The 57,671-nt window shown below is 48.9% G+C and carries 54 protein-coding genes and 1 pseudogene (2 of these 55 running past the window's edge); 43 read left to right on the top strand and 12 right to left on the bottom strand.

Annotation, left to right across the window (positions count from 1 at the left end; translation table 11 throughout):
* The 24 genes from dnaX to HOLDEFILI_RS19140 all read left to right on the top strand — a co-directional run.
* Window positions 1-1,017: the 3' portion of a DNA polymerase III subunit gamma/tau gene (gene dnaX, locus HOLDEFILI_RS03995; protein ID WP_006058167.1), read on the top strand. 825 nt of this gene lie to the left of the window's left edge; 1,017 of the gene's 1,842 nt are visible here — the last part of the coding sequence; its start codon lies beyond the left edge, outside the window; its stop codon occupies window positions 1,015-1,017.
* A gap of 3 nt (window positions 1,018-1,020) precedes the next feature.
* Entirely contained in the window at window positions 1,021-1,329 is a 309-nt protein-coding gene (locus tag HOLDEFILI_RS03990) for a YbaB/EbfC family nucleoid-associated protein (protein ID WP_006058166.1), read from the top strand.
* 4 nt (window positions 1,330-1,333) lie between these two features.
* The gene (gene recR / locus HOLDEFILI_RS03985) at window positions 1,334-1,927 is read left to right on the top strand and encodes a recombination mediator RecR (RefSeq protein ID WP_006058165.1); all 594 of its coding nucleotides are present in this window, start codon (window positions 1,334-1,336) and stop codon (window positions 1,925-1,927) included.
* Between the two features lie 16 nt (window positions 1,928-1,943).
* Window positions 1,944-3,611 (top strand): formate--tetrahydrofolate ligase, encoded by a 1,668-nt coding sequence (locus HOLDEFILI_RS03980; protein ID WP_039863854.1) that lies wholly within the window; start codon window positions 1,944-1,946, stop codon window positions 3,609-3,611.
* A gap of 315 nt (window positions 3,612-3,926) precedes the next feature.
* Window positions 3,927-4,712, top strand: a complete 786-nt coding sequence (locus tag HOLDEFILI_RS03975; RefSeq protein ID WP_006058162.1) for a PTS mannose/fructose/sorbose/N-acetylgalactosamine transporter subunit IIC — start codon at window positions 3,927-3,929, stop codon at window positions 4,710-4,712.
* Window positions 4,702-5,541 (top strand): PTS system mannose/fructose/sorbose family transporter subunit IID, encoded by an 840-nt coding sequence (locus HOLDEFILI_RS03970; protein WP_006058161.1) that lies wholly within the window; start codon window positions 4,702-4,704, stop codon window positions 5,539-5,541. The genes HOLDEFILI_RS03975 and HOLDEFILI_RS03970 overlap by 11 nt, the downstream gene beginning before the upstream one ends.
* Before the next feature lie 71 nt (window positions 5,542-5,612).
* Entirely contained in the window at window positions 5,613-6,707 is a 1,095-nt protein-coding gene (locus HOLDEFILI_RS03965; RefSeq protein WP_039863852.1) for an SIS domain-containing protein, read from the top strand.
* A gap of 9 nt (window positions 6,708-6,716) precedes the next feature.
* Complete coding sequence (locus tag HOLDEFILI_RS03960) at window positions 6,717-7,187, top strand: PTS sugar transporter subunit IIB (protein WP_006058159.1); 471 nt, start codon at window positions 6,717-6,719, stop codon at window positions 7,185-7,187.
* 14 nt (window positions 7,188-7,201) lie between these two features.
* Window positions 7,202-8,332: an N-acetylglucosamine-6-phosphate deacetylase gene (gene nagA, locus HOLDEFILI_RS03955; RefSeq protein ID WP_006058158.1), complete on the top strand. Its 1,131-nt coding sequence runs from the start codon at window positions 7,202-7,204 to the stop codon at window positions 8,330-8,332.
* Window positions 8,333-8,478: 146 nt separating this feature from the next.
* On the top strand, window positions 8,479-9,225 hold the full coding sequence (locus HOLDEFILI_RS03950; RefSeq protein ID WP_006058157.1) for a GntR family transcriptional regulator: 747 nt from the start codon (window positions 8,479-8,481) through the stop codon (window positions 9,223-9,225).
* Between the two features lie 77 nt (window positions 9,226-9,302).
* Window positions 9,303-9,959 (top strand): hypothetical protein, encoded by a 657-nt coding sequence (locus HOLDEFILI_RS19150; protein ID WP_006058156.1) that lies wholly within the window; start codon window positions 9,303-9,305, stop codon window positions 9,957-9,959.
* A gap of 238 nt (window positions 9,960-10,197) precedes the next feature.
* Window positions 10,198-11,148, top strand: coding sequence for a hypothetical protein (locus HOLDEFILI_RS03940; protein ID WP_006058154.1), 951 nt, complete (start codon window positions 10,198-10,200; stop codon window positions 11,146-11,148).
* Between the two features lie 6 nt (window positions 11,149-11,154).
* Window positions 11,155-13,017, top strand: a complete 1,863-nt coding sequence (gene mnmG, locus HOLDEFILI_RS03935; protein ID WP_006058153.1) for a tRNA uridine-5-carboxymethylaminomethyl(34) synthesis enzyme MnmG — start codon at window positions 11,155-11,157, stop codon at window positions 13,015-13,017.
* Between the two features lie 3 nt (window positions 13,018-13,020).
* A complete protein-coding gene (locus tag HOLDEFILI_RS03930) occupies window positions 13,021-13,650 on the top strand; it encodes a hypothetical protein (RefSeq protein WP_006058152.1) in 630 nt (209 codons plus the stop codon).
* A gap of 57 nt (window positions 13,651-13,707) precedes the next feature.
* Window positions 13,708-14,916 carry a glycoside hydrolase family 10-like protein gene (locus HOLDEFILI_RS03925; RefSeq protein ID WP_039863849.1) on the top strand — a complete coding sequence of 403 codons (1,209 nt, stop codon included), beginning with the start codon at window positions 13,708-13,710 and terminating at the stop codon, window positions 14,914-14,916.
* 346 nt (window positions 14,917-15,262) lie between these two features.
* On the top strand, window positions 15,263-15,748 hold the full coding sequence (locus HOLDEFILI_RS03920) for a PTS sugar transporter subunit IIB (protein ID WP_006058150.1): 486 nt from the start codon (window positions 15,263-15,265) through the stop codon (window positions 15,746-15,748).
* Window positions 15,749-15,833: 85 nt separating this feature from the next.
* The gene (locus HOLDEFILI_RS03915) at window positions 15,834-16,826 is read left to right on the top strand and encodes an ROK family protein (protein WP_039863846.1); all 993 of its coding nucleotides are present in this window, start codon (window positions 15,834-15,836) and stop codon (window positions 16,824-16,826) included.
* A gap of 279 nt (window positions 16,827-17,105) precedes the next feature.
* Window positions 17,106-19,631 carry a ribonucleoside-diphosphate reductase subunit alpha gene (locus HOLDEFILI_RS03910; RefSeq protein ID WP_006058147.1) on the top strand — a complete coding sequence of 842 codons (2,526 nt, stop codon included), beginning with the start codon at window positions 17,106-17,108 and terminating at the stop codon, window positions 19,629-19,631.
* Between the two features lie 111 nt (window positions 19,632-19,742).
* A complete protein-coding gene (locus tag HOLDEFILI_RS03905) occupies window positions 19,743-20,789 on the top strand; it encodes a ribonucleotide-diphosphate reductase subunit beta (protein ID WP_006058145.1) in 1,047 nt (348 codons plus the stop codon).
* Between the two features lie 132 nt (window positions 20,790-20,921).
* Window positions 20,922-21,278: an FMN-binding protein gene (locus HOLDEFILI_RS03900; protein ID WP_006058144.1), complete on the top strand. Its 357-nt coding sequence runs from the start codon at window positions 20,922-20,924 to the stop codon at window positions 21,276-21,278.
* A 383-nt stretch (window positions 21,279-21,661) separates the two neighbouring features.
* A complete protein-coding gene (locus HOLDEFILI_RS03895; protein ID WP_006058142.1) occupies window positions 21,662-22,132 on the top strand; it encodes a PTS sugar transporter subunit IIA in 471 nt (156 codons plus the stop codon).
* A complete protein-coding gene (locus HOLDEFILI_RS03890) occupies window positions 22,129-22,965 on the top strand; it encodes a PRD domain-containing protein (protein ID WP_006058141.1) in 837 nt (278 codons plus the stop codon). The genes HOLDEFILI_RS03895 and HOLDEFILI_RS03890 overlap by 4 nt, the downstream gene beginning before the upstream one ends.
* Before the next feature lie 241 nt (window positions 22,966-23,206).
* Complete coding sequence (locus tag HOLDEFILI_RS19145) at window positions 23,207-24,571, top strand: PTS transporter subunit EIIC (RefSeq protein ID WP_006058139.1); 1,365 nt, start codon at window positions 23,207-23,209, stop codon at window positions 24,569-24,571.
* A 3-nt stretch (window positions 24,572-24,574) separates the two neighbouring features.
* On the top strand, window positions 24,575-26,017 hold the full coding sequence (locus tag HOLDEFILI_RS19140; protein WP_006058138.1) for a glycoside hydrolase family 1 protein: 1,443 nt from the start codon (window positions 24,575-24,577) through the stop codon (window positions 26,015-26,017).
* 571 nt (window positions 26,018-26,588) lie between these two features.
* On the opposite strand, the gene HOLDEFILI_RS03875 is transcribed toward HOLDEFILI_RS19140, so the two are convergent.
* The 3 genes from HOLDEFILI_RS03875 to HOLDEFILI_RS03865 form a co-directional block, all read right to left on the bottom strand.
* Entirely contained in the window at window positions 26,589-26,990 is a 402-nt protein-coding gene (locus tag HOLDEFILI_RS03875) for a hypothetical protein (RefSeq protein ID WP_006058136.1), read from the bottom strand.
* 34 nt (window positions 26,991-27,024) lie between these two features.
* Window positions 27,025-28,230, bottom strand: coding sequence for a helix-turn-helix domain-containing protein (locus HOLDEFILI_RS03870; protein ID WP_006058135.1), 1,206 nt, complete (start codon window positions 28,228-28,230; stop codon window positions 27,025-27,027).
* A 405-nt stretch (window positions 28,231-28,635) separates the two neighbouring features.
* Window positions 28,636-28,872: a helix-turn-helix domain-containing protein gene (locus tag HOLDEFILI_RS03865; protein WP_006058134.1), complete on the bottom strand. Its 237-nt coding sequence runs from the start codon at window positions 28,870-28,872 to the stop codon at window positions 28,636-28,638.
* Between the two features lie 108 nt (window positions 28,873-28,980).
* On the opposite strand from HOLDEFILI_RS03865, the gene HOLDEFILI_RS03860 reads away from it, so the two are divergent.
* From HOLDEFILI_RS03860 to HOLDEFILI_RS03835, 5 genes and pseudogenes are all read left to right on the top strand, one after another.
* A complete protein-coding gene (locus tag HOLDEFILI_RS03860) occupies window positions 28,981-29,220 on the top strand; it encodes a helix-turn-helix transcriptional regulator (RefSeq protein WP_006058133.1) in 240 nt (79 codons plus the stop codon).
* Window positions 29,221-29,222: 2 nt separating this feature from the next.
* Window positions 29,223-29,489 (top strand): helix-turn-helix domain-containing protein, encoded by a 267-nt coding sequence (locus HOLDEFILI_RS03855; protein WP_006058132.1) that lies wholly within the window; start codon window positions 29,223-29,225, stop codon window positions 29,487-29,489.
* A 387-nt stretch (window positions 29,490-29,876) separates the two neighbouring features.
* Complete coding sequence (locus HOLDEFILI_RS03850) at window positions 29,877-30,224, top strand: TIGR04076 family protein (RefSeq protein ID WP_006058130.1); 348 nt, start codon at window positions 29,877-29,879, stop codon at window positions 30,222-30,224.
* An 11-nt stretch (window positions 30,225-30,235) separates the two neighbouring features.
* Window positions 30,236-31,090: a MerR family transcriptional regulator gene (locus tag HOLDEFILI_RS03845; RefSeq protein ID WP_039863841.1), complete on the top strand. Its 855-nt coding sequence runs from the start codon at window positions 30,236-30,238 to the stop codon at window positions 31,088-31,090.
* Window positions 31,091-31,176: 86 nt separating this feature from the next.
* Window positions 31,177-32,640, top strand: a pseudogene (locus HOLDEFILI_RS03835) (FAD-dependent oxidoreductase).
* Between the two features lie 249 nt (window positions 32,641-32,889).
* On the opposite strand, the gene HOLDEFILI_RS03830 reads toward HOLDEFILI_RS03835, so the two are convergent.
* Window positions 32,890-33,687 (bottom strand): AraC family transcriptional regulator, encoded by a 798-nt coding sequence (locus HOLDEFILI_RS03830; RefSeq protein WP_039863838.1) that lies wholly within the window; start codon window positions 33,685-33,687, stop codon window positions 32,890-32,892.
* A 109-nt stretch (window positions 33,688-33,796) separates the two neighbouring features.
* Here HOLDEFILI_RS03830 and HOLDEFILI_RS03825 point away from each other — a divergent pair, with 109 nt between their 5' ends.
* The gene (locus HOLDEFILI_RS03825; RefSeq protein ID WP_006058125.1) at window positions 33,797-34,969 is read left to right on the top strand and encodes a glycoside hydrolase family 88 protein; all 1,173 of its coding nucleotides are present in this window, start codon (window positions 33,797-33,799) and stop codon (window positions 34,967-34,969) included.
* 10 nt (window positions 34,970-34,979) lie between these two features.
* Window positions 34,980-37,007: an alginate lyase family protein gene (locus tag HOLDEFILI_RS03820; protein ID WP_006058124.1), complete on the top strand. Its 2,028-nt coding sequence runs from the start codon at window positions 34,980-34,982 to the stop codon at window positions 37,005-37,007.
* A gap of 159 nt (window positions 37,008-37,166) precedes the next feature.
* Here HOLDEFILI_RS03820 and HOLDEFILI_RS03815 read toward each other — a convergent pair whose 3' ends face one another.
* The 3 genes from HOLDEFILI_RS03815 to HOLDEFILI_RS03805 form a co-directional block, all read right to left on the bottom strand.
* A complete protein-coding gene (locus HOLDEFILI_RS03815; RefSeq protein WP_006058123.1) occupies window positions 37,167-37,982 on the bottom strand; it encodes an alpha/beta fold hydrolase in 816 nt (271 codons plus the stop codon).
* Between the two features lie 132 nt (window positions 37,983-38,114).
* Window positions 38,115-38,594 (bottom strand): hypothetical protein, encoded by a 480-nt coding sequence (locus tag HOLDEFILI_RS03810; protein ID WP_006058122.1) that lies wholly within the window; start codon window positions 38,592-38,594, stop codon window positions 38,115-38,117.
* Between the two features lie 145 nt (window positions 38,595-38,739).
* Window positions 38,740-39,135, bottom strand: a complete 396-nt coding sequence (locus tag HOLDEFILI_RS03805) for a hypothetical protein (RefSeq protein ID WP_208854941.1) — start codon at window positions 39,133-39,135, stop codon at window positions 38,740-38,742.
* Window positions 39,136-39,590: 455 nt separating this feature from the next.
* Between HOLDEFILI_RS03805 and HOLDEFILI_RS03800 the strand changes: the two genes are divergently transcribed.
* A complete protein-coding gene (locus HOLDEFILI_RS03800; RefSeq protein ID WP_006058119.1) occupies window positions 39,591-39,998 on the top strand; it encodes a hypothetical protein in 408 nt (135 codons plus the stop codon).
* A gap of 131 nt (window positions 39,999-40,129) precedes the next feature.
* Window positions 40,130-41,404: a hypothetical protein gene (locus HOLDEFILI_RS03795; RefSeq protein ID WP_039863834.1), complete on the top strand. Its 1,275-nt coding sequence runs from the start codon at window positions 40,130-40,132 to the stop codon at window positions 41,402-41,404.
* 424 nt (window positions 41,405-41,828) lie between these two features.
* On the opposite strand, the gene HOLDEFILI_RS03790 is transcribed toward HOLDEFILI_RS03795, so the two are convergent.
* The 4 genes from HOLDEFILI_RS03790 to HOLDEFILI_RS03775 all read right to left on the bottom strand — a co-directional run bounded on the left by HOLDEFILI_RS03790 (window position 41,829) and on the right by HOLDEFILI_RS03775 (window position 45,609).
* Window positions 41,829-42,527, bottom strand: coding sequence for an RloB family protein (locus tag HOLDEFILI_RS03790; RefSeq protein WP_006058117.1), 699 nt, complete (start codon window positions 42,525-42,527; stop codon window positions 41,829-41,831).
* On the bottom strand, window positions 42,517-43,746 hold the full coding sequence (locus tag HOLDEFILI_RS03785; protein WP_006058116.1) for an AAA family ATPase: 1,230 nt from the start codon (window positions 43,744-43,746) through the stop codon (window positions 42,517-42,519). The genes HOLDEFILI_RS03790 and HOLDEFILI_RS03785 overlap by 11 nt, the downstream gene beginning before the upstream one ends.
* A gap of 257 nt (window positions 43,747-44,003) precedes the next feature.
* A complete protein-coding gene (locus HOLDEFILI_RS03780) occupies window positions 44,004-44,615 on the bottom strand; it encodes a hypothetical protein (RefSeq protein ID WP_006058115.1) in 612 nt (203 codons plus the stop codon).
* A gap of 118 nt (window positions 44,616-44,733) precedes the next feature.
* Window positions 44,734-45,609, bottom strand: coding sequence for an HAD-IIB family hydrolase (locus tag HOLDEFILI_RS03775; RefSeq protein ID WP_006058114.1), 876 nt, complete (start codon window positions 45,607-45,609; stop codon window positions 44,734-44,736).
* 480 nt (window positions 45,610-46,089) lie between these two features.
* Between HOLDEFILI_RS03775 and rsmG the strand changes: the two genes are divergently transcribed.
* The 4 genes from rsmG (at window position 46,090) to HOLDEFILI_RS03755 (ending at window position 49,399) form a co-directional block, all read left to right on the top strand.
* Window positions 46,090-46,791, top strand: a complete 702-nt coding sequence (gene rsmG / locus HOLDEFILI_RS03770) for a 16S rRNA (guanine(527)-N(7))-methyltransferase RsmG (protein WP_006058112.1) — start codon at window positions 46,090-46,092, stop codon at window positions 46,789-46,791.
* 12 nt (window positions 46,792-46,803) lie between these two features.
* The gene (gene noc, locus HOLDEFILI_RS03765) at window positions 46,804-47,580 is read left to right on the top strand and encodes a nucleoid occlusion protein (protein WP_006058111.1); all 777 of its coding nucleotides are present in this window, start codon (window positions 46,804-46,806) and stop codon (window positions 47,578-47,580) included.
* Window positions 47,581-47,742: 162 nt separating this feature from the next.
* Window positions 47,743-48,537, top strand: coding sequence for a ParA family protein (locus HOLDEFILI_RS03760; RefSeq protein WP_006058110.1), 795 nt, complete (start codon window positions 47,743-47,745; stop codon window positions 48,535-48,537).
* Entirely contained in the window at window positions 48,524-49,399 is an 876-nt protein-coding gene (locus HOLDEFILI_RS03755) for a ParB/RepB/Spo0J family partition protein (RefSeq protein WP_006058109.1), read from the top strand. Before HOLDEFILI_RS03760 ends, HOLDEFILI_RS03755 begins: the two co-directional genes overlap by 14 nt.
* Window positions 49,400-49,501: 102 nt before the next feature.
* Here the strand turns inward: HOLDEFILI_RS03755 and HOLDEFILI_RS18205 are convergent, their stop codons facing one another.
* The gene (locus HOLDEFILI_RS18205; protein ID WP_167317118.1) at window positions 49,502-51,043 is read right to left on the bottom strand and encodes a polysaccharide deacetylase family protein; all 1,542 of its coding nucleotides are present in this window, start codon (window positions 51,041-51,043) and stop codon (window positions 49,502-49,504) included.
* A gap of 300 nt (window positions 51,044-51,343) precedes the next feature.
* Between HOLDEFILI_RS18205 and tdh the strand changes: the two genes are divergently transcribed.
* The 6 genes from tdh to HOLDEFILI_RS03720 all read left to right on the top strand — a co-directional run.
* The gene (gene tdh, locus HOLDEFILI_RS03745; RefSeq protein WP_006058106.1) at window positions 51,344-52,408 is read left to right on the top strand and encodes an L-threonine 3-dehydrogenase; all 1,065 of its coding nucleotides are present in this window, start codon (window positions 51,344-51,346) and stop codon (window positions 52,406-52,408) included.
* The gene (locus tag HOLDEFILI_RS03740) at window positions 52,408-53,601 is read left to right on the top strand and encodes a glycine C-acetyltransferase (protein WP_006058105.1); all 1,194 of its coding nucleotides are present in this window, start codon (window positions 52,408-52,410) and stop codon (window positions 53,599-53,601) included. The genes tdh and HOLDEFILI_RS03740 overlap by 1 nt, the downstream gene beginning before the upstream one ends.
* A gap of 224 nt (window positions 53,602-53,825) precedes the next feature.
* Complete coding sequence (locus HOLDEFILI_RS03735) at window positions 53,826-55,553, top strand: FAD-binding protein (RefSeq protein WP_006058104.1); 1,728 nt, start codon at window positions 53,826-53,828, stop codon at window positions 55,551-55,553.
* 766 nt (window positions 55,554-56,319) lie between these two features.
* Window positions 56,320-56,832, top strand: coding sequence for a GNAT family N-acetyltransferase (locus HOLDEFILI_RS03730; RefSeq protein ID WP_006058102.1), 513 nt, complete (start codon window positions 56,320-56,322; stop codon window positions 56,830-56,832).
* Window positions 56,833-56,885: 53 nt separating this feature from the next.
* Window positions 56,886-57,557 (top strand): LytR/AlgR family response regulator transcription factor, encoded by a 672-nt coding sequence (locus HOLDEFILI_RS03725; protein WP_006058101.1) that lies wholly within the window; start codon window positions 56,886-56,888, stop codon window positions 57,555-57,557.
* Window positions 57,554-57,671 carry the beginning of a sensor histidine kinase gene (locus HOLDEFILI_RS03720; protein WP_006058100.1) on the top strand. It continues 869 nt past the right edge of the window, so 118 of the gene's 987 nt are visible here — the first part of the coding sequence; its start codon is at window positions 57,554-57,556; its stop codon lies off the right edge, out of view. The genes HOLDEFILI_RS03725 and HOLDEFILI_RS03720 overlap by 4 nt, the downstream gene beginning before the upstream one ends.

Below are 57,671 nucleotides of genomic sequence, written 5' to 3'. Positions count from 1 at the left end.
GATATTAAACGTTTGACTTCCGATCTGATCGAAATCCTGAAAGAGTGCGTCATTTTCATTTATACTCAGGATGTTACGTTATTAAATAAGATTAATGAAACAGAAGCCAATGCGATCATCAACGGAAAAAGCTCGCGCGATTTATTAGCGCTGATCGATATCTTGATGGAAACCTTGGAAAAATACCGCACTGCCAGCAGCGCTGCTTCCTATTTTGAGGTTGCGGTATTGAAAATGATGGCAGAATTGGATCAATCCCGGCGCACCGCTGCGGTGATTCCGCCTGTTTATTCCCAGCCGGCGACAGCTCCGTCAATTCCAGCTTCGCCTCAGGCCTCAACGGGAAAGCCTCGGCCGGAAGTGCAGAGCGAATCAACGCTGATGCCGGAGGAAGCCGATTTGACAGAAGATACGCTGCCATTAGAAATGATGCCGCCGCTTCCGGCACCGCCGGAAGAAACCGGACGTGTAATCCAGGAAAAAACGGTTGAAGTCCATCCGGAGTTCGAAATTCAACCGTTGGATTATGAATTTGTGATGCAGCTCTTAGCGGGCGCAAATAAAGAAATGCGGATGAAGGATGAAAATCAGTGGAAGCTGATCGATCAGAAATGCCGCGACCGCGATCTCAACTGTGCGCGGATTGCCAATCTTCTGCGGAACGGACGCATTGTGGCGTGCGGAGAAAATTACATCCTGATCTGCGTATCCTATCAGGCGCTGGCCAACCAGATCAACGATCCGGCCATGAAGTCGCAGATCAACCGCTTTTGTTACGAAAATTTAGAAATCAGAAAACAACTCTTTGCGATTACGCAGGAACAGTTTAAAATAGAAACGAACGATTTCCTCGCCCGCTCACGCAGCGGAACTCTGCCGGAACCCGCACATGTAGCGCCGGTTGAAATTTGCGAGGAAGCAGGCAATACAGAGAAAACCGAGCCGGAACAAGGTGTCGTTGAGAAACTGTACAATTTGTTCGGGACCGAGAATGTCGAAATCATCGAGGAGGAATAACAAATGAACATTCAACATTTATTAAAGCAGGCGCAGCAGATGCAGAATCAGATCGGCAAGGTCGAAAAAGAGATCGAAGCCACAGAATATACGGCAACGGCCGGCGGCGACGCGGTGAAAGTCACGCTGACGGGAAAGATGGAAGTAACCAGTATTGAGATCAGCGAAGATCTGTTGACTGCGGATTCCAGGGAAATGCTTCAGGATACCATGATGATTGCGGTGAATGCCGCTTTAGCCGCCGCGGTAAAAGATAAAGAAGAACGCATGAATAAGATTACGCAGGGCGTGAAGATGCCGGGAGCTTTCTGATTGCATGTATCCGAAGTCATTTGAACGACTGATCGAATGCTTTCAGCTGCTGCCGGGCGTGGGCGCCAAAACGGCCGAACGCTACGCCTTTACGATGCTCGATGCACCGCAGGAACAGATTGATTTGTTTGCGCAGGCGTTAATCAGCTGCAAGAACGATATTAAGCGCTGCCGGATCTGCGGCAATATCAGCGATCAGGACGAATGTCCGATCTGTCAGAATGAGGATCGCAATTCCCGGATGATCTGTGTTGTGCAGTCGCCGAAGGATGTGATCGCCATGGAGAAAATGCAGGAATACGCCGGCGTTTACCATGTGCTGAACGGTTTGATTTCCACATCGAAGGGGATCATGCCGGAAGACCTGAATATTGACGCGCTGCTGGAGCGGATTACACCGGAAACGGAAGAAGTGATCATCGCCACCAACGCGACCATTGAAGGAGAAACCACCGCACTGTATTTAGATAAGCTGCTTTCCGGAAAGGGCGTGCTCGTTACCCGGATCGCCCATGGTCTGCCGATGGGCGGACATCTGGACTATGCTGATGAACTGACGCTCATTAAAGCGTTTGAAGGGCGTAAAAGCCTTAAATAAGAGAGAAGGGGTTAAGATGAAAACAGATTTACAAATCGCACAGGAAAACACGATGGACAATATCGAGAAAATTGCGAGAAAGGCCAAAATTGATCCTGATTACCTCGAAGTGTATGGCAAAAACAAAGCGAAAATCGATTTAAAAATCATGGATAAAATCGCGGATAACCGCAACGGTAAGCTGATTTTGGTGACGGCGATCAATCCGACGAAAGCCGGCGAAGGCAAATCGACGACTACGATCGGATTGGTCGATGGTCTGGCTCAGATCAATAAAATGGTTATCGGCTGTCTGCGCGAGCCTTCTCTGGGGCCAGTTTTCGGCTTAAAAGGCGGTGCGACCGGCGGCGGATATGCCCAGGTGGTGCCGATGGAAGAAATCAATCTGCATTTTACCGGTGATATGCACGCGATTACAGCGGCCAATAACCTGATCAGCGCCGTGCTGGACAATCACATTTATCAGGGCAATGAACTGAACATCGATCCGACGAAGGTCGTCTGGAAGCGCTGCCTGGATATGAATGACCGGACGCTGCGCAGCATTACGATCGCCCAGGATAAGAAAACCAACGGTGTGGAACGCAAAGACGGATTCATCATCACAGTCGCGACGGAAATCATGGCGATCATGTGCCTGTCCAAAGATCTTCAGGACTTTGAAAAGCGCGTCAGTCAGGCGGTTGTCGCTTATACCTATGACGATCAGCCGGTCACGGTCGGCGATCTTCAGGTTGAAGGCGCAGTCACGCTGGTCATGAAGGAAGCCTTGAAACCGAACCTCGTGCAAACGCTGGAAAAAACGCCGGTGTTCATCCACGGCGGGCCGTTTGCGAACATCGCTCATGGATGCAACAGCCTGATCGCCACCCGGATGGCGCTGAAGCTTTCGGATTATGTCGTTACAGAAGCCGGCTTCGGTGCGGATTTGGGCGCAGAGAAATTCTTTGATATCAAATGCCGCTACGGTCAGCTGAAACCGAATGCGGTCGTCATTGTCGCAACGGCCAGAGCGCTGAAGCTGCACGGCGGTGTTCCGGCGGATCAGCTGAAAGAAGAAAATGTTCCGGCCATTCTGGAAGGCATCAAAAACCTGGAAAAGCATATCGAATCCATTAAGCAATACCGGGTGCCGTATATCGTCGCGATCAACAAGTTCAGCGCGGATACACAGGCGGAAGTCAACGCGATTCTGCAATGGTGCAAAGAGAACGGTCATCGCGTCGTCTTATCCGATGCCTGGGCCAGCGGCGGAGCGGGAGCCGTGGATCTGGCGCAGGAAGTCGTCAGAATGTGTGAAGAAGACTCCAAATTTGAACCGTTGTATGATCTCGATCTGTCTTTGGAAGAAAAGATCGAAACGATCGTTCGGAAGATTTACGGCGGCCGTTCGGTCATCTTCAGCGACCGGGCAAAAGCTCAGCTGGAAGAATTCAAGCAGGCCGGTTGGGATAAGCTGCCGGTATGCATGGCGAAAACTCCGAATTCACTGACGGATGACGCGAAGATTGTCGGCCGGCCGACGGGTTTTGATATCCATGTTCAGGAACTGCGGATTTCCGCGGGCGCAGGCTTCGTCGTTGTCCTGACGGGAAATATCATGACGATGCCAGGCTTGCCGAAGGATCCGGCGGCGCTCCACATGGGCATCAATGAAAAGGGTATTTCCTACGGAATTTTCTAAGTTTCAAAAACTGCGGTCAGAAATTACACAAGCCTAGGATAAAATTCATTACAAACGAGATGAAGTTGTGAAAAACAGCCTCATCTTTTTTTATAATTTAAACTTGAAAATAAATCAAGTTTTTAGCAAATTACATCAAATTGGTAAAGATTACCTTGAAGACAAATTAGATACAAATAATAGATAGTTCTGTAATTCTGTATTCTCTCCCCTTATGCTGAAAGTAGAAAAAGGCTGGATTGAAAGGAGGAAAGATAAATAAATTAAGCCGTTTGCTACAACATTGCTGGTTATAAGAAAAGGGAGGGATTATTAATGACCACGATACAAATTATACTGCTGACTCTTTTATCAGGCTTGATCATGATCGATTTCATGTCAGCTCATCTGACTGTCTGCAACACAATTACAACAGGAATCGTCGCTGGCGTAATCATGGGCAATCCGACATTAGGTCTGATTGTCGGCGCAACGCTACAATCCTATGCTTTAGGTTTGAATTACTTCGGCGGCGCTTCAATTCCAAACTATCAGGTTGCTTCCATCATCGTTGTCGCGCTGTGTGGAGGAAATTTGGCGAATGTTCCTGAAACAATTGCTTTGATTGGAATCCCTGTAGCTGCATTAACGGTTCAGTTGGATGTTGTCGGTCGTGTACTCAACAGTTTTTGGCAGCATCAAGTAGACGCAGTAGTGCCAACAGGGAATATTCATCAGATTATGCTTCGGAATGCCGGTGGATTTCTGACTTGGTCTTTGACCCGAATGATTCCTGTTCTGATCTGCTTATTGATAGGGCCGAGCTTGGTTGAACAATTAAACCAAATTATGCCGGTCTGGCTTCTTAATGGACTGTCGATTGCCAGTGGAGTCTTTCCAGCCATCGGTTTTACAATTTTGCTGAAATATATGCCGCTGAAAGGAAATATCCAGTATTTAATCCTTGGATTTATTCTTGCTGCCTGCTTCAACGCTTCGACAATTGCGGTTGCTGCTATCGGTTTAGCTATTGCGCTGTTTGTTTACAGTCTGGATAAAAACAATAAAAAGCTCCAGCCGGAAATCGGTTTTAATGAGGAGGGTGACAACTATGACGAATGAAGTTGAAATGCAAAAAAACACAATCGTAAATAAGAAATTCTCGGATCAGGAACTTTATCGGATTACATGGCGGTGGTCATTATTCCTGGCAACGATTTGGAATTATGAAAAGATGGAAGCTGCCGGCTATTTAATTACGATGGCTCCTGCTCTGGATAAGCTTTATAAAGATAACGAATCAGCTCGTCTGCATGCTTATGAAGTCGAATCTCAGTTCTTTAACTGTGAAACGAATCTGGCGGCAATCATTTTCGGAATGGATTTAGCGGTTCAGGATGAATTTGGAGAAGATGGGTTGGAAATGGCTCAGGCGATAAAAACATCCTTAATGGGGCCATTTTCCGGTATTGGCGATACCCTGTTTTCCAGCGTTATTGATGTTATCTTCGGTTCGATTGCTGTTACCACGGGTTTACAGGGAAATTACATTGGTATTTTGTTATGGGAAGTCTGGATGTTCTTCGCGCCTTTTGTTCTTCGTCCATGGCTGTGCCGTTTAGGCTATCGTGAAGGCTTAAAACTGACAACCAGTTTGAATGACAGTCTGTCAGAATTGACAAAGTGCGGAAGCATTCTGGGATTAACTGTCATCGGCGCAATGATTGCAACAATGGTTAATATTAAGTTTGGAACAATTAATTTCGGTCAATTCACCTTTAACGTACAGACTCAGCTCTTTGATGCAATCATGCCGAAGGCCGGATCCGCTATTGTGGCTTTCCTGTGCTATAAATTTCTGGATAAATACGGGATGAAATCAGCCCGTTTGATCTATATCGCAATTCTGATATGTATCCTGTTTTCCTTCTTCGGCATTTTAACCGTTTAAGTAAAAAATAAAGTGTCGAAAGTGATAAATGGCATAAGGCATCGGAAGTCTGTATGAAAGGAAATAAGTGTATGCAAGAATCAATGAGAAACTACATTATGGAAACACCTGATCAATGTCAGCAAAATATTATGCAGGCTGCAGAACTAACACAGATCATTACTGATGAATTTTGTAAACAAACGTACAAACGGATTCAAATCGTGGCTTCCGGGTCTTCCTATAATGCTGCTGTAACCGCGCGATATTTTATGGAAAAGACGCTAAAGTTGAAAGTAGAAGTTCTTACATCCTTTTCAACGCTGAATTATGAAACTATGTTTGACGCCGAGACCTTTTATATAGGTCTCGGCCAGAGTGGAAGAAGTACCAATACGAATGCCGCCATGCGGAAAATTATAGATCGCGGCTATTCGCTAATAGGCCTTACCGGAAATGTAGAAAGCGAAATGAAATGCAATTGCACTCAAATTTGTAATTGGGGTGTTGGTATCGAAAAAATCGGTTATGTCACAAAAGGTTATACCACAGCTGTTCTCTTTTTGATGCTGTTTGCAGTGGAAGCCGCACGAAAAACGAATCGTCTTCGATCACAAGAAGCGAATTCCATTTTAAAAGAAATGCTGAGTATGACAGAATGCATGAAAAAAGTAATTCATCAAACTGAAAGCTGGTATAAAGCCAATACAGCTGGACTTTTTACGGAGATGAATCGCATTCAGATCACTGGATATGGATCCAATCTGGGAGTTGCAATGGAAGGGGCTTTAAAAATAGAGGAAACGCTTGCTCGTGCAGCCACTGCTTATGAAATGGAAGAATATCTCCATGGACCTTGTTATGAAACAACGCCAGACCGTACAGTAATGATTATCGATGCGCCTGGATCCGCAAGCTCACGTGCATATCAGTTGTATCAGAAACTTTTTGCCCTGACCCCTAAAACGTATTTGATTACGACACGGAAATGTGAGGGAGAACATGTCCTCAGTCTTCCGTACCCAGTAAAGGAAGAATTATCGGTATTCATTAATATCATCCCCTTCCAACTTATTGCCGCGCTGGGCAGAGAACAGGGTGGAAATCCTTATGAAGATCGCTTTACTGTCTTTGGGGATGCGATGAGCACCAAATCACCACGGAAAGGCAATGAGGTTGGATTGTGAGGTAAGAGTATGGAAATAGTCAATGTCAGAATTGATTCAAGACTTATCCACGGACAGGTTGCTGCCATGTGGACCGGCGTTTTAAAGGCAACACGAATTATGGTCATCGACAATATGGTTGTGAAAAATGAAATGATGAAAAGAATGCTAAAAATGGCATGCCCAGGCGGCCTGAAACTCAGTATTCTTAATACGGAAACCGCTTCAGAAAATATTAAATCAAAATATCCGGAAGATCGCATTTTTGTGATCGTCAAACAACCAGAAACCCTTTTGGAGCTTGTTCAGTTCGGCTTTCCTCTGGAAGAAGTAACGGTCGGCAACATCAACAGCACCCGTGGTTCTCGCCAGATCCGAAAAACGATCTGCGTTACGCCGCAGGATGAAGAAGTTTTTCATACCTTGGCAGCCAAAGGAATTAAACTAACGGCACAAATGGTGCCGACTGAAGAAAAAACAGATCTGATGAAATTGTTATAGAGGAGAAAAAACGAATGTTAATTACAAGTGATAAGGTATGGATTGACGAGACGTTTATTCCAGCTACTTTAGAGGTGGAACAAGGAAGAATCAAATCGATCATTCTGGGAAAAGCTGCAGGCGCACTTGATTATGGAAATTTATCAATTATTCCAGGACTGATTGATATTCATACGCACGGATATCAAGGCAGCGGTGCGGCGGATGCGAATCCTGAGTTTCTTAGAAAATGGGCCGCGTATTATCCCCGGGAAGGCGTTACAACCTTTCTTCCCGGGATTAACGTTACAACCGAAGAAATGATAAAAAAATCACTGGAAGTAGTAGCGGATGTCATGGAAGAAAAAAATTGCGGAGCAGAAATTTATGGAAGTTTCCTTCAAGCTCCATTCATGGATCATAACTACTGCGGAACTTATAATAAGTTTTTGCTTCAGGCACCGACCGTAGAGCACGTTAAGGAATACATCGAATGCTCCCGGAATACGATTCGTACAATTAGTCTAGCTCCGGAAAATGATAAAGATCATGAAGTATTAAAATATTGTATAGCACAGGGGATTCAGGTGTGTCTGGGTTTCTCAAATTGTTCTTATGAGGAAGCTATGCAGGCGATTACCGAAGGGGCGCGCAACGTAATCCATTGCTTTAATTGTATGGGTCCTCTGCTCAGCCGCGAGCCCCATCTACCGATGGCAGGGTTATTGAATGATGAGGTTTTTTGTGAAGTCATGGCCGATGGTGTTCACGTCCATCCATCAGTGATGAGTCTGGTCGGTCGGATGAAAGGAAAAGACAAGCTGATTACAGTCACAGATTCCACGAGTTTAAAAGGCTTAAAAGCTGGAATCTATTCCGCTGAAGGGGGTGCAACACGAATTTGCGAGGATGGCGTAGCCCGCTTAATGAATGGTAAGATCGCAGGAAGCCTGAAACCGATGATTGAAAATATAAAAAATATGCAGCAACTTGGAGGTTTACCGCTGGTCACAGCGATCAATGCAGCAACGATTAATCCCGCAAAACTATTGAGGATTGATGATCAGAAAGGCTTGATCCGAGAAGGATATATTGCAGATCTGACAATTTATGATGAAACCTATCAAGTAATCCAAACCTATGTCCATGGTAAACCGATGATTTAAACTGCTTGAAAAATAAGTTAAAAACGCTTGATTAAAGAAATTGTAATAATTTTTATAATTATTGTGTTTCAAGAGTAAGTGTGGAAGAATAAAGTAAAGGTAAGAATTATTAAACGTATTTAAAAAGTGAAGCTGGGGTGGCTGAGATGACTAAGGATGAAAAGTATAAATATAAGCAGATTGAAAACTATATTTATGACGGTATCCGCAATTCCCAGTTTGCCGTAGATTCATTGCTTCCAACCCAGGAAGAACTTTGTCGTCAGTTTGATGTTAGTCGGACAACGGTGAACAGAGCGCTCAATGAGCTTGTTGATTGTGGTATCGTGGAAAAAATACAGGGCAGCGGATGTTATATTCGCACTCCCAAACTCAGCAAGCAAAGTAAACAGCGGATATTTATGTCATCGTTCAGTGAGGAATATGCTGGAATGGGATACAAAGTTACAACTAAACTGTTATTTTACACGATAAAAAAAATCGAAGAATTTAAGGACCCGAAATTAGCTAAAAGACTGGGGGCAAAGCCGCGGGATTATGTTCATTATTTTGAACGTCTTCGCTGCGGAAATCAGATTCCCTTCGCTTTACAATACAGCTATATTCTGGTAAAAGAAATCCCAACGCTGCCGATTTCCAACCTCGAAAAATCTTTCTATGCTTATGTAGAAAATGAATTGAAATTAGTCATGGGCGATGGAGAATCAGAATTGTCAGTGATCTTACCATCACCGACGATTGCAAAACTACTGGCAATTCCGGAAACTGAACCTGTTGTCAAAATAGCACATGTTTCATGTTTGAAAAACGGTTTGATTTTTGAATATGTCGATACCTATTCTCGATACGATAAGTTTACATTGTTATATACAAATAAACGGGATAAGGAATGAGACATATAAGAATAACTTTAAAGTTGAAGAAAGAAGAAATCTGAGGGAAAAATAAATTCTTAGAAGGAGAACTGTTTATGAATTTCATTATAATTCTGGGAATTGCCGGCTGCGGCGTTTTGCTTAACCGCGCTATTTTGATCTATTTGCGAAAGAAGTATACCCAACAACTAATTAAAGCGATTCAGAGTCGAAACGAAACAGAATATCAACGTTTGGTTTTTTCAAAGTCAGCGAGGATTTTAATGGAACCGAATGTCGTTAATCTGGCAAGAGCATCGCTCTATAGTCGACGAAAAGAGGATCAAGCGTGTCGAAAGATGTTGGAATCAATACGAAGACAGGAATTGTCTTTATCGCAGCAGGCTTTTTATTACACGCTTTATCTGAACTTAGTTCTTAAAGAAAATCATGAGTCTGAGTATTTGAAGCTGCAGAATGAACTGTTATCAATTTATAAGAAAACTGGGAATCCGGCGTTGAAATCAGCCTATCAAACCAGTGAATTAATGCGAAAACTTAATTTCAGATTTGATCCTTCAGTGATTGATGATTTAAAACGAGCGTTGCCGCAGGTTGAAGAAAAAGAAAGAAGGATGTTGCTGCTGTTGTTATCCCAGGCGTATCATGAAAATCATCAGGAAAAAATGGCAGAAATTTATCGGCATAAAGCGGAAGAAGAACTTCTGAAAATGAAAGAAGTACGAATGGCTAATCCGTTGTTTGATGAATAACCGTAAAATTTATTTACAAGATTCTTCGGCTAAAGTGAAAAGAAAAGGCAAGTCCAGTCGAAATGATAATGAACAGGCGCCTCTGATTAATCAGGGACGCCTGTTCTGTTTTCTTTCTCTGTTGTTCACTGTAATGACTCTGTTGAAAAATTCCTGCAACTTCCGGACTTGTTCAACTTTGTCTCCTTTTCACAGCACGTGGAAAATGGTAAAATAAAAGGCATAGAGGTGAGTTTTCATGGCATCCATCGCATACATTACAGACCGGAATATGATCGAATTTCATCGCCTGAACGGAAACCGGACGATGAATTTCTGGCGTCCCAGCAATTCCAAGAAATTTACGGATTTCAAGCCGGGTGACCTGTTGTTTTTTCTGGCGAAAGGCAGCGAGCGCGGGCGGCACCGCGAGAAGGGGATTGTGGGCTACGGTCGGTTTCAGAAAGCCCATACGCTCAGTTTTCGTCAGATGTGGAACGTCTACGGTACGGAAAACGGGTATGCCAGCGAGGATGAACTGTACGACGCGATCGTCAAGGTTTCTAAAAATAAGAAAATGCCGAAGCTGATGAACTGCCTGTATCTCACCGACGTTGTGTTTTTTCAAGCTCCGATTTATTTAAGCGAGATCGGTGTCGCCATCTCCAATAAAGTGGAAAGCTATATCTATCTCGATAAGGAAGACCCGCAGGCAACGTCCAAGGTGCTGAACAAAGCCAAGGAAACCGGCGTCGATATGTGGATGGCGGCGATGAGCGAAACTCTCAGCCAGAATTTCGATCTGGAAGAGGAACAGATCAAGCATCAGCTGTCGCAGATCATTGAAAAGGCCGGCGACTCCTTTTACACGGAAAGCGAGAAAAAGCGGCTGCGGCGGTTAGCCCGCCAAACCATCGACCAGAAGGCCGAAGAGAAAAAGATTACAGAGCTGATTAAAGGAAGCAAGACCGAATTGGTCTGTTATACGGGGGAAAGGATTGAAATCCTGATCCCATTCGTCTATACTTCAAAAGACTTCTATCGGAAGCTGCAGTATCTGATCGGCCATTGCGCGCTGATGAAGCTGGAGTTTTCCCGGTGGAGCGAATATCACATTCCGCTGCATTTTGAGATCGTCGGTGAAGAACCGCTGCCCGCTGAAATCACGCGGGCCATCGACGCTTTAAATCAGGGAGAAGAAAGGATTTGATCAAACATGCTGGATGTCATCGTTGTCGGCGGCGGTCATGCCGGAATTGAAGCGGCGCTGATTACAGCCCGCCTGGGATGCGAAACGGCGTTGATTTCGTTAAGTCTGGAAAACATCGGCAAGATGCCGTGCAATCCTTCGGTCGGCGGCCCGGCCAAAGGGATCGTCGTCCGGGAAATCGACGCGCTGGGCGGTCAGATGGGCATCACTGCCGATCAGACAGCTTTGCAATTTAAAATGTTGAATACCACGAAAGGCCCGGGCGTACAATCGCTGCGGGTGCAGTCCGATAAGCTCGCCTATGCCCGGCGGATGCAGGAAGAAATTCAGCGTCAGGAGCGGCTGCGGCTGATCCTGGGGATCTGCACCGGGATTCTCGTTGAAAACGGGAAAATTACCGGCATCACGATGGAGGACGGCCAGATCCTGGAAGCCCGGGCCGTTATTCTGACGACCGGTACCTATATGAGTTCCTCCGTTATGATCAGCAGTGAAGTCACGCCCAGCGGTCCGGATGGAGAACCCACCACGAACAAGCTCTCCGAATCACTGCGCCAGGCCGGCTTAAAAACCTTCCGGTTAAAGACCGGGACGCCGCCGCGGGTGCTGACGGAATCGATTGATTTCTCCAAAACGACACCGCAGCCCGGTACCGATCAGTTCGTCGCCTTTTCCACGACGACGCAGACGATTCGCAAGCCAGAGGATCAGAAGCTCTGTTATCTGACCTATACGACGCCTCAGACCCATGAGCTGATTCTGGCTAATTTGAAAAAGTCGAGCATGTATTCCGGCGTGGTCAAAGGCGTCGGCCCGCGCTACTGTCCTTCGATTGAGGATAAGCTCGTGCGCTTTTCCGATAAGCCGCGCCATCAGATTTTTTTGGAACCGGAATCAGAAGCGTTGGATACCACCTATGTCCAGGGTTTTTCCACCTCGCTGCCGCGGGATCTGCAGGAGTTGATGGTGCATTCGCTGCCGGGGCTGGAACACGCCGTGATCCGCAAATATGCCTACGCGATTGAATATGACGCGATCGACCCGCTTCAGCTGAAACCCTCGCTCGAAACGCTGGTGGTGGAAAATCTGTTTACAGCCGGTCAGATCAACGGCACCTCCGGATATGAGGAAGCCGCAGCGCAGGGGTTAATGGCCGGGATCAACGCGGTGCTCAAGCTGCGCAATCAACCGCCGCTAGTTCTGCGCCGGGATGAAGCTTACATCGGTGTGATGATCGACGATCTGGTCACCAAGGGCACGCAGGAACCTTACCGGCTGTTGACCTCCCGGGCGGAATTCCGGCTGCTGCTGCGGCACGACAATGCCGATCAGCGCCTGATGCGCTACGGCTATGAGCTGGGCAGCATCAGTGAGCCGCGCTGGCAGGATTATCAACACCGCCGCGCTCAGGTTGAACAACTCAAGGAACAGCTGAAAACCTGCCGTCTGACGCCGAAAAGTCCGATCCAGGACGCTTTAGAAGAGGTCGGCTATGCTGCTTTGACCGACGGGGTAAGCGCGGAGGAACTCGTCCGCCGTCCGCACATCACTGTGGCGATGCTAAAACCGGCGCTGGACTTTGATTTCGATCCCGCCGCGGCCGCGCAGGCAGAAATTGAGCTGAAATATGAAGGCTATATCAATAAAGCACGCAAGGAAGCGGAGAAAATGATGGCGATGGATCATGTCGTCCTGCCGGAAGACCTGGATTATGATCAGGTTCAACACCTTTCGTTGGAAGGCCGTCAGAAACTCAAGGCGATCCAGCCGCATACCCTGGGCCAGGCCTCCCGGATCTCCGGCGTGTCGCCGGCTGACGTCGCGATGCTCGCGATGGTTCTCGAACAACGTCACAGAAAGGAACAATAAACAATGAACTATGAAGAAGTGATTTCCCGCGTTCACGTTTACGGCTTAGAAGAAAGCGTACGCGGAAGCAAATATCCGATGGCGACCGATCTGAGTAAAGTCAGTGAGGACGTCACCCCGACCGTTGTCAAGCTTGCCACCAGCAAGCAGGGCGAAGGTCACGACAATTTTATGAACGGCATCATCGTGCAGATGGATCTGACGCTGACCAACAAAGCCTGGGTGGAAGCCGAGCGCTATCATTTCCTCGACTTCGTTTCAAGCCAGTCAACGATGCACCGGATTACGAAATTTGATCTGGACAGCGCATACATCGATTACGTCGATCCGCGGATGGTTCAGATCATGAAGGAAAAAGTCCAGGCCTACAACGACCTGCAGGCCCGGATGAAGGAAACGGAAGATCCGGCGGAAAAGCAGACTTTGCAGGCGGAGCTGAATGAACGCTACTTGCAGATTCTTTATTCCAATCCCTGCGGTTTCCGCATTACGGCCCGCATGACGACCAATTACCGTCAGCTCAAAACCATCTATCTGCAGCGCCGCACGCACCGGCTGCCGGAATGGCGGGCTTTCTGCGGCTGGATCGAAACGCTGCCGTGCAGCGAATTCATCACCGGCAAAACGGCCTGATTGATTTCATAAGCCGCCGGCGGCGCGCATAAAGTAAGGGTGAAGGAGAGCGAGCTTATGCACATAAAACGAATTCTGATCGCCGTCTTCGTGATCCTGCTGATCTTCGCCGGCTGTCATCCGCGCAAAAAGACCGGAACCATGGGCGAAGTCCGGGCAGCCTGGATTTCCTACATCGAATTGTCATCGATTCTGGATAACCGCAGCGAGACCGATTACATCCAAGGCGTCAAAACGATGCTGGAAAATCTGAAAGCGATGAACTTCAATACGGTCTATGTCCACGCGTCCGCCTTTACTGACGCTTATTATCCGTCGCAATACTATCCGACGGCGCAATACGTCGCCGGCCAGATCGGGCAGAATGTGGCTTATGATCCGTTCGGCCTGTTTGTTCAGCAAGCCCATGAAGCTGGCTTTCATATCGAGGCGTGGATCAATCCGATGCGCTCATTCCGCACGGATCAGGAAAGTCAGATTCCTGTCAGCTCGGTGATCGGCCAGTGGCTGAGCGATCCAACGATGCGCGGTACGCGGATTGTTGCGGAAGGCGACCGCTGGTATCTTAATCCCGCCTATCCTGAAGTCCGCGAGCTGATCTGCGCGGTGGCGAAAGAACTGGCGCAGAATTATCCGATCGACGGCCTGCACCTGGACGATTATTTCTATCCCGACGGCGTGAGTGAAAGCTTTGATCAGGTTGCTTATCAAGCTTATCGGCAAACAGGTGGGGAGCTGTCGCTGGGCGACTGGCGGCGGCAAAATATCAACGAGATGGTGGCCAGCCTGTACGCCACAGTGAAACAGGTGGACAAAACGATTCAGGTCGGCATCAGTCCGGCCGGCAATCTGGAATATTCCGTGGAAAGCATTTACGGCGATGTCCGTGAATGGGTCCGCCACGACGGCTATCTCGATTACATTCTCCCGCAGATTTATTTCGGTTATGAGCATGGCACACTGCCGTTTGATCAATGCCTGAAACAATGGGAAGACCTCACTCAAGGCACCTCGACCGAATTGATTGTGGGGCTGGCCGCTTATAAAATCAACACCGTGGACAACTATGCCAAAGATGGCAAATACGAGTGGCAGCAGCACGACGATATTCTGAAACGTCAGATTTTGGAACTGCGCGATCACGCGGCGGTGGCCGGGTTCTCCATCTTCAGCTACAATTCGCTGTTTCAGCCGGCGGCGGAAAATGCACAGCGGGTCAGCCAGGAACTGGAAAACCTTCAGGAACTGATGATCAAGACAAAATAATCAGGAATCACAAGAGAACGATCAGAAAGTACACCGAGGCAAGGCTTCGGTGTTTTTCGTTTGCTTAACAGAGTATGGTTTTGTTCTCATGACTTTTAACGGAGACCGAGGAAAGCAAGAGGAGAACGGATCTTTTCCGAGGGAAAGTGACGAAGATTTTCAGTATCTTTAGATCTTCCGTTTTGTGGATGGATTTCAGGAAAAAAGGGTATAAACCATAGGATTGACTATAATTAAAATACTTTTTAAAATTATTTTAAAATACGATTGACAAGAAATCAAATGCATTCTATTATTAAAATAGATTTAAAAAGTGTTTTAATAAATACTCAGGAGGAGAAAAAGAATGGAAATTGTAAACGCAAGAATTGACGAAAGAATGATTCATGGTCAGGTCGCCGCAATCTGGACAAACTTGTTGAACGCCACGCGGATTCTGGTCATCGACGATCAGGCGGCGCAGGATGACATCCAGAAAATGGCGCTGCGGATGGCCTGTCCGTCAACGGTTAAGCTCTCCATCCTCTCGGTGGAAAAAGCAGTTCAGCGGCTTCAGCAGGAAGCATATCCGCAGGATCGTCTGTTCATCGTTATGCGGGGCCCGGAAACTGCGAAACGAGTGCTGGAAGCCGGGTATTTCCTGCCCGTGATCAATGTCGGAAATATCTCGAATAAACTGGGCTCTGTGCGCATCATCCGCTCAGTCTGCATCACCGCCGAAGAAGCTCAGATATTCCGCGACATCGCTGCCAAAGGAGTTCGGATCACTGCCCAGACGGTACCGAGCGATGAATGCGCAGATTTTATCCCTTTGATTAACCGGGCTTTTTAAGCTTCGGCCCCATCCAACGTCAGAATTTAAAGAGAATATGATGATCATGAAAACCGCTGAAAAAGCGGGAATAAGGAGGATAATCATGGCAGACGCTACTGTTCTTAAAGAAATGAATCTCGGTAAGATCCGAGCGGTTCTGTGCAGCGGATGTTCGCTCAGTAAAACGGCGCTGGCGGACATTACCGGCCTGAGCTTTCCGACCGTCGGCAAGATTGTGGACGAAATGGTAAAAACCCGCGAACTCCAGGCAATGGGCATGCAGAGCTCGTCCGGCGGACGGTGCAGCCGGTTATATCAATACAATCCGGATTTCCGCAACGCGATCGCGCTGATTCTGGAAGGCCAGACCATCGACTGGTTTTTACTGGACAGCCTGGGGATGACGAAGAACCAGGGACATATTGACGTAGAAGCCGGCTTGCTGGAAACGATGGCGCTCCTTTTACAGACCGTACGCCGCAGCGAACCCTCGCTTTGCTGCTTCGTGCTGGGAATCGCCGCCAACATTGACGGCGCAATTGTCCAGCAGAGCTATGAATACCCGGAACTGAAAGGAATTAATATTCTCAAGGAACTGGAATGCGCCAGCGGATTAAAGGGCGCGGTAGGCAACGATATGGAATTCTCCGCGGAAGGCAGCTGGCAGCGTCTGCGTTTGAATGATAAAACGTCGCTGATCAGCTTCTATCTGGGAAAGTGCGGCTTTGGTTCCAGCTTCGTCTTCAATGGCAAAGCGCTTAAGGGCTCCCATAATTTGGCCGGCGAAATCGAATTGCTGCCATGGATCCACCAGGAAAAGCTGACGCAGGACATCTCTGCCAACACGCTTCCCGAATCCGTGCTGCAATGTATCCTGACTTATGCGCTGGTCGCGGATCCCGATATCATCCAGCTTTATTCACACCCGCTATTTCTGCAGAGCCAGCAGGAAATTGCCGACCGGCTGAAACAATGCTACAACAGTGATAAAATCCCGGCAGTTCGGGTGTCGGATCGTTTCCGGATGGATTATGAAATCGGTTTGAGCCGCCGGGCCTTAACGATGATGGCGGAATTGAAGGATGAATCCTGCTGAATCGCCGCCGGGCTGAAAATGAAGTGTTATTCCAAGAGGAACCGCTGAACCCTGCGGTTCTTTTTCTGTCCTCCAGGCTGCGAATTTAATCTTCCGTCTTTCATTTCACCACTGCCCCGGAAATCCCGGGCATATCTTTTCCTTTGCGCGGGCAACTTTTGTATAATAAGCACACCAACGCCTGAAGCGGAATGTCGGTTTCAATCAAGAAGAACGACATTTCCCGGCAGAAGATCCACAACCTGCCAGGCGGAACGTGTGAGAAAAAGGAGAATCAAAATGGAGATCATCAAACGAGATCAAAGCGTTCAAGCCTATGACCGCCGGAAAATCAGCCGGGCGGTGAGCGCGGCTTTTGCCAGCGTCGGCCATCCGCTGCCGGAAATGACAAAGGAAGCCATTCTCGATCAGGTTGAAGTCCAGATCCGCGGCGCGGCGGAAACGGCCCCGGTCAGCGTCGAACAAATTCAGGACTGGGTAGAACAGGCGTTAATGCGTCAGAATTGTTATGAAGAAGCCCGCCACTATATCCTGTACCGTCAGGAACATGCCAGGCTGCGCGATCAGATCGATCAGCTGCGCCGGATTATTCCGGATCCGGAAATCCTTGCGACCTGCCGTCAGCTGCAGCGTGACTTTTCCCAGCCGGCGATGTCGCTTGACGCGTTGATTCAAAAGGTTCAGGCTTTTTCCAAGGAAAAGATGAAACGCTCCCAACAGCTTGACAATCTCATCCGCGCCTGTGTCGAGCTGGTCAGTCAGGAAGCGCCCGATTGGGAAAAGGCCGCGGCCCGGTTTATGATGATCAAGCTGCGCCGTTCCGTCAGCCAGCGGATGGAGGCTCAGGGAATCCGCACGCTGGCGCAGAAGCTGCTTTATTTGGAAGCTCAGGGTCTGTTAAATAAAGACTTATCCGAGCATTACAGCTATAACGATTTAAACCGGCTGGAACAAGCGATCGACAATGAGCGCGATCAGCTGTTCAACGCCAGCGGCCTGGAATTGTTGATCAAACGCTACCTGATTCGCGATCACCAGGGTGAAGTTCTGGAACTGCCGCAGGAGATGTTCATGGGGATTGCGATGCACCTGGCGATTCCGGAAGGGAAAAACCGCGTCGAATGGGCGATCAAGATTTATGATGTTTTAAGTCAGCTCCAAGTCACGATGGCGACACCGACGCTGGCCAACGCCCGCAAACCCAAAGCCCAGCTGGCTTCGTGTTTTATCGACGTTGTTCCGGATTCCCTGAAGGGAATCTATAAGTCACTCGACAGCTTCGCGCAAATCTCCAAACAAGGCGGCGGGATGGGGCTGTACTTCGGCAAGGTTCGCGCTTCCGGCAGCGATATCCGTGGTTTTCAAGGCGCGGCGGGCGGCGTCCTGCGGTGGATCCGGCTGGTCAACGATACGGCGGTGGCCGTCGATCAGCTGGGCGTGCGGCAGGGCGCTGTCGCGGTTTATCTTGACTGCTGGCATAGGGATCTGCCGGAATTCCTTCAGATTCGCACCAATAACGGCGACGATCGGATGAAGGCGCACGACGTTTTCCCGGCGGTCTGTTATCCCGATCTGTTTTGGAGAATGGCGAAGGCAAGTCTGGATCAGAACTGGTATCTGATGGATCCCCATCAGATCCAGACTGTCAAAGGGTACGCATTGGAAGACTGCACCGGAGAGTTGTGGGAACAGCGCTATCAGGAATGCGTCGCTGATTCACGGATTGAAAAACGGGTGATTTTATTAAAAGACCTTGTTCGGCTGATTCTGAAATCAGCGGCGGAAACCGGCACGCCCTTTGTCTTTAACCGCGATCTTGTCAACGCGATGAATCCCAATGGTCACCGCGGCGTCATTTACTGCTCCAATTTATGCACGGAAATCGCGCAGAACATCGCGCCGGCCGGAGAGATCGAAACCCGAATGACCGAGATCGACGGGGAAATGGTGATCATCGAACAGGCGAAGGCCGGAGAGATGGTTGTCTGCAACCTCGCCTCGCTGAATCTGGGCCGGCTGAATACTGAAGATGAAGAAGAACTGCGGTCGGTCATCGAAGTGACCGTGCGGGCGCTCGACAATGTAATCGACCTCAACGCCTATCCGCTGCCGCAGGCGCAGCGCACCGCCAGTCGAAGCCGGGCGATCGGCTTGGGCGTCAGCGGTCTGCACCATTGGCTGGCGAAACGTTCGATCTTCTTCGAGTCTGAAGAACACCTGAACGCTGCCGACAAGCTGTTTGAAGCGATCAATTACAACGCGATCCGCGCCAGTCTGCAGCTGGCTCAGGAAAAAGGCCGGTATGCCGATTTCGAAGGCTCCGACTGGCAGACCGGCGCTTACTTTACCAAGCGCGGCTATACCTCCGACGCCTGGCAGACACTGGCTAAGGAAGTGGCGCGGTATGGGCTGCGCAACGGCTGGCTGCTGGCAATCGCGCCGACCAGCTCCACGTCGGTGATCGCCGGGACCAGCGCCGGCGTCGATCCGATTATGAACAAATTTTTCCTCGAGGAGAAAAAGGGCAGTATCATCGCCCGCGTTGCTCCCGAGCTCAACGAAAAGACCTATTGGTATTACAAGAAAGCGCATCAGATCGACCAGACCTGGGTTGTCCGGGCCGCCGGCGTCCGGCAGCGGCATATTGATCAGGCGCAGTCCGTTAATCTCTATATCACGACCGATTATTCCCTGCGGGATTTATTAAATCTGATGATCCTGGCCTGGGAGAAGGGCGTGAAGACCCTCTATTATGTTCGCAGTCAGTCATTGGAAGTCGAAGAATGCGAATCCTGTTCGGCTTAAGTCAGCGGCAGGTCTGGCTGAGGAAGCAACAGCCCCAGCGTCAATCAATCAAAAGAATACAGTCTGCGGCGTTCGCAGCTCGCTGTCCGTCATCAATCAAGGAGGAACCCCATGTCTGAATCACTCAAACGCAAAGCCCTGTTTAACGCCCAGGGCGATACCGATGTCCGCCGGCGCCGGATGATCAACGGCAACACGACCAACCTCAACGACTTCAACACGCTGAAATATGGCTGGGTGTCCGACTGGTACCGTCAGGCGATGAATAATTTCTGGATTCCCGAGGAAATCAATCTCGGCCAGGATCTCAAGGATTATCCCAAACTGGAACCAGCCGTCAAGACGGCGCTCGATAAAACACTGTCATTTCTGATCTTTCTTGACAGTATTCAGACGGCCAACCTGCCGAATATCGGCGAGGTGATCACGGCCAACGAAATCAATCTGTGCCTGACAATCCAGGCTTTTCAGGAAGCTGTTCATTCCCAGAGTTACAGCTACATGCTCGATTCTTTCTGTTCGCCGGATCAGCGCACGGAGATTCTGTATCAATGGAAGGAAGATCCGCGGTTATTGAAGCGCAATGAGTTTATCGGCGGGCTGTATAACGAATTCATTGAACAACGCACGCCGGTGCAGCTGATGAAAACCCTGATCGCGAATTACATTCTCGAAGGAATTTACTTCTACTCGGGATTCATGTTTTTTTACAACCTTGGTCGGATGGGCTTGATGCCAGGCTCAGTTCAGGAAATCCGTTATATCAATCGCGATGAAAACACTCATTTGTGGCTGTTCCGCAGCATGATTCTGGAACTGCGCAAGGAAGAACCGCAGCTGTTCACACCGGAACGGGAACAGCTTTACCGGGAGATGCTAAAGCAGGGCGTCGAGGAAGAAATCGAATGGGGCTGTGCGATCCTGGGCGATGAGATCCCGGGGCTGAACAAAACGATGATCCGCGATTATATCCGCTATCTCGGCAATCTGCGGGCCAAGGCGATTCATCTGGAAATTCTGTATCCGGGTGAAGAAGAAGAACCGGCATCCATGAAATGGGTCAGTCAGTATGCCAACGCCAACCTGATCAAAACGGATTTTTTTGAAGCTCGTTCCAGTGCCTATGCGAAAGCTTCCGCTCTCAAAGACGACCTGTAAGCCGCTTTCATCCTTATTTTAAGGCGATTTTTCACAAGAATGCGGCGTTCGGGAATTGACATTGGAAACCGGTGTTGATATGATTAAACTATCGACAACGTTCGATATTTTTGGAAGGAGAAAGAAATTAAGATGAAAAAGTTTTTAGCATTGGCTCTGGCCGGCATGATGGTTCTGTCCATGAGCGCTTGCGGAAGCAAGGATAAGGGCGGCGACGCTGCAGGCTACAAAGACGGCACATACACATCCACACAGAAGGGCAACAACGGCGACGTCACAGTCGAAGTGAAGATTGAAGGCGGCAAGATCACCAGCGTTACAACTCCGGAACAGGCAGAAACTGCAGGTCTGGGCGATGTAGCGATGGAAAAGGTCTGCGCGGCGATCGTCGAAGCAAACTCTGCGGAAGTCGATACGGTTTCCGGCGCAACGAATTCCTCTAACGCAGTTATCAAAGGCGTTACTGAGTGCTTAGATCAGGCGAAATAAGGAATTCTAAGGAACCTCACACACTTTCTCTAAAAGCGTGAACAACTGATTTGGAAAGTGAGGAAGATGGGCTGGATCTAATCCAGCTCTTTTTTTGTGCCAAGATTTTACAGAATCCCGAATTCTCCGAATGAAGGGGGATCTGGGATCAGACAGATTCGCTGCAGCCTTTGTCAAGGATGGCTTCCGAAAATGAGTCTTGGAATCAGAAAAGGGAAAAATTGACAAAAGAAATAAAATGAAAGCGCTTGACAAAAATCGTACTCAGGTGTAATTTTAAATTATCGTTAGACTGTAACTCGTAAGGGAGGCATAACTAACCAGAACATTTGTTTTGGTTATGGTTTGCCTCCCTTTTTTGTTGCATTAAAGGAGGTGTTAACATGTTGGGGCTATTCTCAAAAAAAGCGATGATTCTGGGTGCGCCCGCCGCCGGACAGCTGCTCGATATCACGCAGGTCAACGATCCCTTTTTCGCCAGTAAAAACCTGGGCGACGGCGTGGCGGTGATCCCGCAGTCGCAAACCGTCTGCGCCCCTTGCGACGGCCGGCTGGTCATGGTATTTGAAACACGCCATGCGTTCGGCATCCGCTGCGGGGAGGTGGAGGTGCTGGTTCATATCGGCATCGATACGGTGCAGATGCAGGGGCAGGGCTTTACCGCACTGAAAAAGGTAAACGACAGAGTCCGCCGGGGCGAACCCATCATCCGTTTCGACCGCGAGCGTTTAAGCGCTTATGATCTGACGGTGATGATGTTCGTGACTCAACCGCAGGCTTTACACTGGCAGAAGCATCTGGAAAACAGCCGGGTCGAGGCCGGCGATCGTGTGATGACAGGGGAACGCTTATGAAGCTGTTGAAAAAGATCAATAACAACTTTGCCTTAGCCGAAGATTCCAAGGGTGAACAAGTGATCGTCGAAGGCCGCGGCGTCGGGTTTCAGAAAATGCCATGCGAGCTGAACGATCTCTCGTCCATTTCCCGGACCTATTACGGTTTTAATTCTGAAACGATCCGGCTGATTCAAACGGTCAATCCGCAGATCTTACAGATTGCCGACCAGCTCTACAACGAAGCCGTTGATCAAATCCCGGCGGAACTGAATCCCAACCTGCCGTTTACCCTGGCCGATCATCTCGAATTCTGTATCGAAAGACTGAACAAGAACATCGAGCTGAAAATGCCGCTGACCTATGAACTGGAAAGCAGCTATCCGCTGGAAATGAAACTGGCGGAGAATGCGCTGGAACGAATTGAGGAACAACTGGGGATATGCCTGCCGGCGAGTGAGAAAGCCGGGATCGCCCTGAATATCATCAATTCCGAACTGACGGTCAAAGCGTCCAACACGCAGAAGGAAGAAGAATTAATCGCCGGCTGTACGCGGATTATCGAAGCACATCTGCATCAGACGATCCATCTGAATTCGTTCAATTACGTCCGGTTCGCGACGCACATGCGGTATCTGCTTCGGCGGATCAATGAAGGCGTAAGCGAGAATTGTTCTTATTCTCTCTATCAGACGATGCAGAAACAATACGCAAAGATTGCCGGGATCGTCAACGGGATGGCGGTTTATCTGGAGGTGAACGGCTATCCGGTCAGTGAGGAAGAAAAGTTTTATCTGATCCTGCATGTTCAGAGGTTATGCGACCGTGAACGTTGTCTGACAACTCAGCCTTAACCTTTTCGACGAAAGTTCCGGGGACGCCCGATCTTTCGGCAAGATGAAGTTTCATCAGAAATGAAATAAACCGGTTGCGTTCCTGATCGCCAACGAAGAAATTGCGAATCCGCGCAGGCATGCGCGAGCGGATTTCACAGAGAAGATATTCAAAGTTAGAAATATCAAAAAAAGATAGTCAGCAAGCTTGCCCAGAAAAAGCAAGAAACGAAGTCATTTCTATGTAAAGGAGATTTGGGGTATGACAAAAAATTACACAGCCTTAGCTGCCGAAATACTCAGCCATGTCGGAGGGAAGGAGAATATTTCCTTCGTCACGCATTGTGTTACACGCCTGCGCTTCACCGTCAAAGATAAAAACCAGGTACAGGCTGAAGCGATCGATAAGCTGCCATCCGTATTTGGTTCCAAGTGGAGCAACAACCAGTATCAGGTGATCATCGGCAACGAGGTCAACGACGTCTATGAAGCGATCTGCGAGGCCGGCGATCTCAAGCGGCAGGAAGGCATCGAAGAAAATCTCGATCGGGATCTGCCAAAGGAAAAGCGCGGACTGAAAGACCTGTTGGGAACGTTTATGGAAACGTTGTCTTCGATCTTCGCTCCGTTCATTCCGGCGATCGTCGCCTGCGGTCTGCTTCAGGGCATTCTGTATTCCATTCAGACGCTGGGACTAATCGATCCGGCCTCGGAAACGTATACTTTCTTCTTTACCTGTTCCCAAGCCGCGTTCTACTTTCTGCCTGTGCTGGTCGCTTTCTCGGCAGGCAAGCGTTTCAAATGCAATCCGTATTTAGCGGCAACCACGGCCGCGATCATCATGCATCCGACCTTCTCCGGCATGGCAGGGACCTCGGTGAAGCTGTTCGGCTTTCTGCCGATCACCTATGCCGGTTATGCGTCGACCGTGATTCCGGCAATCCTGATCGTTTATTTCCAGTCTTATGTCGAGCGCGCCTGCAAGCGTGTAGTTCCGAAGATGATCGATATCATCGTCACGCCGCTGGTTTCCGTCATGCTTTCCGCCGTCGTTGGCTGGATGGTTCTGGCGCCGATTGGCAACTGGATCGGCACCTTTGTCGCCCAGGGCATCCTCTGGCTGTATACGTCGTTAGGCCCGGTTGGCGGCGCTTTGTGTGGCGCGCTGTACCCGTTCATGTTGATGACCGGCATGCAGGTGGCGATGTCGCCGATCACGGTGCAGAATCTGGCGACGCTCGGCTACGATTTCATCTATCCCTGCACCGCGGCGTCAAATGCGGCGATGGCGGTCTGCGCGTTGTTCATTTTCTGGAAGGCGAAGAAGGAAGAAACGAAATCGCTGGGCTTATCAACCGGCGTTACCGCACTGATCGGCGTCACAGAACCCGTCATGTTCGGCTTGATTATGAAATATAAGAAAGCGTTGTGGGCCACGGTGATCGGCGGGGCGGCCGGCGGCGCGATCATGGGCGCGTTCACGGTTCAGTATCTGTCGTTTGGCTTCGTTCCGTTTGGCACGATCGTACTGGCGATGACGGAAACCTTCCCGTGGTACATGCTGGGCGTCGGCGTTTCGATGGTTGTGACCTGGATCGCCATGAGTCTGTTGAAATTTGAGGAGTAAACGATGAAACAGTTCAGAAATGATTTTCTCTGGGGCGGCGCCACCGCCGCCAATCAGGTGGAAGGGGCTTATCTGGAAGATGGAAAAGGGATCAGCGTCGCGGATGTTGTCACATCTGGCTCGCATACCTCACCCCGCCGGATTGCACTGGATCAAAACGAAGCTTATCACTATCCGTCGCACACCGCGGTTGATTTCTATCATCACTACAAGGAGGACATCGCGCTGTTCGCTGAAATGGGATTTAAGGCCTACCGGATGTCGATTTCCTGGGCGCGCATCTATCCCAACGGCGACGATGCAGCTCCCAATCCCAAAGGGCTGGAATTCTATCATCACGTCTTTGCGGAATTAAAGAAATACAACATTGAACCGGTGGTTACTCTCTCGCACAGCGATATTCCGCTGGCGATTGCGTTGAAATATCATGGCTGGATCAATAAACAGGTGATTGATCTGTATGTCCGCTATGCGCTCACGCTGTTTGAAAATTATAAGGATGAAGTCCGCTACTGGATTCCCTTCAACGAGATCAACGACATGTTTCTGCCGATGAGCGCGCTGGGGCAGGGTGCTTTGATCGATCCGCAGGCCCAGTTCATTCATCAACAGAAAGACGATCCTGACGAACGCTTCAACGCCTTGAACAACATGATGATCGCCTCAGCCAGAGCGGTGGTCCGCGGCCGTCAGATCAACCCGGACTTTCACTTCGGTACGATGATCTGCCACATCACCCGCTATCCGCGAACCTGTCATCCCGAGGATGTGCTGCTCGTATTGAAGAATGATTTGTTCTATAACAATACCTGCGCGGACGTGATGTTGAAGGGCGAATACCCGTTTTACGCATTGAATGAATTTGAAAAACGCGGCGTGCGGCTGCAGCTGAATGAGGAAGAAAAAGCGATCCTGAAAGAAGGCGTCTGCGATTATTACACCTTCTCCTATTATCAAAGTATTTCAGAAAGCACTCAGGAATTCAGCGAAGAAACCAGCGGCAACATCATGGGCGGCATCAAGAATCCTTATTTGCAGGAAACGGCATGGAACTGGCCGATCGATCCGGTCGGTCTGCGTACAACCTTGTTAAAGGTATATGATCGTTACCGGGTGCCGATCATGATTACAGAAAATGGGATCGGCTGCGTGGATCAACTGAGTGCCGATGGAAAAATTCATGATGATTACCGCATCGCTTATTTGCGGGATCACATCCTGGAGATGAACAAAGCGGTGGACGACGGTGTGGATCTGATTGGTTACATGGCCTGGGGTTGTCTGGATTTGATCAGCGTGTCAACCGGCGAAATGAAAAAGCGCTATGGTTTTATCTATGTTGACCGGGATGATGAAGGCCGCGGCAGCTATGCCCGGATCAAAAAGGATTCCTTCGCCTGGTACCAACAAGTCATAGCTTCCAACGGAAGACAGCTGGATTTTTAAAGTGTTTCCGTTATTTTGATTCACAATCTCCATCTCTTTCCGCCTGTGCCGTGATGGATAATGCCGGATTCAGGACTCCCTTAAAAGGAAATCGTATCGGCGATATTCTCCAACGAAATAGAAGTTTCATAGAGCATGAGAGAGGAATTGCGTTGTAGTCTTCCCGAGAATTTAATCCGTTTAGCATCGATTCACAATACTAAAAAATGTGCTTTTTTCTATCGAAATCCGCACATTTTTTTATTTCTTTTGAGCTATCAGTCACAGCTTTTTCTCGTAAGGTTATCGTTTCCCTTAAATGAATGCTGATTTTAAGGGAAATGACGTGGATTTAAGGGCATTTATTTTAATCGAAAGCAGCAGGCCGACTTTCCTGCGCCCTCCCGTGCAAGTTCGCCGGAAGTTACCAGCTTGCGCAAAGAACCTTCGAAGGAACTCGCGTACAGAGATGGGTACAGTTCTTGGATGTCCTGCTTGGTAAATCTTCATTTTATTTTGGAATGTTCGCTGTCAGAGAAAAAAGCTCATCAGTCAGGGGATTAAAGCAATAAGCAAGCAAAGCATTAAACTGTCAGATATCCATGTTCCGGATGGTTTCAATGATCAGCGCGTTGCTTTGAAGACAAGTTAAAATTGCCAGGAAGGTTTCGATCGGATCTTCCATTTGGCGGGCGTCCAGCCGGGCGGCGACTTCAATCGAGGGTTCCGTTCCTGCTTTCATCTCCGTTAAATAAACTTCCTCAATGATTTCCTGGATTTTATCGTTCATCTTTTGTAATTGATCGAAGGCATACAGGAAAAAGACCGAGGTCGGTTTCTTGTTTTTAAAGAATCGCCGAAACTCGGGATATTTATCTTCCGGATCCTCCCACGCTTGATTGATCCGATTTTGCAGATCCTGTTTGATTTCATCGACACTCACCTGATTGTCCTGAGCCAGCTGTTCCAGCAGATCTTGTACTTCTTCCGGCATCTTCGTATCCTTCTTTCTTCCTGAATTCCTGGATTTAATTTTTGTGTGCAATTTGATTTTGGTAATACACGGCTTTTGAATAATTGTTCTTGCGAATATAAGATTCGCATAACAAGTCTGTGATGAATTTGGCGGAAAGGTCGTTGCCTACTTTGAGCGCGAACTTTTGAAACTGGATCAATAGACGCTGCAGTCCCGCTTCATCCTGCGCTAGTGTCAAATGGACGATCGCGATAAACTGCGAGGCAAACGGATCATTTTTATCCGGCGTACAGCTTTGAATCAAGACTTCCGCTTCCTGGGGACGATTCAGTTTGATGAAGGCCCAGGCCTGCAGAGCGCGATGGAAATCATTCAATTCGACGGAAGAACTATATTGAGCGCAGTAGCGTTGGACATCTTCATAGCGCTTTGCCAGAATACAGGTGAAAAGAATATTATGAAGGACCTGTTGACGCTGGTAAAGCGGAATCTTGATGATCGTCTGATCGAGAATGGAACAGGAAATTTCCAGCGCTTCCTCCATCATCCCGTTTTCCGAATACAAAACAGCCTCGAAAGATTTACTGAAAATCAAGCGGAGATAATTCTGTTCATCGAGAAAGGCGCGCTGCGCTTTGAGGTTGTGCTTGTCAGCCAGAAAATGATTATTTTCCCGGGCATAACAGATCGCCAGATTGTAATGAGCGATCGAAGTTACGGATTCTCTCTCCTTCATCCCCAAAACTTTCAACATGGACTCCTTAAACAAATCGCTGCGGCTGTTCGCAAAGGACATCCCCAGATACAAATAATAAATCTGAAGCAGCTCCGGAGTAAACAATTTTACGCATTTTTTCAGAATCTCCCGTGTTTCTTTCATCGCCCCGTTATTTTTATTCAAGACCTGTGCAATAAAGGTTGTCAGCATCCACTTTAGCGCAAGCTCGGACTCCATGAGAACAGCCTCGGATTTAGTCAGCTGATCGATTAGTTCTTTGACCCGGGTCTGGTCGTAATACGCCGCCGCGTTGATCAAGTCGTCCATCATTCTGTCGTATTTCTGAACCTGCCGGTTATTTTTCTTGATCTCAACTCCCAGCTGGCGCAGGATCTTCGAGGTGATCGCCGGATCGACTTCCTTCCCGGACTCGATCTGACTTAAATAACTGGCTGTGATATTGCATTCATGGGCTAACGCCGCCGCTTTAATTCCTTTTTTCAGACGGGTTATCCTTATTAAAGCGTTGACTTGTTTCATTCGCTCTCCTTTACTGTAAATTCTATAAAAACGACACAGGGAAGCGCCGTGTTTTAAACCATCTTTATTAAGCGGGTTTCCTTGTTTAATCTGAGTTCGGATAATATAATTTTTGTATCAAGTACTTGAAAAGAGAGGAGTAATCAACCATGAAGTCAATTTACTTATCTGTTTTATCAGGTACTTTTCCGTTATTTGATTTTTACCAGTTCTTAGGGATCTAAGCCAACAACAGAAGCAGGATGATTTCACTTCGCTTCCTTAAACGCTCGCTGGGATTGGAAAACGAAACAGATATTCAATTCCGGGATAGTAAGTGAGGAAGAGGAGAAGAGGGTCATCCTCTTTTCTTTTACTTTCTTTTGGATACAGACAGAGGAACGGACGGCATCCGGGGCTGTGATTTTATGTCAGCGGGGTCTGGCCGTGCTGCAGGAAGTCGACGATCTGATCCCAATCGTAACCCAATGCGGTTAAGATCATGAAATAATCAGGAACCGGGCAGTTTCCGCCTTGTTCCAGGCTGTTCAACTCTTCAATTCTAATTTTAGTAATACGGGAAAGGGCTTCGATTGTCATGCCTTTGTCAATCCGGATTTGGCGCACAGCGGAACCGACATCCGGGAACTCTTTGTTTTCCATAAGTTAGCACATAACCTCCAAACCAATTTTATCATGCGGCTAGTTATAATAAAAGCAGGAATTGGAAGTTATTGACTAATTCAGGGTGGATGCAAAGGTAGCGATGGCATGAAATTGAACGAGGCAACGCTTAAGAGAATCGATGAACTTCGCGCGCAACGGGGCTGGACATATTATGAGCTGGCCAAGGTGAGCGGTGTCAGCAAGAATACATTTTACAATTATAAGCGGGAGCCGGATAAGTATCTGACGCTTCATACTTGTTGTAAGATTTTAGGCGCGTTCGATATGTCGTTTAGTCAGTTCTTCGACAGTGAGTTATTCGATAATTTAGAGGATGGACTATAACGATGAAATTTAGTGAAGCATTACGAATCAGAATTAAAGAGTTATGCGGGGAATATCACATGAATCCAAGCGGGCTGAGTCAGAAGGCCTGCGGCAACAGCACGATTTCCAGCTTTATGTCAAAGGATCAGGAAACGTTGTATATGCCGACGATTTATAGTATCTGCCTGGCGCTGAATCTTTCGCTCAAAGAGTTCTTCGATTCTCAATGCTTCGACGATATTGATGAAATCAACGAGATCCGCAATCAGTATCAAAAGCCGGAATAAAGGAAAGCGCGGGTCTTGAGCGTTCAGTTTCATTTCTGATGATTGCCGGCGAAGAACGAAGACCGTGAAATAATCGCTTTAAAATCAAAGCGAACCCGGCAGAGATTTTGTCGCATCAGTCAATAAATCCGCAGGGTAGGACAAAGACGGCCTGCGGATCCAGATTTTTAGAATTTTGTATGATTGAAATAGACGCTTGCCATTCAGACAAGGGTTTTTTTATTTTTGTCCGATTCATTTCGTAAACATCAAGAACTGGAAAACAAAAGAATCGCGACAGAAACCGAAATGAAAGTTGCTTCCTTTTGATGAAGCCAAAACGCAGAATCTCATGAATCCGCAAGGATGAATATGCTACAATGAGAAAGACAAAGGCAGGGATAAACGATGAAGAAATGCAGAATTACCGTGATGAAAGTGATAGAACATACCGACTTGATGGAACGCTATGAAAATCCGATGCTCCATGCCTGCGATCTGCGGGAAGGCCAGGTCTTCATCGCCAACGGCTGGGAAAAGCCGGAGGGCTTATGTGATAGCGCTTGGTCAAGCCTCTCAGCGTTCGTAATGACGCTGGCGCACGGCGGGGAAAATCTTTACGAAGGCTGGATGAAAAATCCCCGCTCTGCGATGATCTCCTGCAATGACGGTTTCCGGCCGGTCAGCTTTTATATTGAAGCGCTCAAGGAAGACGCCGATCCGGTTCCCACCCAGGGAATAACGGGGAACCGATGAGGAGAAGGACGATGAAAAATAGAATCAATGCCGACCAGGAAAAAACACGGAATTTTCACCAGTATACCGTAGGGGAAATGGCGGGTCTGTTGTCGATGAGTGCGCCGACGATCCGATTCTATGACAGCCAGGGCGCTGTTGTTCCCCATCGCGACGAAGATAATCAATACCGAAAGTATACCGTGGTGGATGGCAACTACCTGATCAAGATGAAGGAACTGAAGAACGTCGGGGCCTCGCTGCAGGACTCGGTCCGGTTGTTGAACGACGTGGATCTGGAGGAATACTGCGCCGGTTTCCGTCAGCTGGAACAGGCTGAACAAAAACGGATCGAGCGGCAACAGCTTCTGCTGCAGGGATTCCAGCGGAAAATCACGTTGATCGAAAGTCTGGAAACCGAGCTGAATCAAATTACGCTGGGTATGCGGCCAGCTCTCTGGCGGATGGATCATCAGATCGAGGATCAATTTCGGGCACAGAAAGCAGCCGTCACCGCGCGGGCTAACTGGACTGACTGGATGCCGGCAGCGGATCTGTCCTTCCTGTTTTCAGCCGGGGATCCGGAGCATGCGCTGCATTGGGGATTCGCGATGGAAGCACCGCTGGCCGAGGCGCTGGAGCTGGACAAGCAGGACAGCGTCTACTACCCCGCCGTGCCGTGCGTCCGGATGGTATTCTGTACGCATAACGAAGTGTTCCTGCGCTATGAAAACCTTCAACCCGCTCTCAGCTATCTTGAAAAACACGCGTTCGCGTTGGCCGGGGACATTCTTGGCCGCAGTATCGCGCGGGTAATGGGGAAGGATAATACCATAATTCACTACTATGACGTGTGGCTGCCGATCAAAGATCGGGAAATTCTCTGACCTTCAGCGCTTGACCTTCAACCTTATATAACGCTTATACTTTGTCCAACGATACACAAGTTAAGTATCGAAGGGAGGAAAGTGTTATGGCATTAAAAAAGAAAAGCTTCCTGCTTCTGCTCAGCACGATGCTGGCCACCGCGGCCGGCTGTTCCGCAGCGCCGCAGAATCCATCCGCATCCACCGCTGTTCCGACAGCGGAATCCCAGATCAAAACTGAAGGCGATGTGATCGTCATCGGTGCGGGCTTATCCGGTTTGTCCGCTTCCGTGCGGGCAGCGGAACAAGGCGCGGAGGTAATCCTGCTGGAAAAGATGGCCTATGCCGGAGGCAACTGCATTCTGTCGACCGGAATTCTTCAGGCCGCCGGAACCCGGCAGCAGGCGCAGGCGGGAATTGAAGATTCCCCGGAATAATACGCGCAGGATATGGCGCAGGGTGCCAGTGCGGACCGCGATCCTGTTCAGCGGGAACTGGTCAGCGCGCTGTCCGGCGAAACGCTGGACTGGCTGGTCGATAACGGTGTCGAATTCTCAGACAAGGTGACGCAGGGTGTCGGCAGTACGGCCTATCGGGCGCATCAATCCATGCCGGACGCGAACGAGCTGGTTTCCGGACTGAAGGATGCCGCTGTCCAGAAGGGCGTGACGATTCAATATGAAATGCCGGTTCAATCGTTCGTGACCGACGATCAAGGACGGGTGACCGGTGTGATCGCCAGTCAGAACGGACAACCGGTCGAATATACGGCCAAGGCTGTAATCATTGCCAGCGGCGGTTTCGGCGGCAGTCCGGAAATGCTTTCTAAATATTGGGGCGACGAGTATGCGAAAATGACCTATGCTGGAAGTCCGGGAACGACAGGTGAGATGATTGAGGAAGCCGCAAAACTGGGAGCGAAATTAACGGATATGGATAAAGCGGCCTATGGCTCGCCGACGGTTGAGGTGAGTAAGAATATGCTGATCACAGCGATGGTGCTTTCCGGCGGAGCGATCCTGACGGATTCAACAGGGAGCCGCTTCTGCAATGAGACCGGTGATCCGTTCGACACGTCAAAAAGTGTGGTCGAGACGCAGGAACCGTTTGTTTTTGAGATTTTTGATCAAAATGTCGCTGATAATGTTTACAAGGTTTCTGTTTATCAGAATATGGGGATTGTGGAACAGGCGGACACCGTGGAAGAACTCGCTGAAAAAGTAGGTTTGCCTGCGGATACCCTCAAAGCGACAATCGAGCAATATAACGCGGCTGTTGAAAGCGGAAAAGATGAGTTTGGCCGAACCATCTTTACCCAGCCTTTGACCACCGCGCCATTCTACTGCGTTAAGGTAGCAGCCGGAGGTGTCATGACCTTTGGCGGATTGACGCTGGACGATCAATGCCGGGTCTTAAAAGAAGACGGCACCGTGATCGAGGGTTTATACAGTGCCGGGGAAGCGACTGGCGGCTATCGGGCTTACGGTTATGTCTGCGGCGACGCCAACGCGCATGCTGCGGTAACCGGAAAAGTCGCCGGAGAATCTGCCGCCGCGTATGCTGCTCAATAAACTGCGTGTTCGCTTTGCCGATCTTGTAAATATCAAAAAGAGATAAACTATATACATGGGAAGCAAATCAATCAGTTCTTGTATGAATGTGGATTAACAAAAAGCGAGTTGTTTCAAGCAAAATTTAAAGCTTGAAACAATTCGCTTTTCTTTTATTCACTATTATGTTCAATAGCGGATTAAGGAATTTCTTTCTGGTTTCTGATGAGGAAAAGTATAGACCAGTTTTGCAGTCATGCATGATCAACGCTATCCGTGGTTACTTTGATAATTTTCTTTGAGTTTAACACTGCCTGCATGCCGCCGCTGATAGACCTTGGGTGATACTCCCTGGATTTCCTTAAATAATTTGGAGAAATAAAACAGATCGTCAAAGCCTGACTGCCATGCGGCTTCACTGACAGAAATATCCGGTTCGCTCAGCAGCTGAGCGGCTTTGCGGATTTGGAGTGTGCGCCAGTATCGCAAAGCGGTAACCCCCGTTTCCTGCTTGAACAACGCGCCGCAGTACACGACGTTTAAGCCGCTGACCCAAGCGAGATCCTCCATGGTGATATTCTGCGTCAGGTGCGATTCGATGTAGCTTTTCATTTGTCGGACATGCGGATTTTCCTGCATTGCCCAGGCTGACTGATACAGCTCGTCCAGAATCTGATAGAACAACGCTTTGCAATGCAGCCGGGACAACGGCTTTTCTGTCAGCCAGTGCCGGTTAAAATCCTGAAATAACGGAAGATAGAAATCAAGCGAATCCAAGGTCAGAACCGGCCGAGGCAAGGCCGGCAGCGGCTGATCGCTGAAAAAATCAAAGGATTGCAGCGTCAGCGGTTCCTCCGCAAGCCGTTCGGCTTCCCGCAGACTGCCTGCCGGAATCAAAAGTACCTGATTTTCGGTTAAAATCTGTTCGTTTCCGTCAATTTTATACAGCGCTTTTCCCTTTAATATGAACACTAGATTGTTGTAATCGATGCGATCCTGTTTCACCCGCCATTCTAAAGTACATTCCCGCTGAATCGCATAGCGGAACGTCACGTTGAAATCCTGCATTTCCCTTCCTTCTTTCTTTAATTTATACAAAAAAACCTTAACCTTCCTATTTATCATAGCGAAAAATGATGATAAACTCAAGACAGAGAAGAAAGAGAGGTTTTCCATCATGGACCGTATCCAATTTTTAGATAAACCCCAAGCGACAAAAGCAGAAATCACCGCTGCGCTGGACCGTGCCTGCGCCCAGGTAGAAAAAAATCTGCCGGCGTTCACGTATCAATACCAGGCTGCCAGCAGCACCGATTTATTCTATCAGCCGATCATCAACAAGGACTGGACCAACGGCTTCTGGACCGGTGAAATCTGGCTGGCCTATGAACACACGAAAAAGAATATCTTCAAATATGCCGCACTGATTCAGGTGGAGGACTTCTACAAACGGATCCGTGAGGAATTCAGCGTTGATCATCATGACCTGGGTTTCCTGTATTCCCTGTCCTGCGTCGCGGGCTACAAGCTGACTGGCGATGAAACGGCGAAGAAAGCCGCGATCATGGCAGCGGAGAAGCTGATCACCCGCTTCCAGGAAAAAGGCGAATTCATTCAGGCCTGGGGCGAGATGGGCGATAAGGACAGCTACCGGCTGATCATCGACTGTCTGTTAAACCTGCCGCTGTTGTACTGGGCCAGCGAGGTCACCGGCGATCCGAAGTTTGCGGATATCGCGCATAAGCATATCCGCACCGCGATGAAGTGCGTCGTGCGGGAGGACTATTCGACGATTCACACGTATTTCTTCGATCCGGAAACCGGACTGCCGCTCAAGGGCGTCACGCATCAGGGCAACCGCGATAATTCCGCATGGGCACGCGGGCAGGCCTGGGGTGTTTACGGTACGATTCTGAGCTATCAATATACGCAGGATCCGGAATACCTGGAACTGTTCCGCCACATCAGCGATTACTATCTGCGCCATCTGCCGAAGGATCTGGTTCCGTTCTGGGATTTTGATTTTACTGACGGCAGCAGCGAACCGCGCGATTCCTCTTCGGCGGCGATCGTGATCTGCGGCTTTCTGGAAGCCGCGAAGGTGCTGGACAAAGAAGAAGCGGAATACTATACGAAGCTTGCGTATCAGATGATGAAATCGCTGATCGACAACTATGAGGTTAAGGATTGGGATTCGACCAACGGCATCCTGCTTCACAGCACCTATAACCGCCACACACCGACCAACACCTGCCGTAATAAGGGTGTTGACGAGTGCTGCAGCTGGGGCGACTACTATTATATGGAAGCCCTGACTCGGATGGTGACGGACTGGAACCGGTATTGGTAAGGAGCAAAGCATGAAGAAAAACGAATTTTTTGCACAGAAGAAACAATTTTTTGTCAATGACGTGGCGGCGGTGAAGGACTATGTTTTAACCCATTGCGCGCAGGATCAGATCGACAAGATCATCGCCAGGGCGGATGAAGCCTGCGCTCAGAGCTTCCGTTTCGATCTGCGCTGGGATATGGAATACACGGAAATTCCAGTCGTGTTTGAAAAGGAAATCAACTGGCTGCATCAGCCGGCGGATGACCCGGAATGGATCTTCGCGTTTAACCGTCATCATTTCTGGATCACGATGGGACAGGCGTATGTGCTGACCGGGGATGAGAAATATGCCGAGGCGTTCGTCAAACAATGCAAGAGCTGGATCTGCCAGATCAACCTGCGCGATCCGGACTGCGCCAACGCCTGCCGGACATTGGAAACGGGAATCCGGATGAACCTGTGGATCAAGGCTTTCTGTCTGTTCCGCAACAGTCCGGCGCTGACCGACGGTTTCTGTTCGCTGTTTGAGGAATCGATCCTCGAACAGGAAAAGTTCATCGCGGAAGTCTGGAACAGCACGAAGATCATTTCCAACTGGGGCGTGCTGGAAAACCACGGTTTGTTTACGGCGGCCTTGTTGATGCCGGAACATCCGTTCAGTGAGGAAATGCGCAAGGAAGCGCTGCGCCGGCTGGATCTGCAGCTGCAGCGGCAGGTGTATCCGGACGGTGTGCATTGGGAACAATCGACGATGTATCACAACGAGGTCGCGCAGGATTTCCTGGAAGTGAAGATTCTGGCCGACCGCAACGGCATCGCCCTGCCTTCCGGGTACAACGAGCGGCTGGCGAAAATGATCGACTTCTGCGTTGAACACCGCAAACCGGATGGAAACGAAATGGCGATGGGCGACAGCGACGATATCGACGTGCGCGACATCATCACCAAAGCAGCTGTCAGCTTCAACAATCCAGCCTGGAAAGCCGCCGGGTATCGGGAGTTTGATTTTGACTGTGTGTTTGATCTGGGCGCGGAAGCGGCGACGGCGTATGCTTCCATGCCGTCCCTCCCGTCCGGTAAGCGCAGCGTCATCTTCCCGGACAGCGGACATATTTTCTGGCACAGCGATGATTCCGCGGATCAAACGTGGCTGCATTTTACCAACGGCGTCCATGGCGGCGGGCATGCCCATGAGGACAAGCTGCATGTCGATCTGTTTTACCGCGGCGAGGATATCGTGCGCGACAGCGGCCGGCTGACGTATGTCGATAAGCCGGAACGGTATGAGTTTAAAGGGCCGAAGGCGCACAATGTCATCGAGCTGGACGATCAACCGTCAATTCGGTGCAAGCGTTCCTGGGGATATCATAAGCGTTCCTGGTCGCTGAACACACAGATGAGCGAAGCCGGCAGCTTCCGGCTGGCGCAGGGGGCGGCGTTAGGTTACATGGATTTGGAAACCGGCAGCGCGGTGCTCAGCCGGAAGGTGGTCTGGCTGCGGGAAGATCTGATTCTTGTCCATGACGAGATTTATGCCAACCCGAAGGATAAACATAAAATTGTGCAGCGCTGGCATTTTTCGCCGGACGCTCAGGTTATGCTGAAAGGCCAGACGGCGGGACTGACGCTGAACAACAGCGACTGCGAAGTGCTGACGCTGGCGGAGCAGGCCGAAGTCCGGCTGACGGAAACGCGGCTGTCGCTGCATTACAATACGACGACGCCGTCGGTCATGTTGGAAACCGAGCTGAACGAAGCGGGTTTCACTTCGATCACAACGATTTTCTCACTCAACCCGAAAGGGGAAAAAGCGCCGTGCTTTGCCGTACCGGCTCCGGTCAGTCTGGTCAGCCGGCAGGATCGTCCGTTTGCGAAATCGGTTGCGGAAGGCTGGGTGATCCAGAAGGGCGCCGATCAGTTTACCGTGATGATCGCGCATGAGGATTATATGGGACCGTCCGACGCGGTTTTGGTCAACGAGCGTCAGGGCATGGGACATGTGATCGTCTGGTCCGGACTGGATAAAGAACAGTGGGGCACGACGCTGGCCTATTAAACGGACTGTCAAGGGAATCAGTTTAGAATCAAGAATCAAAAGCAAAATAAAAGACTCTCGCTCAACCGGAATGATCAAAATCCGCATGAGGGGGAGTCTTTCTTTGTTTTGAAGAACTGCCAGACTGTGATGGTCAGAGGGAACAATCTTGGCGGATCGCTATGTCTGGGTTAAGAAATCAAGGATTCGTTGTTGAAAATCGCCGGTTTCCTCATAAGCGGCATGACCCAAGCCCGGATAAATTAAAAGAGAAGAGGTGTTCAACTTTTCAGCCAGATCACGGGAAGCCTGAACGCCGACGATGTGATCGCACTCGCCCCCGATCATGAAGACCGGGCAAAAGATCTGATGGATTTCTTCCAGCGCGTCATGATCAAGACAAGCCTGAGCCTGCGTGAGAAACCGGTCGAAGGTCTGAGTTTTTCCCAACCAACTGAGCAGAGGAAGGAACCGGCGATATTTTTTGAGATAGGCTTCGGAATAAGACATTTCAGCTGTATCGGTCATCAAACCGGAATAATCCGACTGGTTTGCCATGCGGATCCAGTTTTGGAGGACATCGCGGGTCATCTGAGCAGGCTGCGCTGTGGTGAGGGCCAAGACGAGCCGGCTGACTTGCTCCGGATAATCGATTGCGAGATACTGGGCGATCATCCCGCCCTGTGATACGCCCAGAACGGAAGCGGCTTTAATGCCTAATGTTTTCATGGCAAGAGCCTGATCGGCAGCCATTTGCCGCGTGGAATAGATTGGGGGCAGCGTATTCCGGCGGCTGAACAAATAAACTTTAAAGTGCTGGGCAATCAGCCGGTAGCTGAACGCAAAAGAGAGCGCCTGAAACTGACCATGAACGGGAGCCAGTCCATCGCTCAATCCGGGCAGAATGACCAGTGTTTTTGAACCTTGGCCAAAGACAAGATAATTCATCGTATCGCCGTTGATGGCAACCTGAGCGCTGCGGGCAGAAGTGAACATCGGAATTCCCCCTTTTGAAAGATATCATTGTATTTCTTTGCGTTCCCTGAACTTGTATAAAGTCCTGCGGATATTCAAATTTCTAAAAATCAGGGTAAGAGAATGGGATTCATATCCTTTCCCGGGAAATAATCAGACCGCTAATTTTAGAAATGTTTCCTCAGCGGCAGGTTTTATTAGATCACGCAGAATGTCAGGCAGTTCCATGACGATCAAGCGATCATCATTTTTGATGGTCCAGATCACAGATGCCGAATAACCGGAGGAAGCGGGATCTGAAACGGCCATGGTTTGTTCCGTCCATTCTACATCGCCAGATTCGCGGAGCGTTTTATTGGGACTGTTGAAAATCGTGGACAGACCGCAAGCTTGATCACGCTGTTGTTCATTCACATAGAAAAGCACAGGTTCACCGGATTCAAGCTGAATTTGGTAGGTGGTATAGCTGGCGGTGGCAGCGGAAGGCAGAGCCAGGACAGGCGTAAAATTTTCTGCCCAGATCAGGGTTCCAATCACTTTCATCTCCTTGCCTGCCTGAAATTGCCGCTGAGTATCAACGAACAGGAAAGGGGCGCTGCGAACCTGAAGTCCAGTGCAGGCCGGATTTTCCATGGAATTCAGAACCCGGATATTTTCGTTGCGGTAGATCAGACCGCCGACTAATAAAAGCAGGATCAGCAGGCTGATAAGAAGGAAGCGATGTTTTTTTATGAGCAGTTCTCACTTTCTAAAAGCGTAACTAAAATCGGAATTTCACTTATTTTGTCTGAGTTTCGATCAGGTGACGGAAAGTTTTCTCAACGGTTGGCTGAATCCGTTCGATCAGGAAGTCAGCAGCGGAGATCTGAATTTCATAGGTGCGTGTCTGAAGCGTCCAGATTCGATCGAATCGGACTTCAGACTGAGGGCTGTTAACCGGTTCGTCTTGCTCAAACCAGACAACGCCGTTTTCTTCTTGAATCAGAGTGCGGTTAAGATCGGACGTGAGTGCGAATTGACAGCTGAGCGGCTGGTGATTGAGATGCTGTTCCAGCACGGTCAGCCGATAACCCGGGCCCTTTGGATTCAGCCGAACCCTGTAATCCCCTACGATCCCCCAAGGTGAAGAAAAGAGAGCCAGTCCAGGAAGGTACTCACGGGTTTTGATGTCCATGCTGAGAAAGGTCATATCATCCTCTGCCTGAAACTGCCTATTGAAATTTGGAAATAGAAGCGGTGAATTCTGAACGGATAACCAGTAACAGGGATGATCGCTCGTCCGTTCCTGAACGACATGAATATTTGCCGTCCGGTACAGCGCAAGCAGTATTAGAAAAAGGATGAATATTATAGAACTGCGGCGTATTACGATATTCTTTTTCATGCTTTCACCTTTAACTTCCTTTTTGAATGATAAGGCAAGTCAAACTTTTCTTCGTAAGGCTTAGAAATTTCTACTTTCATCTTACCAATGAAATCCGAAAATGGAAAGCAATCTTTGAAATATAGATGAACGTGGGGAAGAAAATCCATTCTGTAAAATAAGGAAGGTTTAGTAAACCTGAAAAATCGTAGTTGAGCTTTTGGGGCAGGCTATTTATACTGAAATCAAGAGGTGATGAACAATGATTGAAACGTTTAGAGTTAAAACCAGGTCTGGATGAATTTGAACGCATTGTGCTTCTTTATAAGGCACAGGATGGAAAAACATTCATCGGCCATTCTTTCTATTACGGCGGCCGTGATGGTTCGGAATATCTGTTGTTCCTGTATAAAGATCCGCTGCCTCAGGGCGGCTTGCTGGAAGGCTGGAATGAATTAGATGAAACGTCCTATCATATCACGATCGTCGGCGTTCATGATCACCGGATCGCGGTTGAGGACTTCCTCGTCTGCCACAATCCGGAGCTGACCTGGGAAGATGTGGTCTATGTGCCGGTGCATGATTTTACCGAGGTGGACAGCGTCTACAAAGAACTGGATCCGCAGCCGGGCCGGGCGTATGCGTTTGTGATTGGAAAGAACGCAGCAGAATAACAAATCAAGCATCACAGAAAAATGAGCGGACATGCCGAAGGAAAGACGGAAGTCCGCTTTTCTTTTTGAAAGGAAAAGCGGCATGGGGAATATGTTATAATAAGAAAAAAGAAAGAACAGGAGGGTTGGCGATGAGTATTGGACTATCGTTTGAGGCGCAGATTCAGGATGTAAGTGAAGCCCGGGAAGAAGTCATGGACTTAGCGGAACAATGGAATATCGCGGCTTTTCCGGATGAAAACAGCGTGAGCTTATCGTTCTGCCCGATCGGTATTCTGGAGATTCAATTTGAACAGGAAGAAGCCAATCACTGGATTATGTCAGGCGAGTGCGTGACGACGCCGGCCGGACCGGGGCTGCACAAAGCGGTCGCTGATTTTATTGAAACGCTGGCGGATCGGCTGGATCTGGAAATTCTGTTTGACGATGAAGCGGAATATATGGATTATCATGATTTTAAGAAAATGGCAGAGGATCATTTTTATCCCTGGCTGGAAACGTTAATGACAATTCCGATTCATCAGCTGGAAGAAGAGGAATATACCAGTCTGTGCTTATGCTGGGATCTGAACGAATATATGCCGCGGGAAATCCCGGGCACCATCATTACGCACATGGGCCGGTTCTCGATCACCGCGTTGGCGGAGAAGCTTGAAGACGGCATCGAAGCGTTCGCCGATCAGTTCTTCCTCTGGAAGAATCCGATCAAAGACGCGCTGTATTACCGGAACTGCGCGTTGAATGAATTGTGGGAGCATTGTTATTTCGCGCCGTCCTCCCGCAGCGAATTAGACCGGCAAATCAACGGGTTTATCTTCTCCCATCTGGAACAGGCGCTGATGATGGATCGGACGCTGCCGTTTCCAATCGAAGCGTACTACAAGCTTTGTCAGCTGGATGGCAAGGATCCGCTGGATCTGACAGGCGTTCCCGAACTGCGGTATGAAACGAAGATCGGGTATCGGCGGGATCAGATCACACAGGATTTTGGTAATGTTAAGTTCATATTCCCTGGGAAATATAAATATGAATATAAGCAGACGGAACAAGGCCGGGGAATTAATTTATGGACAGATGAAAGCGATCCGCTCTGTCCGCTGTGGCAGATCACCGGGTTTTCCCGCAATCAGGGCGATGCGGTTTTCTTTGAACAGGGATTTGAAAAAGTCCGGGATATCGAGGAATTCCAGGCAGGTGAAGGGATCTGCCGGTATGGCTGGTATTCATCGAATGACGAGCTTCAGCTTGCGGCTCAGATTATTTGCGGCGCGCAGCTGACGTTGATCACCGTGACTCTGCATGACGAAGAACAACGGGATAGTGTTCTTGAGTTGCTTCACGGAGTCCGGGCGCTGCTTCCCAAAGAGGAAGTCCGTCAACAGGCGACCTATTCTTCGCGGCAATAGTTTTGTTTTCCTTGCATACTAAGGCGGAAAAGGATCCGGCTTGGCAGGAGGATCGGGGATACACAGATACTGATCTATAAGTTGTTAAAGAATAAAAATCAGGTTTCACAGATTAAAGAATGAGAGCGATTCTATGAAAAAAAGTAAAATATTTGCATTGTTATTTTTGTGTTCCGCTCTGACAAGTTATATATTTAGAAATGTGGATTCTTTGACCGATGCTTTTATAGTGCTTAATAGCTTAACCTTTATAATGACCCTCATATTTTTGACAATTGAACATATACAGAATAGAAAATAACTTAATCAGCGTGATCTATTTTGAGAAAATGTGGGGTAGAAATTTAAGACGATGATTCAGCGAGAGCTGATATTTCTTTAACCTAAAAAAGTCTGAGTAAACCAGACTTTTTTAGGTTTTCTATTAAACAAATCGCATTCTCATAGCTTCAGGCAAATACTTTGCAAGTTCCTCTACTAATTCATAAACTTTTGTGCCCGGCGCCATTTCAGCGGGCGTCTTTCCTGCGTGATTTTCAATAATTCGCTTCGCATATCGGATTGCAAGTTTCGGATTACCCTGAAAAGCAAGAATATCAAATATATTCTCCATTTGTTTTTGATACTTTCCTATTCCAAGTTCGTTAAACTGAGAGTTTAGAAACTCTATATAAGCCGACCTGTGATTGTTGGATGTATAGTAGGCAAAATGAAGCAAAAACCAGAATTCTATACACTCGTTGCTCCACGCTGCATGATATTGCAGATCTGGATTGAGGAGATTTAAATGCTTTATTCTATCAATTACCGCATTAAAATTTTTAGCGGGAAAACTGTCTTTATCATAAACGCACCAGATCTGTCCCTTTTGGATTTTATTCTTTGCTGCATATTTTTCTGCTGCTCCAATAACACGTAAAGTCTCTGCCTGACAAGGTTCGATTTGAATGCGCACCATTTCGCGATAGATGGGGTTACTTTCAATACCTTGTTTAAAACCTTCGAAATAATTGGGCTCAGTTCTTTCTCCTTCACAAAAAATGTAAAAGTTATGAAGTTTAGGTTCAAGATAATCCTGACGCCGCTTTTTCTTCCAATCATCACGCTTGTTCTTATTCGGCATTGACATTCCCCCAGTCTATAATCTTTTTAAGGTAAGGATCCGCACCGTATTTTCCCTCCAGATATTGCTTGTCGAATTTTGCATCCTTACGGATTGATTCACCTTTATTATTTTTGAATTCAACCAAAGAATAAAGCTTGGAATTTTGATCCTTGCCTTTAGCGACGAACCAAATTTCATCACGGCGAAAAATTTCACTACTCATCGTAGATAAGTCATGGGATGTAAAAATCAATTGCGCATTTTGGCGATTGATTTCCATATCGCTAAAAAGCATAATCAGGTAACGCAGTAAAAGCGGATGAAGTTTAGCATCCAGTTCATCGATAACCAATGTCGTTCCATTCAATAAACTGCGGGCAATAAAAGGAAGCAATGCAAATAATTTTTGTGTTCCGCTTGATTCCTCTGCAAGGTTTAATTCTGTTTCCTGATCCTCGACCCGATGGGTAGTAAAGACTTCTATATGGTTATTCTCTTTTTTTCGAATGCGGAAATTCACAATATCTAAATCCATTTCCTGAATCATTAACAAAACAAGCCGTTTAATTTCTTCTGAATCTGAAAAGGCTGTTTGCACCTCTTGTATTGGATTGCCATAATTGAGAAAGCGAAGCTTTCTTTCAAACCAATGAAAGACGTCGCCAATGACTTCGTTTTTTCGATAAGTAATGCCAAGGTAAGAGAGAAGTGGTAATGTTTCAGAAAGTCCATCACTAATCTTTAGTTTAGAAAGTGAACCTTTTAGCGCAATCTCTTTTTCGCTGCGTTCAAATAGAGCGGATTTTCTTCCAGTAAGTAATTTTATACGATCAAGTTTTTCATAAATGACCGACGTTCTTTTAATAACAAGAATATATCGGTATTCTGCCACTGCCGTCCGGAAAAAAAGTTCAAATTCAGTAGGCTTTTCCTGGGTATCCAGCGAAAAAGCATAGGGTTCTATAACGAGGTTTTTCCAGAGTAAGGTTGGATCCTGGACGTTTTCCGCAGCATATAGAGGACGCAGCACTTTTGAGGATAATGTCTGCAACGCTTCTAAAATGTTGGATTTTCCGCCTCCGTTTGGACCATAAAGTACAGAGACAGGAAGAAACACCTGATTATCTTTATCTTTAATTACCCGATCTTCATGCTCAGTGATGGCGGCCGCCTGCATATCCAGTGTTATTTCATCGCGAATACTCTTAAAATTTTTCACAGTAAATTGACATAACATAAAGCGTTCCTCCTGCCTGAATAAAGTTATTCTATGATCTTATTATAAACTGATTTTTAGTTTTTGACACATAATATGAGAAAAAATCTCAAATTTATGAATAAAAATACATTTTCTCTATCCGCCTGAAATAGTGATCTTAATGAAGAAAAAGAAAATATTATTCTCACGCTGGCAATTCATATCAAAAAAGGTTCAGGCAAAAGCGCCAAAACCTTCAAGCTTCATTACTTAAAAATGGATAATCGAAACTATCTTTATCGGAGCTTAACTGTGATCAACAAAGCCCGGTCGGCATCAACCCGTTCCGGATGTTCTAAACTTTGCATCAGATCGTTGACCTCCATCGAAAGCTGTCCATCATGGACGCCGTCTTTTTCTAGAATCAAAAGCAGCGGCACCGGTTGATTTAATTGAACGTCGACGGTTTTATCCAGACGATCCGTTCCGCGCGCGCCCCAGTCCGAAGTGAAATAAGCGCCGTCTTCGCCGATTGGAACGTTGGGAGAAGAAACTCCGTCACAGGACCAGGCAAAGCGGGACTGATCGGTTAAAACCTGGATCATCAGGATTTTATCGTCATGTTCAAGCATCCCGCTGGTTCCGCCGCCCGCCTCCTCCTGCCATTGGTGGTCCGCCGTTAACGTCCAGCTTTGAACTTCCAGTCCATCGACGGTTTCGTTGAGATGTAAGTCAAAAAAGAAAGTGGAATCTCCCTGCGGCATCAAATGAAGCAGGGACTGAGTATCTTCCGAGATTGTGTGCGGCGATAGGCTCAAGGAGCTTGGAGAAGCTGGAGTGGTTTGACAGCCGGCGAACAGGGCGGCAAGTCCCATGATTGCTAAACTGCGGATTATTTTCTTTTTCATACAATTTCCTTTCTGATCAGACGAAGCTGAATTGCGGAGCGGTGAAATTCTTACAAAGAAGCCGGAAAGTTAATCACTAAAGTTTGCCGGGAAGAAATTTTCAGCGGTGAGATGAAGCTTAAGACTGACGGAAGACTGCGGGAAAGTTTAGATCTTCTGCGTCTGACGACTGTCCGCATGCCGCGTTGTAGCGCAGGCAGGCATCGATCAGTTCGTGCACTGAATCTACGGAATAGGGAACCTGAGATTTGATCGCAGGACGAGCGGAATTCATCACGAAGCCATACGGAATACTTTGAAGCATATCCAGATCATTCTGTTCATCACCGATCGCTACGGCCTGTTCCCGTTCCAGACCTAACCGATCCAGAATCTCCAACAAAGCCGCTCCCTTGCCGCAGCCCTCGCAGCTCATTTCCACCAGATCCGGTCCGCTGCTGGTCACGGCCAGCCGGCCTTGGAAATGCCGGGTGAAGTAATCCAGGAAAAACGGGAGTCTTGCCGGATCGGCCAGAACCATAAAAACCTTATTGGGATACGCCGTTTGCGGCTGTTTCAAATAATCGCGGACCTGCCGCAAATAAAGATCCTCAGGAAATCGTTTTTGAATCAGACTGTTGGCCTGGTAGGTGATGCGCTCCATGATATCGATATCCAGTACGAAATCCAGTTCATTGCGAAATGGCTCGCACAGATTGCACAGCTCGTTCAGCTCCGGCGGCATGACTTCCCGGCTCCACAACAGCTGGTCGTTCAGTATCACCTTGGCGCCATTGCAGGCGATGATATCGCAGTCGATCGCGTATTCGCGGATGATTTCCGCCCGCGTACACGCCCGTCTTCCCGTGGCGATCAAAAAACGATGGCCCGCTTCCGTCCAGCGGACGATCGCGTCGCGGTTGGCCGGCGTCATTTTCCCCAGCTCCCGCGCGCCGTAATATAACGTTCCGTCGAGGTCGCTGGCGATCAGCCGGATTGGTTTTCTGTCCTTCATCTCCAGTTTCTCCTTTTCTCCCTGAAAAACCTGCTAAAAACAGAGTAGCATAATCGTGGTGGAAAGGCAAATCCGACTGCGATTTCCTTTATGTATCTTCCTTATTAATAGTAGAACAATGCTGGTCACTTCTCTTCATTGTAAAATGCGAACTTTGCCAGGGACGATGCTGCCCGGACTGAATCATGATTGATCAATCAAGCCCGTGGGGAGTCGTGAGGATCGGGTCTGCGGATAAAGAAAGCGGAAGCTCCGCAATCTCATGGTGAAGTTGAAGAATTCCGCAGAATTCGCAAAAGAATCCTCAAAGGAAGACAAGGCTTACTCATATAAGGAAAATCCAGATGTAAAAACCCGGAACAAGTTTCAGAAGAAAGCGAAATCTCGGGGATGAAAAACGATGAAACATCAATTTCATGGGAAGAAGTGCTTTAGAACAGGAGAGAATTTTGCTATAATAACCCATGCGGAGGATGCAGTATGAAATGGGAAGAATTTATCGAAGCCTGTCGTCAGAAGGAAATCGGATGTTCCGCCCGACAGCAGGAACAATTTGTGCGGTATGCGCAGCTGCTGCAGGAATGGAACGAAAAAATGAATCTTACTGCCATCACGGAATGGGAGGAAGTGCTGGAAAAGCATTTCTATGATTCGCTGGTTCCGTTTGCCGGCATGCCGCTGAACACAGTTCACCTGTGCGACGTCGGTGCGGGCGCGGGTTTTCCTTCCCTGCCGTTAAAAATTATGAATCCTCAATTGAAGATCACAATTTTAGAACCGCTGAATAAGCGGGTTGTTTTTCTCAAGGAAGTATGCCGCGAGCTTCAGCTGGACAATGTTGAATGTTTGAACGTCCGGGCTGAGGACTACGCGAAAGAACATCGCGAATCGTTTGATTTGGTTACGGCGCGGGCCGTCGCGAATCTGCGCGTGCTGGCGGAGCTGTGTCTGCCGTTAGTAAAAAAGAACGGAATGTTTGTCGCCATGAAGGGGGCCGCCGGATTTGAGGAACAGATCCAGGCGGAGAAAGCGACGAAAATTCTGGGAGCGGAATTGGAGCGCGCCGAGGAAGTCCATCTGCAGGATGGCTCGGCCCGTGTGAATCTGACGTACCGCAAAGTCCGATCCACGCCGCCGCAGTATCCGCGCGCTTATGCGAAAATCAAAAAGAATCCGTTGTAAAGGAGTGTTTTTATGAGAGAAGTCCGGGAAATATCAATCGAACAGATTCATCCCAACCGTCATCAGCCGCGGCTGGAGTTTAATGAAGACGCACTGATGGAGCTGGCGCAGTCGATCCGGGAGAACGGTCTGATTCAGCCGATTACTGTCCGCGAGGATGAAGATGGTTATGAAATCATCGCCGGAGAACGCCGCTACAAGGCTTGCATTCTGGCCGGCTACAGCGAAGTTCCATGCAATGTCATGAGCGCCGATGAACAGAAGCTGGCCGAGCTGGCGTTGGTCGAAAATATTCAGCGCGAGAACCTGACTTCGATCGAAGAAGCCAAGGCCTATATCCAGATCATGCGCTCCGCTGGGATGACGCAGGAAGAACTGGCGGCCAAAATGGGAAAATCCCAGTCCACGATCGCGAACAAGGTCCGGTTATTGAATCTGCCGGATGAAATCCAGGAAGGCATTTCCTCCCGTAAAATTACCGAGCGGCATGCACGGGCGCTGCTTTCGGTCGAACCGGATAAGCAGCAGGAAGTCTATGAGAAAATCGTTAAAAAAGGGATGAACGTCCGTCAGGCGGAACAGCTGATCACCAGCATGAAAGAAACGCCGCAGACGAAACCGGAAGCGAAAAAACCAGTCTTCAAAGGCTTTGCCCGCAATATTAAAATCGCGGTCAATACCATCTATCAGGCGGTGGAAATGGTGCGCCGGACCGGGATCGCCATTGAGACCGAGGAAGCGGAAACGGATAATGACGTTCGGATTATCATTAAGTTTCCAAACAAGTAACGAAAATTCACCTCATTTCCAATCGGAAAGTGCCTGATAAGGAGAACTCTGAGATTTACTCGGATCTTCCGGTTTCAGACCGGATGGCAATCCGATGGCGATGAGGGTTGTGCTCTGTGAATACCGAGTGTGGATATAAATTAAGATAAAGGATGTGAAAAAATGGGAAAAATTATTGCCATCGCCAATCAGAAAGGCGGCGTCGGAAAAACGACGACAAGTATCAATCTCTCCGCCGGACTGGCCTATCTCGGCAAAAAAATATTACTGGTCGATTTTGACCCGCAGGGCAACGCGACGCAGGGCGTCGGCGCGACTCGCCAAAGTTTTGTGAAAAGTATTTATGACGTTATCATGACGGAGGTTGAAGTCAAGGACGCTGTGAAAACCATGAAGATTCCGCCGCTGGATATTCTGCCGGCGACGATCGACCTGGCCGGGGCGGACCTGGAAATGGTCGAATACAAATACGGCCGTGAAAAGCTGTTGAAAAACAAGCTGGTCGCTGTGAAGAATGATTACGATTACATCATCATCGACTGCCCGCCTTCGCTGGGGCTGCTGAATACCAACGCCCTGACGGCCGCGGATTCTGTGATCATTCCGGTGCAGTGTGAATACTATGCGCTGGAAGGGTTGACGCAGCTGTTGTCGACAATTCGTCTGGTGCAGCGTCTTTTCAACAATAAATTGATGATCGAGGGCGTATTATTGACGATGTTTGATGCGCGGACCAAGCTGAGCGTCGAAGTTCAGCAGGAAGTCCGGCGGTATTTCAAGGAGCGGGTGTATAAGACCTACATTCCCCGCAACGTTAAGCTGTCGGAAGCCCCTTCCCGCGGCGCCACGATTTTTGAATATGACGTAAAATCGGAAGGAGCCAAGGCCTACGCATCGTTAGCAAAGGAAGTCATTTCCTATAACGCAAAGGAGGCAAAAGCCAATGAAAAAGGATGAAGCCCGGCTGGGTAAAGGCCTGGGAGCCATTTTCGGCGATGATTTAAGCAATGTGATCGAGGAGATTCAGCAGGGCGACGAGAGTCGTCAGAGCGAGATCAAGCTGTCTGAGATCCGGCCGAATCCCTATCAGCCGCGTAAAATATTCGACGATGAAAAGATCGGCGAGCTGGCTCAGTCGATCAAGGAGCATGGTGTTTTCACTCCGGTATTGCTGCGCAAATCCGTCAAAGGCTATGAGCTGATCGCCGGCGAACGCCGCGTCCGCGCCAGTAAAAAGGCGGGATTGAAGACGATTCCTGCAATCGTCATGGAGTTCACTGAAGAACAGATGATGGAAATCTCGCTGCTGGAAAACATTCAGCGCGAGGACCTGAACGCAATTGAAGAAGCCCAGGCGTATCAGCGCCTGATCGAACGGCTGGACTACACGCAGGAAAAACTGGCTCAGCGCGTCGGGAAATCCCGTGAACACATCACCAACACCCTGCGGCTGTTAAAGCTGCCGAAATCCGTCCAGCAGCTGGTCACGGAGAATAAGCTGTCAATGGGGCATGTGCGCCCGTTAGTCACAATCGAGGACGAGGGCGAAGCGTATGATCTGGCAATGAAGATCGCTGAGGAAGGTCTGTCTGTGCGCGAGGTGGAACGGCTGGTCAAGGAACGGCAGGAAAAACCGAAACCCAAGGCCGCAAAGAAAGCGGAAGACCCGAATCTGTTGTACGTCGAGGAAGTCATGCAGAACAGGCTGCAGACCCGCGTCAAGGTGGATAAGAAACAGATCGTTATCCAGTATTCCGGCACGCAGGACCTGAACCGGATCCTGGAATTGATTCATTGTCTGGAAGAAACAGAATCTTAATGGAAATAGAATGAGGGCATATCCCCAGCTCAGATCGGGATATGCCTTTTTTGTATTTCAATGACTTTTTCAGTCAGGAACTTGCGTCGCTTTCCGTTAGTATCATTGATCGGTGAGCATCACAGACGAACCGTACGTATCTGGATTTCCGCTGAAAATTTTCTGCCCCGGAAGCATTTCCAGCCCCTTCGCCTGCATCAGTTCCTGAACGGTGACGAGCTGATAGCCCATCGCTGTCAATTGCGGGATGATTGCTACGGCTGCGTCGGCGGATTCTGCGTGGATATCGTGCATTAGAATGATGTCGCCGTCTTCCACCTGTTCAAGGACGTAGCTGATCGTCTTCTGGGCATCGCGGGTTTTCCAGTCCAGGGTGTCCATGCTCCATAGAATCAGCGGCGTATCGGCAGCTTCTCTGACTTGTTCGCTGACAGCGCCGTAGGGCGGACGCAGTGTTTTTACCGATACCTGCTGATCAGTTAACTCGCCGATCAGCTCATTAACACGGCTGAGCTGATAATTCAGGCGATCCCCTGACAGCTTGGTTAAATTCGGATGATCATAGGTATGCGACGCGATTTCACTGCCGCTTTCCGCAACTTGTCTGACGACGTCCGGATAACGCTCGACATTGGTGCCGACCATGAAAAATGTCGATGCTCCATCGTAAGTCCGCAAGGTTTCCAGAATACGCGGCGTGTTCTTGGGATGCGGACCATCGTCGAAGGTGAGCGCCACCATCGGCTGATCCGGATCAATAGTTCGCGGGGGGATGAATAAATCTTCGCGGTCCTCTGCCGGTTTCAATAAGAAATGCGATCCCAGCTGCGTCCGGTTCACCGACCAGCGCAATTGATTTTGGGATTCTTGAAAGAACATTTCCTGTCCGGACATTGCCGGGTTAGTTCTCTCTATTCCATTATCTGAGCTGTCTTGCATTTCATCGCCGCTTGCTTGTCCATCCTCTTTGGGTTCTTCCGTTTCCGTGGAGATCGCCATGCCTTCCGGAAGCTTCAGGAAGAACGTCAGCCGGTCGTCAGCATAATAAAACTGAGAGAAATTTTCCGGAATCGGGGAAGTCGCCTCGATCATCGGCAGCGAGTAAGCCAGGGAGTGAGTTGCTTCCTGGTTTTTCATCGCGTCCCGGAATAAAGCGGAGATCCGGTTCAGCCCGGTTTGATCGAAAGCCCGATCCGCGCCGACCAAAGCTCCTGTCTGTTGATCAAGAAGATAACCCCAGCGTTCTTCCTCGATGTGATCGCCAACTTTTTTCTGAATCAGGTAAACTACCGACACGGTGTTTTGTGCTAAGGCTTCGGTATGATAGTCTGCTTTGATTAATAGGGGATCCGGGTCTTCCTGTCTGGCAGCCGACAGCTCCGATGGTTGGACATATTCCGCGGTCAGCGTGTTCATCAGCTGCTCAGCCTGTTTTTTGGCCGCACTCTGAATAGTCTGCGGTTCCTGCGGGTAGAAAACGACAATTTCCACGGCGTTTTGTTTTTCGTGCAGCGTCTGATCCAGCTGACGATCCTCCGCTTCGAGAAAGTCTGGCTGTTTGTTTTTTGGCGCGCGCTGCGGGAATGGGAATAGGAGAACGCTCAGCGGCGCACTGAGGCCGACGAGGATCAATAAGATCTTCACCCAACGAAATCTTAGCCTTCCATCACTTGTTTTTTTAATTTCCGCTTGCATAAGCTCTCCTCCTTCACCCTCTTATTGTTGCCGGATTTTGTCGAATCATAAAAAAGACGAGCACCGGCTCGATGAATTCAAGTAAAATAATAATTTTCAACGATTTTCACAAGTTTCAGAAAGCGGCGCGGATAAATCGGGCAACTGTCCTTGTGTTGCGGACAAATTTAAAAAAGTGTCTTGCATTTCGTTGAAAACTAAGGCACTATAAAATTAAAGATACCGCTTACAAAAAGAAGGAGGAACAAAATGAGCGAAGGCAAAATGATGTGGGCTTTAGTGAAAGAAAAGGCGGACGTCGGCTTGACACTGAAACAGGTGCCGGTCCCGGAATGCGGCAAAAACGACGTGAAGATCAAAATCCGCAAGACGTCAATCTGCGGTACGGACGTGCATATTTATAACTGGAACGAATGGGCGCAGCATACGATTCCGATCGGCTTGACTGCCGGGCATGAATATGTCGGGGAAATCGTTGAGGTCGGTGAGAATGTCGAAGGTTTCCAGGTCGGCGACCTTGTCAGCGGCGAAGGGCATATCACCTGCGGCCATTGCCGCAACTGCCTGGCAGGCCAGCCGCATTTATGCCGCAACACCCAGGGGGTCGGCGTTAACCGCAACGGTGCGTTCGCGCAGTACCTCGTAATTCCGGCGAAAAACGCGTGGCATTGTGATCCGTCGATCCGCGAGGAATTATACTCCTGCTTTGATCCGCTGGGCAACGCCGTCCACACGGCGCTGCAGTTCAATATGATCGGCGAGGATGTGCTGATCACCGGCGCAGGGCCGATCGGCTGCATGGCGGCGGCGATCTGCCGGCATGTCGGAGCGCGGCATGTGGTCGTGACCGATGTTAACGAATACCGCTTGAACCTGGCCAGAACGCTCGGCGCGACCCGCACGGTCAACGTCGCTCAGGAGAAGCTGCCGGACGTGATGCGCGAGCTGGGCATGAAGGAAGGCTTTGACGTCGGCCTGGAAATGAGCGGCGCACAGTCCGGTTTCAATGACATGGTCAACAACATGAAAAACGGCGGCAAGATCGCACTTTTAGGCTTACAGAAAGCAGACGCCCGGATCAACTGGGAAAAAGTCATTTTCAACGGCCTGACGATCAAGGGCATCTATGGCCGGGAGATGTGGGAAACCTGGTATAAGATGTCGACGATGCTGCAGAGCGGCCTGAACATCGACGCTGTGATCACCCACCGGTTTGATATTCAGGATTATGAAAAAGGATTCGCGGCGATGAATTCCGGACAATCCGGCAAAGTGGTGCTGGACTGGAGTTCGCTGCAGAAGGAGGAAAAATAATGAATAAGGTTGAAGCGCTGCACTATTACGCTCAGGAAGTTAAAGACATTAAAGAAGCGGGTTTATTTAAAGGCGAGAGTCCGATCGTCACACCCCAATCCGCACACGTGAAGCTGGAAGACGGCCGCGAGGTCATCAACATGTGCGCGAACAACTATCTCGGGTTGGGCAACGATCCGCGTCTGATTCAGGCGGCGCAGAAATCGTATGAGGAAAAGGGCTACGGCCTGGCTTCTGTGCGGTTTATCTGCGGTACACAGGATAGTCACAAACAGCTGGAAGCAGCGATATCGCATTTTCTGGGCATGGACGATACGATCCTGTATTCCTCCTGCTTCGATGCCAACGGCGGTCTGTTTGAAACGATTTTGGGGCCGGAGGACGCGGTGATCAGCGACGAGCTGAACCATGCCAGCATCATCGACGGCGTGCGTCTGTGCAAAGCCAAGCGTTTCCGTTATAAAAACAATGACATGGCCGATCTGCGGCAGCAGCTGATCGCCGCGGAAGAAGCCGGGGCGCGGATTAAGCTGATCGCCACCGACGGCGTGTTCTCAATGGACGGCATTATCGCCGATCTGAAATCCATCTGCGATCTGGCCGACGAGTTCCATGCGCTGGTCATGGTGGACGACAGTCATTCTGCCGGCTTTGTCGGAAAACACGGTCGGGGAACAGCGGAATACTGCGGTGTGGAAGGGCGTGTGGACATCATCACCGGCACTCTGGGCAAGGCGTTAGGCGGCGCTTCCGGCGGCTTTACGACAGCCCGTCAGGAAATCGTCGATCTGCTTCGTCAGCGCAGCCGGCCGTATCTGTTCTCCAATACCTTGGCGCCGGCCATCGTCGCCGCCTCTCTGGAAGTCTTTAAGATTCTGGAAGCCGATACCTCGCTGCGCGACCATCTTGAAGACATCACCGCGTATTACCGTCAGAAAATGACGGACGCCGGATTCGATATCATCCCGGGCGTGCATCCGATCGTACCGGTCATGCTTTATGATGAAAAGACGGCAGGGGAAATGGCCAAGCGGATGATGGATAAAGGAATCTACGTTGTCGCCTTCTCCTATCCGGTCGTTCCGAAGGGGAAAGCCCGGATCCGCACGCAGGTCAGCGCCGCGCATACCCGCGAAGACATCGACAAGATTGTCCGCTGCTTCTGCGAAGTCCGCGAAGAAATGCGGAAATAAATCAAAAAAGACCCGTTTTCGAGCAGAAAGCGGGTTTCTTTCACCTTACAAAATCTTTTCATACGCTGAAAGTAGTTCCAGAAAGGGAGAGAAAGCCTCATGGTTAAGCCATTATCTGGATTTATTGTGTTCATTTTGTGAAATCTTTATGATTTTGTTCACTTGACGGATGAAGAGAATTCTGTAAAATAGGGGATGTAGAGGAGATCTACATAGGAGGAAACATGTACAACAAATTTGTGAAGGTCGGTCTTGCGGGTTTATTAGCGGCAAGCATGACTGCTTGCTCAAATACGCCTGCGGAACCAAGTCAGGACAAAACCCCTGATGCGGCAAACTCCGGCGTCTATGACGCCAAGGGCACAGGCTACGGCGGAGAGATGAATCTGAAAGTCACGATCGCCGATCAGAAGATTACGGACATCGAGCTGGTGGACAGCCACGAAACCAACGTTGTCATCGATCGCGCGTTCCCGGTGATTAAAGAAAGAATCCTGGAAGCCAACTCACCGGTCGTCGACAGCGTGACGGCGGCGACATTCTCATCGTTCGGCGTGAAGGCCGCGGTGGCGGATGCGATGAAGCAGGCGGGCATGGATGTGGAAGACATCACGATGACCACTCAGGGACCGGAAAAACCAGCGTCTCAGCGGGAAGCGGAAACCTGCGATATCGTCGTTGTCGGCGGCGGTCCTTCGGGATTAGCGGCAGCCATCGGCGCGAAGCAGACCAACGCGAACGCCAACGTGATCCTGGTTGAGAAACTGGATATCCTGAGCGGCAACGGCAAATTCGATATGAACTTCTTCGATATCATCAATACCGAAGCACAGAAAAAAGCAGGCAATGAGGAATGGACAGTCAATCAGGTCGAAAACTTCATTGAAAGCAAATCGAAATCCGGCGAAAGCGCGGAACGCATCGAAGTCTGGGCCAACCAGGAAAATGAACTGGACGTCTGGCTGCGTGCGATGGGCGTGGAGCTGAACTATAACTATGGCGATACCAACCACATGGCGGAAGAAAACCAGTATTCCGGCGAGGTCATTCAGGCAGGTCTGGAAAAGACGGCGAAGGACCTGGGCGTCGATATCCGCACCGGCACTAAGGGTGAAGATCTGATTCTGGACGGCAAGGACGTCATCGGCGTGAAAGTCACAAACAACGATAACGAAAGCTATGACATCAACGCACAGGCAGTCATCATCGCGACCGGCGGCTTCTGCAGCAACAAGGAACTGTTGGCAGAATATGCTCCGGGATATGAAGTCATGAATACTTCCAACCAGATGGGCACCACGGGTGATTTTGTCAAAGTCTTTGAAAAGAACGGCTTCCAGATGGAAAACATGGGCAAGATGAGCGTGTTCTCCAACATCATCGTTCCGCGCCGGGATCTGACCGGCGGCGCCGACATGAATCTGTTAGTCAACAAGGCGGGCGAACTGCTGAACGACAACACCGGCGGATTAGACCGGGCAGCAATGGTTCAGGGTCAGCCTGACGGCGCGGCGTTCTATATCACAGATAAGACAGGCTACGATTCATTCTACCGGATCCGCAAGCATGTCGGTCTGGGCTACTATGCGGAAGGCAAGACGATCGAAGAACTGGCGGAAGCGCTGGGCGTCGATGCGGCAGGATTGAAGGCCAGCGTTGATCAGTACAACGCAGATGCGGAAGCCGGCGCGGAAAACGCCGTCTTAGGCGAAGTTCCTTCCCGTGCGCTGGATGCGGAAGGTCCGTACTACGGCGTTCGCGTTGAACCGGCAAATCACATGACCAAGGGCGGCGTTGTCGCTAACGAAAAGGCGCAGGTTCTGTATGAAGACGGTACTGTCGTCAAGGGTCTGTATGCTTCTGGTGAAGTGACATGGCAGTCCGGCGGATATTCCCAGTCGGTTGTCTTTGGTAAGGTCGCGGGCGAAAACGCAGCGGCGGAACTGAAATAAATCTAAGCTTAAGATAAGGTTTCAAGCTTTCACCCCTTTGAGGCAAGACTGGAACTTCTTACAAACAAGCAGGCAGGACAGAGCGGTATCAAGCTTTGCCTTGCCTGTTTTTTATTTTTGCACAAAGCAAAAACATAAAAAGACAAGATGACCGCTGATCTCAGACAACGAATCCTCTGCTTCGATTCAGTCATAATCGTTTGAATCCTTGTTTCCCCGAAGCAATTCGTTTTGTTGATTTCAGAAAAATGTGTGATTTTAAGTCATAAAACAGCAGAAAAATGTGTTACACTGTTTTCCGCCTTTGACAAGCTGAATCAGTTTAAGTTTTTTGTTTTTGACTCCGGACTTCTCAAGCTCATGGCCGGCATTGACAACAGCGACATCCTTTTAGAAAACGACTATTAATTCAACGGACCATTGAGCAAGAACTATGTTTTGCAGCAGCGATGCGGGTAATTTGAAGAGGAAGGCGCTGTTCCCGGCAGCTCCTTTGGACTCCTTCTTATCGACAGCGTGTTTATAAAATGAGCGGCTTGATCTGCAGGTCTAAAAGCAGGAAGAAAGTTTGAAATCTGACTTAGACAACGTTCAGCCAATGTAGCTTGACGGGATAATGAAAAAAAACTAGGATTAATTTCAGAATGAATCTGTCGATGAGTCAAGCAGGCCGAAGATAGTAGGTCAGTTAAAAAAACGGTAGAATTTAATTTCATTTATCAATCGCAATTCATAAAAAGAGAGTCTGTTAAAAGGAGTGAAACTTATGAATTTAACAATGGTGCCCGTTACCGCGGATAACCGTGAAGAAATAAGCCGCTTGCATGTCGCGGCGGGACAGGAAAGCTATATTGAAACTGTCCCTCAATGTTTGCGCGAAGCAGAGGAGGAGGCGCGATGGCGTCCCTTTGGAATTTTCGATGGCAAACAGGCAGTGGGGTTCGCTATGCTCGGTTTCTTTGAAAAGGAATATCCTGTTGCTTTTTCACCGAAGGCCGGATCCATGCCAGTTACATTTCAGCCGCAGCCGGGACGTTTGTGGCTGGACCGCTTTTTGATTGACGGCGCGGCGCAGGGACAGGGCTATGGCAAGGCGGCGCTGAGTTTGATCGCAAAGACACTTTCCCTCGAATTTCCGGATCGCGAAATTTATCTGAGTGTCTATCCGGAGAACAGTGCGGCAATTCATCTCTATCGAAGCTTTGGCTTTCAGTTCACTGGAGAAAAGGATATTCACGGCGAGGACATCATGGTTTGTTATCCACCCTTTCCTGGCTGATTGGAAGGAATAAACACTTGCCAGTCTTGAACGAAGCAGGTTAAAATGAAACTATGAAAATCGCTTATTGTGAAGATGAAAAAATTCAGAAAGAGATTCTGGAGGAATCGCTTGGCCGTTGGGGCAAAACAGATCTGATCTGGTATGAAAGCGCCGAACAGATGCTTTTTGAATGCGATGGCCGGTATCCGTTTGATTTGATTATCCTCGATATCCAGATGAAAAAACAAAATGGGATGGAGCTGGCGCGCAGAATCCGTCAGACTGATGCGCAGGTTCCGATCTTGTTTTTAACGGCGATGAAGGAGTATGTGTTTGAAGGTTACGAGGTCAAAGCTCTGCGGTATCTGATCAAACCGGTTCAGGAGGAGGCATTGTTTGCAATCCTCGATGAAATTCAATCCGCAGCGCAGCACTCGATTTTGTTAAACGGAAGCCGGATTAACCTGAATGCCTTGGTTTATGTGGAAGCGGAAGCTCACTATTGTCATCTTGTTTTTGAAGATCATCGGCAAAAAGAAAAAATCGGCATTCGCGAATTGAAAGCGATGCTGGACGAAACGTTTGTGATGATTCACCGTTCCTATCTGGTCAATATCGCCAAGGTGGATCAGATCCGCCGTGAGGATTTATCAGTGGGTTCGTTTACGCTGCCGATCGCCCGGTCGCAGTTAAAGATCGTCAACGAAGCGTTCATCCGCTATAACAAAGGAATACGCTTATGATCGCTGTTTATCTTGTAGAGTGCCTGCCGGGAATTGGGCTGATGATTCTGCTTTGGTTGCGGTTTCAGCGGAAAAGTCTGGCGCTGGATCTGGCGGTGTTGGCCGGCGCGGCAC

Origin of the sequence: Holdemania filiformis DSM 12042 (assembly GCF_000157995.1) — a bacterium.
Classification (GTDB): domain Bacteria; phylum Bacillota_I; class Bacilli_A; order Erysipelotrichales; family Erysipelotrichaceae; genus Holdemania; species Holdemania filiformis.
This window is presented reverse-complemented; position numbering and strand designations above follow the sequence as displayed.

Coding starts and splice junctions, on each gene's coding strand:
- HOLDEFILI_RS03830 (WP_039863838.1), bottom strand. CDS start 33,687: ATGCAGGATTTCAACGTGACGTTCCGCTATGCGATTCAGCGGGAATGT.
- HOLDEFILI_RS03780 (WP_006058115.1), bottom strand. CDS start 44,615: ATGAAAAAGAAAATAATCCGCAGTTTAGCAATCATGGGACTTGCCGCC.
- HOLDEFILI_RS03905 (WP_006058145.1), top strand. CDS start 19,743: ATGTCTGAATCACTCAAACGCAAAGCCCTGTTTAACGCCCAGGGCGAT.
- HOLDEFILI_RS03795 (WP_039863834.1), top strand. CDS start 40,130: ATGAGTATTGGACTATCGTTTGAGGCGCAGATTCAGGATGTAAGTGAA.
- HOLDEFILI_RS03855 (WP_006058132.1), top strand. CDS start 29,223: ATGAAATTTAGTGAAGCATTACGAATCAGAATTAAAGAGTTATGCGGG.
- HOLDEFILI_RS03930 (WP_006058152.1), top strand. CDS start 13,021: ATGAACTATGAAGAAGTGATTTCCCGCGTTCACGTTTACGGCTTAGAA.
- HOLDEFILI_RS03810 (WP_006058122.1), bottom strand. CDS start 38,594: ATGGAAAATCCGGCCTGCACTGGACTTCAGGTTCGCAGCGCCCCTTTC.
- HOLDEFILI_RS03730 (WP_006058102.1), top strand. CDS start 56,320: ATGAATTTAACAATGGTGCCCGTTACCGCGGATAACCGTGAAGAAATA.
- HOLDEFILI_RS03870 (WP_006058135.1), bottom strand. CDS start 28,230: ATGAAACAAGTCAACGCTTTAATAAGGATAACCCGTCTGAAAAAAGGA.
- mnmG (WP_006058153.1), top strand. CDS start 11,155: ATGCTGGATGTCATCGTTGTCGGCGGCGGTCATGCCGGAATTGAAGCG.
- HOLDEFILI_RS03875 (WP_006058136.1), bottom strand. CDS start 26,990: ATGCCGGAAGAAGTACAAGATCTGCTGGAACAGCTGGCTCAGGACAAT.
- HOLDEFILI_RS03850 (WP_006058130.1), top strand. CDS start 29,877: ATGAAGAAATGCAGAATTACCGTGATGAAAGTGATAGAACATACCGAC.
- HOLDEFILI_RS03975 (WP_006058162.1), top strand. CDS start 3,927: ATGACCACGATACAAATTATACTGCTGACTCTTTTATCAGGCTTGATC.
- nagA (WP_006058158.1), top strand. CDS start 7,202: ATGTTAATTACAAGTGATAAGGTATGGATTGACGAGACGTTTATTCCA.
- HOLDEFILI_RS03940 (WP_006058154.1), top strand. CDS start 10,198: ATGGCATCCATCGCATACATTACAGACCGGAATATGATCGAATTTCAT.
- HOLDEFILI_RS03960 (WP_006058159.1), top strand. CDS start 6,717: ATGGAAATAGTCAATGTCAGAATTGATTCAAGACTTATCCACGGACAG.
- HOLDEFILI_RS03805 (WP_208854941.1), bottom strand. CDS start 39,135: ATGGACATCAAAACCCGTGAGTACCTTCCTGGACTGGCTCTCTTTTCT.
- HOLDEFILI_RS19145 (WP_006058139.1), top strand. CDS start 23,207: ATGACAAAAAATTACACAGCCTTAGCTGCCGAAATACTCAGCCATGTC.
- HOLDEFILI_RS19140 (WP_006058138.1), top strand. CDS start 24,575: ATGAAACAGTTCAGAAATGATTTTCTCTGGGGCGGCGCCACCGCCGCC.
- HOLDEFILI_RS03925 (WP_039863849.1), top strand. CDS start 13,708: ATGCACATAAAACGAATTCTGATCGCCGTCTTCGTGATCCTGCTGATC.
- rsmG (WP_006058112.1), top strand. CDS start 46,090: ATGAAATGGGAAGAATTTATCGAAGCCTGTCGTCAGAAGGAAATCGGA.
- HOLDEFILI_RS03755 (WP_006058109.1), top strand. CDS start 48,524: ATGAAAAAGGATGAAGCCCGGCTGGGTAAAGGCCTGGGAGCCATTTTC.
- HOLDEFILI_RS03790 (WP_006058117.1), bottom strand. CDS start 42,527: ATGCCGAATAAGAACAAGCGTGATGATTGGAAGAAAAAGCGGCGTCAG.
- HOLDEFILI_RS03735 (WP_006058104.1), top strand. CDS start 53,826: ATGTACAACAAATTTGTGAAGGTCGGTCTTGCGGGTTTATTAGCGGCA.
- HOLDEFILI_RS03740 (WP_006058105.1), top strand. CDS start 52,408: ATGAATAAGGTTGAAGCGCTGCACTATTACGCTCAGGAAGTTAAAGAC.
- HOLDEFILI_RS03775 (WP_006058114.1), bottom strand. CDS start 45,609: ATGAAGGACAGAAAACCAATCCGGCTGATCGCCAGCGACCTCGACGGA.
- HOLDEFILI_RS03900 (WP_006058144.1), top strand. CDS start 20,922: ATGAAAAAGTTTTTAGCATTGGCTCTGGCCGGCATGATGGTTCTGTCC.
- HOLDEFILI_RS03725 (WP_006058101.1), top strand. CDS start 56,886: ATGAAAATCGCTTATTGTGAAGATGAAAAAATTCAGAAAGAGATTCTG.
- recR (WP_006058165.1), top strand. CDS start 1,334: ATGTATCCGAAGTCATTTGAACGACTGATCGAATGCTTTCAGCTGCTG.
- HOLDEFILI_RS03980 (WP_039863854.1), top strand. CDS start 1,944: ATGAAAACAGATTTACAAATCGCACAGGAAAACACGATGGACAATATC.
- noc (WP_006058111.1), top strand. CDS start 46,804: ATGAGAGAAGTCCGGGAAATATCAATCGAACAGATTCATCCCAACCGT.
- HOLDEFILI_RS03825 (WP_006058125.1), top strand. CDS start 33,797: ATGGACCGTATCCAATTTTTAGATAAACCCCAAGCGACAAAAGCAGAA.
- HOLDEFILI_RS03910 (WP_006058147.1), top strand. CDS start 17,106: ATGGAGATCATCAAACGAGATCAAAGCGTTCAAGCCTATGACCGCCGG.
- HOLDEFILI_RS03845 (WP_039863841.1), top strand. CDS start 30,236: ATGAAAAATAGAATCAATGCCGACCAGGAAAAAACACGGAATTTTCAC.
- HOLDEFILI_RS19150 (WP_006058156.1), top strand. CDS start 9,303: ATGAATTTCATTATAATTCTGGGAATTGCCGGCTGCGGCGTTTTGCTT.
- HOLDEFILI_RS03950 (WP_006058157.1), top strand. CDS start 8,479: ATGACTAAGGATGAAAAGTATAAATATAAGCAGATTGAAAACTATATT.
- tdh (WP_006058106.1), top strand. CDS start 51,344: ATGAGCGAAGGCAAAATGATGTGGGCTTTAGTGAAAGAAAAGGCGGAC.
- HOLDEFILI_RS03970 (WP_006058161.1), top strand. CDS start 4,702: ATGACGAATGAAGTTGAAATGCAAAAAAACACAATCGTAAATAAGAAA.
- HOLDEFILI_RS03965 (WP_039863852.1), top strand. CDS start 5,613: ATGCAAGAATCAATGAGAAACTACATTATGGAAACACCTGATCAATGT.
- HOLDEFILI_RS03860 (WP_006058133.1), top strand. CDS start 28,981: ATGAAATTGAACGAGGCAACGCTTAAGAGAATCGATGAACTTCGCGCG.
- HOLDEFILI_RS03895 (WP_006058142.1), top strand. CDS start 21,662: ATGTTGGGGCTATTCTCAAAAAAAGCGATGATTCTGGGTGCGCCCGCC.
- HOLDEFILI_RS03760 (WP_006058110.1), top strand. CDS start 47,743: ATGGGAAAAATTATTGCCATCGCCAATCAGAAAGGCGGCGTCGGAAAA.
- HOLDEFILI_RS03920 (WP_006058150.1), top strand. CDS start 15,263: ATGGAAATTGTAAACGCAAGAATTGACGAAAGAATGATTCATGGTCAG.
- HOLDEFILI_RS03915 (WP_039863846.1), top strand. CDS start 15,834: ATGGCAGACGCTACTGTTCTTAAAGAAATGAATCTCGGTAAGATCCGA.
- HOLDEFILI_RS03890 (WP_006058141.1), top strand. CDS start 22,129: ATGAAGCTGTTGAAAAAGATCAATAACAACTTTGCCTTAGCCGAAGAT.
- HOLDEFILI_RS03785 (WP_006058116.1), bottom strand. CDS start 43,746: ATGTTATGTCAATTTACTGTGAAAAATTTTAAGAGTATTCGCGATGAA.
- HOLDEFILI_RS03820 (WP_006058124.1), top strand. CDS start 34,980: ATGAAGAAAAACGAATTTTTTGCACAGAAGAAACAATTTTTTGTCAAT.
- HOLDEFILI_RS03815 (WP_006058123.1), bottom strand. CDS start 37,982: ATGTTCACTTCTGCCCGCAGCGCTCAGGTTGCCATCAACGGCGATACG.
- HOLDEFILI_RS03865 (WP_006058134.1), bottom strand. CDS start 28,872: ATGGAAAACAAAGAGTTCCCGGATGTCGGTTCCGCTGTGCGCCAAATC.
- HOLDEFILI_RS03990 (WP_006058166.1), top strand. CDS start 1,021: ATGAACATTCAACATTTATTAAAGCAGGCGCAGCAGATGCAGAATCAG.